Below are 57,671 nucleotides of genomic sequence, written 5' to 3' on the forward strand. Positions count from 1 at the left end.
GAAGGTCACCGGACCATCGTTAATTAGTGAAACCTGCATATTGGCGGCGAAGCGCCCGTTGGCGGTGGTGACGCCAAGCGCCCGGCAGCGATCGCTGAAGTCGTGATAGAGGCGCTCGGCTTCCGCCGGATGCGCGCCGCCAGAGAAAGAGGGACGCATGCCTTTTTGCGTGTCGGCCGCCAGGGTGAATTGCGAAACCACCAGCACGCTACCGCCTGTCTGCTGTACGCTGAGATTCATTTTGTCGTTCTCATCGCCAAAGATGCGGTAGCCCAGCACTTTCTCCGCCAGGCGCTGTGATTTCTGCTCGTCATCGCCCTTTTCCACCCCCAGCAGCACCAGCAGACCGGCGCCAATTTCGCCCACCGTGGCGTTATCCACGCTGACGCTGGCGCGCGTCACACGCTGAATCAAAGCAATCATGTTTCCTCTCGTTCTTTATCGCGTTCCTGCTGTTTTAACTGGCGATAGTCATCCAGCGTGACGGTCACTTCCGCGCCTAACAACACAATACACCAGGTCCAGTAAACCCACAGAAACAGGATGGGGATCACTGCCAGCACGCCGTAAATTAACTGATACGAAGGAAACATCGTAACATAGAGCGCAAAGCCTTTTTTGCCCAGCTCGAACAGCAGACCCGCGACCACCGCACCTATCAACGCATCGCGTCCCGGCACGCGCCGCGTCGGCACAATGCTGTACAGCAGCCAGAAGGCGAGAATGGAGAGAACCAGCGGGAAGATGCGCAGCGCCTGATCGATCAGGCTGGTGACGCCGGTCACGTTCACCCAGCGCAGCGACAGCAGATAGGAGCTGATGGCCAGACTGGCACCGGCCAGCAGCGGTCCCAGCGTCAGGATCATCCAGTAGACCGCAAAGGAGTAAACCATCGGGCGCGGCTTGTCGCTGCGCCAGATGGCGTTGAGCGCGCTGTCGACCGAATGCATCAGCAGCAGCGCAGTGACTATCAGCCCGACCGCTCCCACTGCCGTCATTTTATTGACGTTGGCGACAAACTGATCGAGATAGCGCTGAATCACATCCCCGGCGGCCGGCATGAAGTTAGTGAAGATGAAGTTCTTCAGCTGCACGCTGATGTCGGAGAACACCGGGAAGGCGGCAAACAGCGCGAATACCACGGCAATCAGCGGCACCAGCGCCAGCAGTGACACGTAGGCGAGGTTACCGGCCTGCGTGGTCATGTTGTCTTCATCGATGCGGCGCCACAGCAGTTTGATCCACAGGAAAAACGCATGCGCCGAGTGGCGCAGATGAGTTCGCATGGTCACTCAGCGACGGCTCGCAAACCAGTCAGGCACGGTTTTCGCATCTTCGACCAGCACGCTCTCAATGCCCAGCGCGCGCGCCGCATCAACATTGGCCTGGTTGTCATCAAAGAATACCGCCTGATCGGCGGTGAAGCCTTCATGCTCCAGTACGTAGTGCCAGATGCGCGCTTCTGGTTTGCGCATGCCGATATCCTGCGACATATAGATGTGGTCGGCAGCCTGCTGCACTTCCGGATACTGCGTTGGCCAGAACTCGAAATGCAGCTGGTTGGTGTTAGACAGAATCACCACGCGCTCGCCGCTGGCGCGCAGCTGGTTCATGATCGCCAGTGTTTCCGGACGCACGCCGACAAACACCGCCTGCCAGCCAGCGGTGAACTGCGGATAGCTCAGGGCAATATCGAGCTGGTCACACAGCCGCGCGGCAAACTCCGGGTCGCTGATTTCGCCCCGCTCGTGCTGCTCGAAAGTCTCGTCCATGCGAAAACGGCTCTGCAGCGTGGCAAGCGGCACGCGTCCCAGATCGCTCCAGACGCCGAGTACCCGATTGAAATCGATATCAACAATCACATTGCCTAAATCAAAGATGTACAGCATGACACCTCTCCTCTACGTTCCCTGGATCATTCACTCTAGCGGTAAAAGGCAAGCCTGAACAGGTACGCTTAGGGGAAATCCGCATTCCGCAAGCGGGGTCTGATTTCGTACGGGTCGCGCTGCCTCAGACGGCAGGCAAAAAAAAGCCCCGCGGGTGCGGGGCTCATTATCAGACGATTTCGCTTACTCTTTGCTGCCGCGAGACGCGCGTTTGCGATCGTTCTCGGTCAGGTGGCGTTTACGAATACGTACTGACTGCGGCGTCACTTCTACCAGTTCGTCGTCATCAATGAACTCGATAGCCTGCTCCAGCGTCATTTTCTGCGGTGGTACCAGGGTGGTAGCTTCGTCAGTACCTGACGCACGCATGTTGGTCAGTTTCTTACCGGTCAGGCAGTTTACGGTCAGGTCGTTAGAACGGCTGTGAATACCGATGATCTGGCCTTCATACACTTCCGCACCGTGACCGAGGAACAGCTTACCGCGATCCTGCAGGCCGAACAGGGCGAAGGCAACCGCTTTACCCTGACCGTTGGAGATCAGCACGCCGTTCTGACGCTGGCCCACTTCGCCCGGACGCACGTCGTCGTAGTGGCTGAAGGTGGAGTACAGCAGACCGGTACCGGAAGTCATGGTCATGAATTCGTTACGGAAGCCAATCAGACCACGGCTTGGGATCACGTAGTCGAGACGTACGCGGCCTTTACCATCCGGATCCATGTTTTTCAGGTCGCCTTTACGCTCACCCATCGCCTGCATCACTGAACCCTGGTGGGTTTCTTCGATGTCGAGGGTAACGTTTTCGAATGGCTCCTGCTTGCGGCCTTCGAATTCACGGAAGATAACTTTCGGACGGGATACCGCCAGCTCGTAGCCTTCACGACGCATGTTCTCGATCAGAACTGACAGGTGCAGCTCACCACGACCGGATACGCGGAATGCATCGGCATCTTCGGTTTCTTCTACGCGCAGCGCTACGTTGTGCACCAGCTCTTTGTTCAGACGCTCAAGGATCTGACGCGACGTCACAAACTTACCTTCTTTACCACAGAACGGTGAGGTGTTGACGTTGAAGAACATGGTTACGGTTGGCTCATCCACGCTCAGCGCTGGCAGCGCTTCCACATTCTGCGTGTCGCAGATGGTGTCGGAGATGTTCAGCTCGCCCAGACCGGTGATAGCGATGATGTCGCCTGCTTCAGCCAGGTCGGATTCAATACGCTCCAGACCCAGATGGCCCAGCACTTTACCGACTTTCGCGTTACGGGTTTTCCCTTCGCTGTCGATCACAGTAACCTGCTGGTTTGGCTTCACTTTACCGCGCTTGATGCGGCCGATACCGATTACGCCGAGGTAGTTGTTGTAGTCCAGCTGCGAGATCTGCATCTGCAGTGGGGCTTCAACTTCAACCTGCGGTGGAGAAACGTGGTCGACGATGGCCTGATACAGCGGGGTCATGTCGTCAGCCATGTCGGTGTGATCCAGACCGGCGATACCATTCAGCGCAGACGCATAAATGATCGGGAAATCGAGCTGCTCGTCGGTCGCATCGAGGTTGACGAACAGGTCAAATACCTGGTCAACAACCCAGTCCGGACGCGCGCCAGGACGGTCAACTTTGTTGATGACTACAATCGGCTTCAAACCGTGGGCAAAGGCTTTCTTGGTTACGAAGCGGGTTTGCGGCATAGGGCCATCCATCGCGTCTACAACCAGCAGCACCGAATCCACCATGGACATGACGCGCTCAACTTCACCACCGAAGTCGGCGTGTCCCGGGGTATCAACGATGTTGATACGGTAGTCGTTCCATTTGATGGCGGTGTTTTTCGCGAGGATGGTAATCCCACGCTCTTTCTCCAAATCGTTGGAGTCCATCACGCGCTCAGTCGCTTCGGTACGGGCATCAAAAGTACCGGACTGTTGCAGCAGTTTGTCAACCAGGGTGGTCTTACCATGGTCAACGTGCGCGATGATGGCGATGTTACGCAAATTTTCGATCACAGCTTTGCCTCAGGCATTATAGAAATAACGCGGTATTGTACACGGATTAAGCGAAAGACTGAACATGATCACAGTTTTCGCCGAAAGATTCTCGCAGTGCGCGTTTTTAGCACCAATAACGGTGCATTAAGCTGCACTTTGATGGCGCTTTGCACCATTTAAGTGCTTACCCCTAAACTGACGGCACTATTTTGGTGCATTCCATCCACGCTGGTGCAGCCGTCGTCTCACCGCAGGGCGCATCACAGCGCCATTTTCACCATTGTAATAAAGTTGGCACAGAATTCGCTTTATATCTTTTAAGCGAAAACGACAGTTGCACAACGGTTGAAGAGCTTGCCGAGATCTTGGTCAGGGGTGGTCAGTAGTCGTGACACATTCCCGGCAACAGAAGTTCTCTCACCACGACGACAAAATGACCATTTCCAGGAGAGTTGAGTATGTCCGCTGAACACGTTCTCTCGATGATGAACGAGCACGAAGTTAAGTTTGTTGACCTGCGTTTTACCGATACCAAAGGTAAAGAACAGCACGTTACTATCCCTGCTCACCAGGTTAACGCTGACTTCTTCGAAGAAGGCAAAATGTTCGATGGCTCTTCCATCGGCGGCTGGAAAGGCATTAACGAATCAGACATGGTGCTGATGCCGGATGCAACAACTGCCGTAATGGATCCGTTCTTCGAAGATCCGACGCTCATCATCCGCTGTGACATTCTCGAGCCAGGCACGCTGCAGGGCTACGATCGCGACCCGCGCTCCATTGCCAAGCGCGCAGAAGAGTTCCTGCGTTCTTCCGGCATCGCCGACACCGTACTGTTCGGACCTGAGCCAGAGTTCTTCCTGTTTGACGACATCCGTTACGGCTCTTCAACTTCCGGCTCACACGTGGCTATCGACGACATCGAAGCAGCCTGGAACACCGGTAAAGAGTACGAAGGCGGTAACAAAGGTCACCGTCCAGGTCTGAAAGGCGGCTACTTCCCGGTGCCACCGGTTGACTCATCACAGGACATCCGTTCTGCCATGTGTCTGACCATGGAGCAGATGGGTCTGGTGGTAGAAGCGCATCACCACGAAGTGGCTACTGCTGGTCAGAACGAAGTGGCTACCCGCTTCAACACCATGACCAAGAAAGCTGACGAAATTCAGATCTACAAATATGTCGTGCACAACGTCGCGCACGCCTACGGCAAAACGGCTACCTTTATGCCGAAGCCGATGTTTGGCGACAACGGTTCCGGTATGCACTGCCACATGTCACTGTCTAAAGGCGGCGTAAACCTGTTCTCTGGCGACAAATACGGCGGCCTGTCTGAAACTGCCCTGTTCTACATCGGCGGTATCATCAAGCACGCTAAAGCCATCAACGCCCTGGCAAACCCGACCACCAACTCATATAAGCGTCTGGTCCCAGGCTACGAAGCACCGGTAATGCTGGCTTACTCAGCGCGTAACCGTTCTGCCTCTATCCGTATCCCGGTGGTGGCCAGCCCGAAAGCACGCCGTATCGAAGCGCGCTTCCCGGATCCAGCGGCTAACCCATACCTGGCGTTCACCGCACTGCTGATGGCCGGCCTCGACGGCGTGATCAACAAGATCCACCCTGGCGATGCGATGGACAAAAACCTGTACGACCTGCCGCCGGAAGAAGAAGCTGAGATTCCAAAAGTGGCCGGTTCACTGGAAGAAGCGCTGAACGCACTGAACGAAGACCGCGAGTTCCTGACCCGTGGCGGCGTGTTCACCGATGACGCTATCGATGCTTACATCGAACTGCGTAAAGCTGACAACGACCGCGTACGCATGACCCCGCACCCGGTTGAGTTCGAACTGTACTACAGCGTTTAATCCTTAAAAGATTCGCGCAGATGCACCGTAGCCGCCAACGCCGCGACGGTGCTAATCCTGGCGCTGAAGATTTTTTGTTGCCGTGGAAACTTTAGCCCATCTCCGGATGGGCTTTTTTCACCGCGAATTCATCGTTCGACGGATAGATTTGCGTCCCCAAAGGCTATAATGCACTAATTTAGTGCAGAGGAACGCTGTATGGCAACTGGCACGCTGCCCGACGCGGGGCAGATTCTCAACTCCCTGATCAACAGTATTTTGCTGGTCGATAACGATCTGGTTATCCACTACGCCAACCCGGCGGCCCAGCAATTACTGGCGCAAAGCTCACGAAAATTGTTCGGCACGCCCTTACCGGAACTTACCGGCTATTTTTCGCTGAACATTGAGGTAATGAGCGAGAGTTTAGGGGCAGGCCAGGGCTTTACCGATAGCGAAGTCACGTTAGTGGTGGATGGCCGCGCGCACATTATGTCGCTCACGGCACAGCGTCTACCCGACGGATTTATTCTGCTGGAAATGGCGCCGATGGATAATCAGCGCCGTCTCAGCCAGGAGCAGATTCAGCACGCTCAGCAGGTTGCCGCGCGCGATCTGGTACGCGGCCTGGCGCACGAAATTAAAAACCCGCTCGGCGGATTGCGCGGCGCGGCACAGCTATTATCGCGCGCCCTGCCCGATCCGGCGCTGAATGAATATACCAAAGTGATTATTGAGCAGGCCGACCGGCTGCGTAACCTGGTCGACCGCCTGCTGGGTCCGCAGCAGCCTGGACTGCACGTGACCCAGAGCATCCATCAGGTGGCTGAACGTGTGGTTAACCTGGTGTCGATGGAGCTGCCGGAAAACGTCTCGCTGGTGCGTGATTATGACCCCAGCCTGCCGGAGCTGCCGCACGACCCGGACCAGATTGAGCAGGTGCTGCTCAACGTGGTGCGTAACGCGCTGCAGGCGCTGGGCGAAGCGGGCGGCACCATTGTCATCCGTACCCGTACCGCGTTTCAGCTGACGTTACACGGCACGCGTTACCGGCTGGTGGCGCGTATCGACATTGAAGATGATGGCCCGGGCATTCCGGCCCAGCTGCAGGATACGCTGTTCTATCCGATGGTCAGCGGACGCGAAGGCGGCACCGGTTTAGGTCTCTCTATCGCCCGCAGCCTGATCGATCAGCATTCGGGAAAAATTGAATTTAACAGTTGGCCAGGCCACACCGAATTCTCGGTTTACCTGCCTATTCGCCAGTGAGGTTTCTATGCAACGAGGGATAGTCTGGATCGTCGATGACGATAGCTCCATCCGCTGGGTGCTTGAACGTGCGCTCACTGGAGCCGGTTTAAGCTGCGCCACCTTTGACAGCGGCAACGAGGTGCTGGATGCGCTCTCGACCAAAACCCCGGACGTATTATTGTCGGATATTCGTATGCCAGGCATGGATGGTCTGGCGCTGCTGAAGCAGATCAAACAGCGTCATCCGATGCTGCCGGTCATCATTATGACCGCGCATTCGGACCTCGACGCGGCGGTCAGCGCTTATCAGCAGGGCGCGTTTGATTACCTGCCTAAGCCGTTTGATATTGATGAAGCGGTCGCGCTGGTAGAGCGTGCCATCAGTCACTATCAGGAGCAGCAGCAGCCGCGCAATCAGCCGGTAAGCGGCCCGACCACCGATATCATCGGCGAAGCGCCGGCGATGCAGGATGTCTTCCGCATCATCGGCCGTCTGTCGCGTTCGTCGATCAGCGTGCTGATCAACGGCGAGTCCGGTACCGGTAAAGAGCTGGTCGCGCATGCGCTGCATCGCCACAGCCCGCGCGCCAAATCCCCATTTATCGCGCTGAATATGGCGGCGATCCCGAAGGATTTGATCGAATCGGAGCTGTTTGGCCACGAGAAAGGCGCGTTTACCGGCGCGAACCAGATTCGTCAGGGCCGCTTTGAGCAGGCCGATGGCGGCACGCTGTTTCTCGACGAAATCGGCGATATGCCGCTTGATGTACAGACGCGCCTGCTGCGCGTGCTGGCCGATGGCCAGTTCTATCGTGTTGGCGGCTATGCACCGGTCAAAGTGGATGTGCGCATCATCGCCGCTACCCACCAGAATCTGGAGCTGCGCGTGCAGGAGGGCAAATTCCGTGAGGACCTGTTCCATCGCCTCAACGTGATTCGCGTGCATCTGCCGCCGCTGCGTGAACGTCGCGAGGATATCCCGCGTCTGGCGCGCTACTTCCTGCAGGTCGCAGCGCGTGAGCTGGGCGTAGAAGCGAAAATTCTGCATCCGGAGACTGAAGCCGCGCTGACGCGACTGCACTGGTCGGGTAACGTGCGCCAGCTGGAGAACACCTGCCGCTGGCTGACGGTCATGGCCGCAGGCCAGGAAGTGCTGATTCAGGATCTGCCGCCGGAGCTGTTTGAGTCGAGTACGCCGGAAAATCCGGTGCAGTCGCTGCCGGACAGCTGGGCAACGCTGCTGGCGCAGTGGGCAGACCGCGCGCTGCGTTCCGGTCATCAAAACCTGCTGTCAGAAGCACAGCCGGAGATGGAGCGTACGCTGCTGACCACTGCGCTGCGTCATACGCAGGGCCACAAGCAGGAAGCGGCACGTTTACTGGGCTGGGGCCGCAATACGCTCACGCGTAAACTGAAAGAACTGGGCATGGAATAACGCGGAAAAGTGTAAAAGGGTTATTTATTGCACACTTTCTGCGCGTAATATCTGTACAGACCGGTGCCGTTCAGTATTATACGGGCGGCAATCGGGAGAGGCTAACATGTTGCAATCTGTCATCCAGCTCATCGCGCATAACGTGGCGGCAATCGGTAATGCTGTGACTCACTCACCGCAAACCGCGCTGGCCGCCGTGGTCTGCGCCATCAGCGTCAGTCTGTTCAGTTAACATAAAGGGAGCGCTGGCTCCCTTTATGCTTAAATTACCCGCGAAAATTGCTGCATCCGCGCTTTCTGCCGCAGATAGCGGTCAAAGCACATGCAGATGTTGCGAATCAGCAGACGGCCAATGCCCGTGACCTGCAGCCGGCGCTCACCGATCTCAAGCAAGCCGTCGGCCACCAGCGGCGCCAGCAGCGCTAAATCCTCAGCAAAATAGCGTTCAAACACCACCGGCCACCGGGCTTCGATGTCGGCAAAGTCCAGCGCAAAGTTACAGATCAGCGCTTTAATCACATCCCGCCGCAGACAATCATCCTCGCTCAGGGTTAAACCGCGCCACAGCGCATGGCCCTGCTGCTCAACGCTGGCATACCAGGCTTTTAACTCTTTCTGATTCTGCGCATAGCTGTCGCCCAGCATGCTGATGGCCGAAACGCCCAGTCCGAGCAGTTCGGTTTCGCCCTGCGTGGTGTAACCCTGGAAATTGCGATGCAGTACGCCGGCGCGCTGCGCCACCGCCAGTTCATCATCCGGTTTGGCAAAATGGTCCATGCCAATAAACTGGTAACCCGCACCGGTCAGCGTCGCGATGGTTTGCTGCAGGATTTGCAGCTTCTGCGCCGCCGTCGGCAGCTCCTCATCTTTGATTTTGCGCTGAGCGGCAAACAGCGCAGGCATGTGCGCATAGTTGAAGACGCTGAGGCGATCCGGATTGAGCGCAATCACCCGCTGCAGCGTAAAGGCAAAGCTCTCTGGCGTCTGCAGCGGCAGGCCGTAGATTAAATCCAGACTGACTGAGCGGAATCCCTGCGCGCGGGCACGCTGCACCAGGGCGAAAATGGTCTCTTCATCCTGAACGCGGTTGACCCGCTCCTGCACTGTCTTGTTGAAATCCTGCACGCCCATGCTCAGACGATTGAAGCCCTCCGCGCGCAGATGATCGATCATCTCCAGCTCAATTTCACGCGGATCGACTTCGATCGACATCTCAACATCGTCAGCGATGTCGAAATGGCTGCGCAGCAGCGCCACCAGCCGGCTGACCTGCTGCTGATTAAGGAAGGTGGGCGTGCCGCCGCCCCAGTGCAGCTGCGTAACGCGACGGCCGGCAAACAGCGGAGCGCGCTGACGAATCTCCTGCGCCAGAACCTCCAGATAGCGATCGGCCTTGTGCAGCTGGCGCGTCACGATTTTATTGCAGCCGCAGAAGTAACACAGACGATGGCAGAACGGGATATGCACATACAGCGACAGCGCGCGCTCGGGATAGCGCTCAACCGCGCGCTGAAAATCGCTCGCGCCAAAGCTTTCACTGAATTCCAGCGCGGTGGGATAGGAGGTGTAACGCGGACCGGCGTAATTGTATTTTTCGATGAGCCGCTGATCCCACTCAATCTGCTGCGATGACATGCTCACTCCTTACGGTGACGTCGTCTGAGGGCGGGTCGCGTGGCAGAAGAGGAGACGAAGCGCTGGGCGGAACGCCGCCGTAAGCGCGATTTCAGCCGCGACAGGCGGCGTAGTTTAAACAATAACCACAGCAGATAACATGTCAGCAGCAGCGCTAAAATTGATCCAGGCCAAAACATAGGTGAATACCTGTTTAGCGCGGCATGCGCAAAGCCGCATGCCGATCAAAAATGGCGGTTAGTGGCCCTTAAGCAGGCGCATCATATCCTCTTCTGCCTGCTCATCTTCGGCGTCGTCATCCAGCGCAATGCCCAGCGTTTCCATCAGCTCGTCGATGCGATCCAGCGTCTCATCCAGCCACGCCTGATCTTCTGCGCTCAGGGTTTCGCCGCTCTCAAGGCGATCGAGCAGCGTGTCGAGACGCTCATCGTTCTCCAGCTTGGCCAGCTCTTCCTGCGGCGTCAGGCGCACTTTTTCGGCTTTGGGCTTTGGCTTCGCCACTTTCTTTTCGGGCAGGGTTTTGCCGTCCGCCACCAGCGCGACTGGCTTTTTGCTGCCCACGCGCGGATCGGCGCTCTTTTTGCTGTGCCCTTTACCGGCGCTTTGCGTTTCCGGGTTGGCGCGGCTGCCGGATTTGTGGCCGCTGTGCTTTTTATCGCGCTTGCGATCGCGGGCTTCCTGGTTCAGTTCTTCACGCGATTTGCGTTTCGCTTTAGCAGCAGGTTTGCCACGCTGGGCTGGTGCAGGTTGCTTCATGTATTCGGTCTCGGCGATGCCTGGTGAGTTCAGTATAGAATTGCGGCGAAATCTAGCAGAAAGATGACAAAGAAAAAAGGCGATAGCCTGTGCTATCGCCTTATTTCGCACCTTCATACGAAGGAAACACGCGTCAAATCCTTTACGGCTCACAACGTCCCGGTTGCTCCATCGCCACATCGCTCCTGCGAGTAATCCCTGTCCCTGTCCGATTCCTGCCTGAATCGCTCTCCTGCCATGCTCGCGGTCATCCCCGACGCTCCTGAGCTCATCATCCTGATGGGTGCTGCCGTGCACTGACAACAAATGTAGACCAAACAGTAAATTGAACAAGTGAGACTTGTCTCTAATTTAGAGCGGTCTTTTTCATTTTTAACGTAAGCTGATGAAAATAAACAGTAATGTAGCGAATGAATGTTGCATGAATCCGTCATCACTGGTAGCAGTTAGCGGCGATCTCTTACAAAATAGCGCGTTAAGACGCCTGTCGGGCACTTTTGCGCCATAACAGGTATAATCAGCGCCATTGCCCGATCATTCTGCTGGAGTTTTACATTGTCTGCTTTGAACTATCACGTCACCCATTTCATGCTCAGCGCGCCGGATATTCGTCATCTACCGGCGGATACGGGCATTGAAGTTGCCTTTGCCGGGCGCTCAAATGCAGGCAAATCCAGCGCGCTGAATACCCTGACCAACCAGAAAAGCCTGGCGCGTACCAGTAAAACGCCAGGCCGCACGCAGCTGATTAACCTGTTTGAAGTGGTGGAAGGCAAACGCCTGGTGGATTTACCAGGTTACGGTTATGCGGAAGTCCCGGAAGAGATGAAGCGTAAATGGCAGCGCGCGCTGGGTGAATATTTGCAGAAACGTCAGGCCCTGAAAGGACTGGTGGTACTGATGGATATCCGCCATCCGCTTAAAGATCTCGATCAGCAAATGGTTGAGTGGGCGGTGCAGAGCGGTATTCCGGTTATGATTCTGCTGACCAAAGCCGACAAGCTGGCTTCCGGTGCCCGTAAAGCGCAGCTGAACATGGTGCGTGAGGCATCGCTGGCATTTTTAGGCGATGTCCAGGTCGAGATGTTCTCATCGCTGAAAAAACTGGGCGTCGATAAGCTGCGTCAGAAACTTGATACCTGGTTTAGCGAGCTGACTCCGGCGCAGGAAGGCGACGGTGAAGCGCTGTCAGAGTAGCGCCTGAGCGGACCTTTGCGTCCGCTTTTTTTCAGAAAAAGCCCAATAAAAAACGCCCCAGTCATAAATGACTGGGGCGGCTAATATTCAGCCAAATCCGATTACGTGAAGTAAAAGGTCTGAAAGATAGAACATCTTACCTCTGTACCCTACGCGATGAACTTTACCCGATTTTTTCTGACCAACAAAGGGTTTTTTGTTGTTAAGTTTCAGAATTCGACATCTTTTTTACCAGCTTCGTCACATTTTCGCGCAGGGCATGTAGTTTAATTACCAAAAAAATGCTTAGCCGATAAGCAGTTACTTAACCTGTATTTTACCGGCAGTTTTGATGACCGGCTGAACCGATTAAGTAAACTTTTTTCTTATGACGCTGCCCGCCACCAGCATCTGTGGCGAGCAGCGGGCCCTTAGTGCGCCTGATCCCAGTTATCGCCGGTTCCCACTTCAACCTGCAGCGGTACATCCAGCTTCATGCTGTTCTCCATCAGTTCGCGGATCGTCTGGCTGGCACCTGCGACGGCATCTTTGTGGATCTCAAATACCAGTTCATCGTGTACCTGCATGATCATTTTCACCTCATCACTGTTCTGCTGCAGCAGCCAGCCGTCAACGGCGATCATGGCACGTTTGATGATGTCCGCCGCGGTGCCCTGCATCGGTGCGTTGATCGCCGCACGTTCGGCAGCTTTACGGCGAATGGCATTGCTGGAGTTGATGTCCGGCAGCCACAGACGACGACCATCCAGCGTCTCGACGTATCCCTTATCCGCGGCTTGCGCGCGCGTCGCTTCCATATAACGCAGCACGCCCGGATAGCGCTCAAAGTAGAGATCCATGTACTTCTTCGCTTCGCCGGCACCAATGTTCAGCTGACGCGACAAACCAAATGCGCTCATGCCATAAATCAGTCCGAAGTTAATCGCTTTCGCACTGCGGCGCTGCTCACCGGAAACCTTGCTCAGCGCCACACCAAACACTTCGGACGCCGTGGCGCGGTGGATATCCTCACCCTGCGCGAACGCATCCAGCAGGCCTTTGTCCTGCGACAGGTGCGCCATAATTCGCAGCTCAATCTGCGAATAGTCGGCGGCTACGATGCGCTTATCCGCGCCTGCAATAAACGCCTGACGAATGCGCCGTCCCTCTTCGTTGCGCACCGGAATGTTTTGCAGGTTCGGGTCGGTCGAGGAGAGTCGTCCGGTGGCCGTCACCGCCTGGTGATAAGAGGTATGCACCCGACCGGTGATCGGATTGATCATCTGCGGCAGCTTATCGGTGTAAGTGGATTTCAGCTTCGACAGGCCGCGATGCTCAAGAATCACTTTCGGCAGCGGATAGTCGAGCGCCAGCTCAGCCAGCACTTCTTCACTGGTCGATGGCGCGCCGCCCGGCGTTTTCTTCGTCGGCTTAATCCCCTGCTTCTCAAACAGAATGGTTTGCAGCTGTTTGGTGGAGGAGAGGTTGAAAGGCTCGCCGGCCAGCTCATGCGCCTTCTGCTCCAGCTCGGCCAGACGCGTGGTCAGCTCCTGCGAATGTTTCGCGAGGATATTCTGATCGATCAGCACACCGTTGCGCTCTACGCGGGAAATGACCGTCACCAGCGGCATCTCAATCGCCTCGAATACCTGCTTCGGACCGGCTTCCTGCTCCAGCTTCGGCCACATCTGCAGGTGCAGCTGCAGCGTGACGTCAGCGTCTTCTGCCGCATAGTGCGCCGCCTGCTCAAGCGCGATCTGATTGAAGGTGAGCTGATTTTTACCTTTACCGGCGATTTCTTCGAAAGTGACGGTTTTGTGGTTAAGCCAGCGGGCCGCCAGGCTGTCCATGTCATGTTTGCCGCCGACGCTGTTCAGGCAGTAAGACTCCAGCATGGTGTCGAATTTGATGCCGTTCAGCTCAATATCGTAATTTTTCAGTACGCCACGATCGTACTTCAGGTTCTGCCCGACCTTCGCTGCTTTACTGTCCTCCAGCAGCGGTTTCAGCTGCTTCAGCACCGCGGCGCGATCCAGCTGCGGTGGCGCGTCAAGATAGTCATGCGCCACCGGCAGGTAAGCGGCCTCGCCCGGTGCCACGGCGAAGGCAATGCCGACAATATTGGCGCTCAGGGTATCCAGCGAATCGGTTTCCAGGTCAAAAGCAAACACGTCGGCGCTTTGAAGTTTTTTCAGCCAGTCGGCAAAGGTCGCCTCGTCGAGGATGGTGACATAGCCGTCAGAGGACAGCACGCTGACCGTTTCTGCTGCGGCCACGACGGGTTCATCCGGCAGCGATTTCTGCGCCTGGCTATTACTCTTTTTACCCTGCAGCCATTTTCCTTCCTGCAGATCGGCTAGCCAGCGTTTGAATTCATAGCGGCTAAACAGCGTCTGCAATGCTTCAACGTCAGGCTCGTTAACCGTCAGCTGCTCGCAGGCCAGCTCCAGTTCCACATCGGTTTTGATGGTCGCCAGCTGGTAGGAGAGAAACGCCACATCGCGATTCTGTTCCAGCTTCGCCGCCATGGTTTTTGCTCCACGGAAGGAGAGCCCGGCCACTTTATCAAGGTTGTCGTAGATGGATTGCATGCCGCCCAGCCCCTGCAGCAGCGCCTGTGCGGTTTTCTCGCCCACGCCCGGAACGCCCGGAATGTTGTCCGAGCTGTCGCCCATCATGGCGAGGAAATCGATAATCAGCGAAGGCGGTACTCCATATTTCTGCTCGACTTCTTCCGGCCCGAGCACGGTGTTGGTCATGGTGTTAATCAGGGTAATGCCCGGCGTCACCAGCTGCGCCATGTCTTTATCGCCGGTGCTGATCAGCACCGCACGCCCCTGCTTTTCCGCTTCCAGCGCCAGCGTGCCAATCACGTCATCGGCTTCCACGCCGGACACCGCCAGCAGCGGCAGCCCCATGGCTTTTACCATTTCATGCAGCGGCGCGATTTGCGCGCGTAAATCGTCCGGCATTGGTGGACGATGCGATTTGTAATTTTCAAACAGCTCATCGCGGAACGTTTTGCCTTTGGCATCGAAGACCACAGCCACATGGCTGGGTTGATACTGCATCAGCAGGCTTTTCAGCATGTTGAGCACACCATACATGGCGCCGGTTGGCTCACCCGCACTGTTGGTCAGCGGCGGAAAGGCATGATATGCACGGTAGAGGTAGGAAGAGCCATCTACCAGAATCAGGGGATTTTCTGCAATTTGCGCCATAGGTTTGTATTTTCTTCGTTGCGATAATCAGGGTTATAAGGATGCCACAACCAGCGAACAATGTTGAAGTAACAGCAGAAAGTGAGGATCTTTTTCGCGATTACGCGGCGCGGATCGCAAGGATCATCTTGTGGATAACTTTGTGCGTAAAATTCATAACGTATTGTTATTTACGTTAATTGCAATCATTTTACGATTAAAATATTTTTAAAATCAGTCAGTTATAATCTTGCCGTGATACGAAACACCTTTTTAAAAAGGCGATCGTCTATGTGGATATTAAGCGAAAGGGTAATCAAAAAACGCTGGCGGTAAGGGATGAATGGCTTAGTGAATTAAGGATATGGTGTGGGTTGGTTTCACTGTAGCGGCGGGTGATAACCGCGCCGCTACAGCATAAGCCATCGCGTTTTCAGCGCTTAATTACTTTTTCTCAACCAGGAATTTCACGACGTTGGCATAATCCGCCACGAAGTTATCCATTGAGCTGGTGTCCAGGCCGCCGTTGTTAACCATGTATTTGCCGTTAACGAAAATCGCCGGTACGCCCTGCAAATTAACATCCGAAGCCGCTTTCTGCTGCTGTGCAACCAGCGCCTTCACGGCGAAGCTGTTCCACGCTGCATCGTAATCTTCAGAGGTGATACCCGCTGCTTTAATAAAGGTTTCTTTCAGGCTGGCTGCGTCGGTAATGGTCTGGGTCTTCTGGATGCCGTCGAAAATCGGTGCGGTCACTTTATCTTCCACACCCAGCGCCATTGCCACTGCCCACGCATGCGTGACCACCGGACCGAAGTCGCCGCCGAGGAAATCAACGTGATATTTGGTCACTTTGGTATCCGCTGGCAGATTCTTTCTCACCGCATCGCTGACGTGGTAAATGCGTTCAAACTGGTAGCAGTGCGGGCAGAAGAAGGAGAAAAATTCCATGACCTGCGGCTCACCGGCGACCGGTTTTGGCAGCGTAACGTACTGTTTGCCGTCGTTGAACTGTGCCGCTGAGGCGCTAAATGCCAGCATCAAACCTACCAGCGCAAACCAAATCTTTTTCATCGTGAGAACATCTCCTGAGTACTTCATTAAAATTGCGGGCTAAGCTGTAACGGCGGTTCGTGTAACAGCCTTTCCTGCTCGATAAATAGTGCAATCTGCCGGCGCCAGAAGTCCTCATCGGTCATCCAGGGGAAGGCGCGCGGAAAAGCGGGATCCTGCCAGCGGCGTACCACCCAGGCCAGATAATAAACCATGCGCATGGCGCGTAAAGACTCAATCAGTGTCAATTCGTGTAAATCGAAATCACCAAATTCGTTATACGCTTCCAGCAAAATATCCCACTGGATCAATTGCTCCTGACGGCTGCCGTTCACCAGCATCCACAAATCCTGCACAGCCGGACCGGTGCGCGCGTCATCGAGATCGACAAACATCGGCCCATCCCGCCACAGAATATTGCCGGGATGGCAGTCACCGTGCAGCCGGAGCGGTTGCCACTGGCTATGCCAGCTCTGCTGCAGCGTGACGCTGAGTTTATCTAACGCCTTCAGTAGCGCATCCTTCAGCGAGGCGGGCACCAGCGCGCTCTGTTCCAGCTGCAGACGTGGCTCAACCACATACTCCTGCAGGCCCAAAGTGGGCCGCTGGCGGAACGGGCTGTGACGTCCGGTTTGATGGATACGGCCAAGGAAACGACCTACCCACTCCATCTGCTCTTCATTGTCGGTTTCATACTGCCGACCACCGAGGCTGGGGAACACCGCGAACATAAAGCCAGCGTGCTGATTGAGCGTATTGCCCTGCAGCGCCAGCGGTGCGGCAACCGGCACTTCATCATCCAGCAGATCCTGAGCAAACCGATGCTCTTCAGCGATCTGCGCGGCGCTCCAGCGTTGCGGACGATAGAACTTAGCGACATAGCGTCGCTTATCCTCATCGCTAAACTGATACACGCGGTTTTCGTAGCTGTTCAGGGCGGTTAAGCCGGACTCGACCCGCAGACCGGCACCCCAGAGCGCATCGAGGATGACGTCGGGATTCAGCGTCTGAAAATTAAAAGCGGCTTCGCTCATCATTGTGCCTGTGTGTTACCTGTGCGTTGAACGCGCAAGGATAACATTACTCATCATCCTTGATCACACCGCGCGCACGTAATAGCGCGCTTTTGAAGTCCACTTCATAATCTTTCTTCAGACCCGGGATCACAGCCTGACTACCGGCATCACGCATTTTGAGATGGTAAATCAATACGTCATCGCTTAATTCACTTAATGGGCCACTGAAACCTGATTCCTGCGCCAGTTTTTGTAAAAATGCCAGCAGGTTGAGATCGGGTTCTTGCTGCCAGGCAGGCTGCAGCAGTTCGAGCAGTTCATTGAGTCGGTGATATTTCATCATTGATTCCTTTGCGCAGGTGGTTCGCTACCGCGAGTTAAGTATCGTCCAGAATAAACAGGGAGACGAAGATGACCGCATTTACCGGTGTGATCCTCGCAGGCGGGCAAGGCAGCCGTATGGGAGGTCAGGATAAGGGCTTGCTGCCATTACAGGGCAAACCGCTTTATCAGCACGTTCTGCAGCGTTTACAGCCGCAGGTCAATATTGTGTTGATTAGCGCCAACCGTAACATTGATCGTTATCAGGCAAGTGGTTGTCAGGTGATTCGTGATTCGCTGCCTGATTATCCCGGTCCGCTGGCAGGCATGCTCAGCGGCCTGCGGCACAGCCAGACCGAATGGGTGGCGTTTTGCGCCTGCGATACGCCGTGGCTACCGCAGGATTTTGTTGCACGGCTGTGGCAGCAGCGTGGTGCAGCCGCCGCCGTGTGGGTGACATCGGGTCAGCGTGATCATCCGGCGCTGGCTTTGGTGCATCGTGCGCTGGCTGATGATCTGGAAGCGTGGCTGCTGCGCGGAGAACGCCGTCTGATGCAGTTTATGCGTGAACATGGCGGACACAGCGTACTGTTTGATGATGATGAAGCCGCCTTCCGCAATATCAATACGCCTGACGATTTGGTTAATGAGGAAAGTGCGTGATGAGTGTGCCGTTACTGGCGGTGGTGGGCTGGAGTGGCACCGGCAAAACCACCCTGTTACAACAGGTGATTCCGCTACTGAGAGCGCAGGGCATTCGCCCCGGGCTGATCAAGCATACCCATCATCAGATGGACATCGATACGCCGGGAAAAGACAGTTATCTGCTGCGCAAAGCGGGAGCCGATCAGGTGATCGTCGCCAGCGAGCAACGCTGGGCGTTAATGTGCGAAACGCCGCAGCAGCCGCTTAGTTTAGCGCAGCTGGCAGGCCGTATGGACGCTGCAACGCTGGATCTGGTGCTGGTCGAGGGGTTTAAACAGGAACCCGTACCCAGGATGGTGCTATGGCGGCGCGGCGTTAAGGGAGAAATTGATGAATTGCTGGACGACTGGGTGATTGCCGTTGCGACGGATGAAGCGTTAGCGCTTCAGGTGCCGGTGCTGGATATCAATCAGCCTGATCAGGTTGCAGAGTATATTGTTCAATGGCTAAAAAACCGCTAATCACGCGGTTTTTAGCGGGAAATTTGCCGGAGTACGGACGTAAAAAAGCCCCGGACTCTCGTCCGGGGCTTTTTTACTGGTTTGATGCCTGGCAGTTCCCTACTCTCGCATGGGGAGGCCCCACACTACCATCGGCGCTACGGCGTTTCACTTCTGAGTTCGGCATGGGGTCAGGTGGGACCACCGCGCTGTTGCCGCCAGGCAAATTCTTTGTGCCCTGTCCCGCGTCTTTCGCACTGATGCCGCGTTGGCTGCGCTCGCAAAGTCAGTCACATACTCGTGTATGCTCCTTCCTTTCCTTCGCTTGCCGCCTCGCCTCAGCGCAAAATCCTCCGGACTCGCGTCCGCAGAACAAAGCTGATTCTTTATCCGTCACAAGCTGAAAATTCTCCGGTCTCTCGGACCAAAACGCCTCTGGCGTTGTAAGGTTAAGCCTCACGGGTCATTAGTACCGGTTAGCTCAACGCATCGCTGCGCTTACACACCCGGCCTATCAACGTCGTCGTCTTCAACGTCCCTTCAGGACCCTCAAGGGGTCAGGGAGAACTCATCTCGGGGCAAGTTTCGTGCTTAGATGCTTTCAGCACTTATCTCTTCCGCACTTAGCTACCGGGCAGTGCCATTGGCATGACAACCCGAACACCAGCGGTGCGTTCACTCCGGTCCTCTCGTACTAGGAGCAACCCCCTCAATTCTCCAGCGCCCACGGCAGATAGGGACCGAACTGTCTCACGACGTTCTAAACCCAGCTCGCGTACCACTTTAAACGGCGAACAGCCGTACCCTTGGGACCTACTTCAGCCCCAGGATGTGATGAGCCGACATCGAGGTGCCAAACACCGCCGTCGATATGAACTCTTGGGCGGTATCAGCCTGTTATCCCCGGAGTACCTTTTATCCGTTGAGCGATGGCCCTTCCATTCAGAACCACCGGATCACTATGACCTGCTTTCGCACCTGCTCGAGCCGTCACTCTCGCAGTCAAGCTGGCTTATGCCATTGCACTAACCTCCTGATGTCCGACCAGGATTAGCCAACCTTCGTGCTCCTCCGTTACGCTTTGGGAGGAGACCGCCCCAGTCAAACTACCCACCAGACACTGTCCGCAGCCCGGATTACGGGCCTACGTTAGAACATCAAACATTAAAGGGTGGTATTTCAAGGTTGGCTCCACGCAGACTGGCGTCCACGCTTCAAAGCCTCCCACCTATCCTACACATCAAGGCTCAATGTTCAGTGTCAAGCTATAGTAAAGGTTCACGGGGTCTTTCCGTCTTGCCGCGGGTACACTGCATCTTCACAGCGATTTCAATTTCACTGAGTCTCGGGTGGAGACAGCCTGGCCATCATTACGCCATTCGTGCAGGTCGGAACTTACCCGACAAGGAATTTCGCTACCTTAGGACCGTTATAGTTACGGCCGCCGTTTACCGGGGCTTCGATCAAGAGCTTCTCCTTGCGGATAACCCCATCAATTAACCTTCCGGCACCGGGCAGGCGTCACACCGTATACGTCCACTTTCGTGTTTGCACAGTGCTGTGTTTTTAATAAACAGTTGCAGCCAGCTGGTATCTTCGACTGGCCTCGGCTCCGGGAGCAAGTCCCTTCACCTACGCGCCAGCGTGCCTTCTCCCGAAGTTACGGCACCATTTTGCCTAGTTCCTTCACCCGAGTTCTCTCAAGCGCCTTGGTATTCTCTACCTGACCACCTGTGTCGGTTTGGGGTACGATTTCGTGTTACCTGGAGCTTAGAGGCTTTTCCTGGAAGCAGGGCATCAGTTACTTCACCGCCGTGGCGGCTCGTCATCACGCCTCAGTGTTAAAGAAGACCGGATTTACCTGGTCTTCACACCTGCACGCTTAAACCGGGACAACCGTCGCCCGGATAACCTAGCCTTCTCCGTCCCCCCTTCGCAGTAACACCAAGTACAGGAATATTAACCTGTTTCCCATCGACTACGCTTTTCAGCCTCGCCTTAGGGGTCGACTCACCCTGCCCCGATTAACGTTGGACAGGAACCCTTGGTCTTCCGGCGAGCGGGCTTTTCACCCGCTTTATCGTTACTTATGTCAGCATTCGCACTTCTGATACCTCCAGCATGCCTCACAGCACACCTTCAGCGGCTTACAGAACGCTCCCCTACCCAACAACACATAGTGTCGCTGCCGCAGCTTCGGTGCATGGTTTAGCCCCGTTACATCTTCCGCGCAGGCCGACTCGACCAGTGAGCTATTACGCTTTCTTTAAATGATGGCTGCTTCTAAGCCAACATCCTGGCTGTCTGTGCCTTCCCACATCGTTTCCCACTTAACCATGACTTTGGGACCTTAGCTGGCGGTCTGGGTTGTTTCCCTCTTCACGACGGACGTTAGCACCCGCCGTGTGTCTCCCGTGATAACATTCCTCGGTATTCGCAGTTTGCATCGGGTTGGTAAGCCGGGATGGCCCCCTAGCCGAAACAGTGCTCTACCCCCGAGGATGAGTTCACGAGGCGCTACCTAAATAGCTTTCGGGGAGAACCAGCTATCTCCCGGTTTGATTGGCCTTTCACCCCCAGCCACAAGTCATCCGCTAATTTTTCAACATTAGTCGGTTCGGTCCTCCAGTTAGTGTTACCCAACCTTCAACCTGCCCATGGCTAGATCACCGGGTTTCGGGTCTATACCCTGCAACTTAACGCCCAATTAAGACTCGGTTTCCCTTCGGCTCCCCTATGCGGTTAACCTTGCTACAGAATATAAGTCGCTGACCCATTATACAAAAGGTACGCAGTCACCTAACAAGTAGGCTCCCACTGCTTGTACGTACACGGTTTCAGGTTCTGTTTCACTCCCCTCGCCGGGGTTCTTTTCGCCTTTCCCTCACGGTACTGGTTCACTATCGGTCAGTCAGGAGTATTTAGCCTTGGAGGATGGTCCCCCCATGTTCAGACAGGATACCACGTGTCCCGCCCTACTCGTCGGACTCACAACTCATGCATCTTCGTGTACGGGGCTGTCACCCGGTATCGCGCGACTTTCCAGACGCTTCCACTGATGCACAAGCTGATTCAGGTCCTGGGCTGCTCCCCGTTCGCTCGCCGCTACTGGGGGAATCTCGGTTGATTTCTTTTCCTCGGGGTACTTAGATGTTTCAGTTCCCCCGGTTCGCCTCGTTAACCTATGTATTCAGTTAACGATAATGCACAAGTGCATTGGGTTTCCCCATTCGGACATCGACGGCTGTAGCGGTTCATATCACCTTACCGTCGCTTTTCGCAGATTAGCACGTCCTTCATCGCCTCTGACTGCCAGGGCATCCACCGTGTACGCTTAGTCGCTTAACCTCACAACCCACAGGCGTTTTGCAACGCTGCGGACTGCAAGCATTTGAGAGACCCGAACGCATCGTGATTTCATTCTTATTACGGAGAATGAATACGACGCGTCGTTTCAAATTTTCAGCTTGTTCCGGATTGTTAAAGAGCAATATCTCAAACACGACGTTACCGTCAGTTTTGAGATATTCTGTGGAGACACCTTTCACCTGTCACCAAGCAGTGGCGTCCCCTAGGGGATTCGAACCCCTGTTGCCGCCGTGAAAGGGCGGAGTCCTAACCGCTAGACGAAGGGGACACAAAGTGTCACGACTTCGCAGCCGTCCTGCTCGTTACTTTTCTATCAGACAATCTGTGTGAGCACTTCGCGGGAAGGTATCTTCAGGTAAGGAGGTGATCCAACCGCAGGTTCCCCTACGGTTACCTTGTTACGACTTCACCCCAGTCATGAATCACAAAGTGGTAAGCGCCCTCCCGAAGGTTAAGCTACCTACTTCTTTTGCAACCCACTCCCATGGTGTGACGGGCGGTGTGTACAAGGCCCGGGAACGTATTCACCGTAGCATTCTGATCTACGATTACTAGCGATTCCGACTTCATGGAGTCGAGTTGCAGACTCCAATCCGGACTACGACGCACTTTATGAGGTCCGCTTGCTCTCGCGAGGTCGCTTCTCTTTGTATGCGCCATTGTAGCACGTGTGTAGCCCTGGCCGTAAGGGCCATGATGACTTGACGTCATCCCCACCTTCCTCCGGTTTATCACCGGCAGTCTCCTTTGAGTTCCCGGCCGAGCCGCTGGCAACAAAGGATAAGGGTTGCGCTCGTTGCGGGACTTAACCCAACATTTCACAACACGAGCTGACGACAGCCATGCAGCACCTGTCTCAGAGTTCCCGAAGGCACCAAAGCATCTCTGCTAAGTTCTCTGGATGTCAAGGCCAGGTAAGGTTCTTCGCGTTGCATCGAATTAAACCACATGCTCCACCGCTTGTGCGGGCCCCCGTCAATTCATTTGAGTTTTAACCTTGCGGCCGTACTCCCCAGGCGGTCGACTTAACGCGTTAGCTCCGGAAGCCACGCCTCAAGGGCACAACCTCCAAGTCGACATCGTTTACGGCGTGGACTACCAGGGTATCTAATCCTGTTTGCTCCCCACGCTTTCGCACCTGAGCGTCAGTCTTCGTCCAGGGGGCCGCCTTCGCCACCGGTATTCCTCCAGATCTCTACGCATTTCACCGCTACACCTGGAATTCTACCCCCCTCTACGAGACTCAAGCCTGCCAGTTTCAAATGCAGTTCCCAGGTTAAGCCCGGGGATTTCACATCTGACTTAACAGACCGCCTGCGTGCGCTTTACGCCCAGTAATTCCGATTAACGCTTGCACCCTCCGTATTACCGCGGCTGCTGGCACGGAGTTAGCCGGTGCTTCTTCTGCGGGTAACGTCAATCGGCAAGGTTATTAACCTCACCGCCTTCCTCCCCGCTGAAAGTACTTTACAACCCGAAGGCCTTCTTCATACACGCGGCATGGCTGCATCAGGCTTGCGCCCATTGTGCAATATTCCCCACTGCTGCCTCCCGTAGGAGTCTGGACCGTGTCTCAGTTCCAGTGTGGCTGGTCATCCTCTCAGACCAGCTAGGGATCGTCGCCTAGGTGAGCCATTACCCCACCTACTAGCTAATCCCATCTGGGCACATCCGATGGTGTGAGGCCCGAAGGTCCCCCACTTTGGTCTCGCGACGTTATGCGGTATTAGCTACCGTTTCCAGTAGTTATCCCCCTCCATCGGGCAGTTTCCCAGACATTACTCACCCGTCCGCCACTCGCCACCCAAAGAGCAAGCTCTTCTGTGCTGCCGTTCGACTTGCATGTGTTAGGCCTGCCGCCAGCGTTCAATCTGAGCCATGATCAAACTCTTCAATTTAAAGTTTGATTTGCTGCAACGAGTGCAGCGATGCTCTGTGAATTAAACTTCGTAATGAATTACGTGTTCACTCAGCAAAGACTTGATATTTTTTAAAGCCCGTAGGCTTGTGATATCAATCCTGCGAGTGCCCACACAGATTGTCTGATAAATTGTTAAAGAGCGGTGCGACGCGGCGTTCGGCCTGCTGTCGCGAGGTGGCGTATATTACGCTTTCCTCCTTCAGAGTCAAACACTTTTTTCAGCGTTTTTCTCCGGCGGGGTGAATCGCTTCACGCCCTGCTGAGCCGCCTGCGTTGCCGCTTTGCCGTCTCAGTGGTGGCGCATTATAGGGAGTTAATCTGAAGTGACAAGCATTTCCTGAAAAAAATTGACTGAAAGCTACTTTTTTATACGAACGCGGTAAAAACAGACATTTCCCGTCTAATAATCAGGCAAATCAGCTCTCACAGCGGCACAAATCAGCGCCATCATCGCAGCGACCGATGCTATCCTGTTTAACTTACGCTCTTTGCTGACCGATTTTCTTCAAGAAGGATTTTCAATGATTCGCTCCGCGCGCAGTATGGCCGGCCTGCCCTGGATCGCCGCCATGGCGTTTTTTATGCAGGCTCTCGACGCCACCATCCTGAATACCGCGCTTCCCGCCATTGCCACCAGCCTTGAACGTTCCCCACTTGCCATGCAGTCTGCCGTCATCAGTTATACGCTCACGGTCGCGATGTTGATTCCGGTCAGCGGCTGGCTGGCCGATCGCTTTGGCACGCGTAAGGTGTTTATTGTGGCGGTTTCCCTGTTCACGCTCGGGTCACTGGCCTGTGCGCTGTCCGGATCGCTGAGCATGCTGGTGGTTTCGCGCGTGGTGCAAGGCGTTGGCGGAGCAATGATGATGCCGGTAGCGCGTCTGGCGCTGCTGCGCGCCTATCCGCGCAGCGAACTGCTGCCGGTACTCAACTTCGTCACCATGCCCGGCCTGGTCGGACCGATTCTTGGCCCTATGCTCGGTGGTCTGCTGGTCACCTACGCCAGCTGGCACTGGATCTTCCTGATTAATATTCCTATCGGCATCGCCGGCATCTTCTATGCGCGCAAATATATGCCGGACTTCACCACGCCAAAACGCCGCTTCGATTTCGGCGGCTTTATGCTGTTTGGTTTTGGCCTGGTGCTGATCTCCATCGGCATCGAGCTGTTTGGCGAGCGTATCGTATCGCCGTGGCAGGCGGTGCTGGTGCTGGTCAGCGGCGTGGTATTGCTGCTGCTCTATATTATGCATGCACGCCGCCATCCGGCTCCGCTGATTAGTCTGCCGATGTTTAAGACACGCACGTTCTCCGTCGGGATTATCGGTAATATTGCCGCGCGTCTCGGTACTGGCTGTATTCCGTTCCTGATGCCGCTGATGTTACAGGTAGGATTTGGCTATCCGGCGATCATCGCCGGCTGCATGATGGGCCCCACGGCGATTGGCTCGCTGCTGGCTAAATCCACCGTGACTCAGGTGCTGCGCCGCTTTGGCTATCGTAAAACGCTGGTGGGCATTACGGTTATCATCGGCGTGCTGGTCGCCAGCTTCGCGCTGCAGTCGCCGGACGGAAGCATCATCATGTTGCTGGTGGCGCTGTTTGTACTGGGCATGGCGATGTCCACCCAGTTTACCGCCATGAATACCATCACGCTGGCGGATTTGAATGATGAGAACGCCAGCGGCGGCAATAGCGTGCTGGCGGTTACGCAGCAGGTGTCGATCAGTTTTGGCGTGGCGGTCAGCGCCGCCGTGCTGCGCTTTTATCAGGATTTTGAGAGCACCACGGTGCAGCAGTTCCACGCCACCTTCTTTACCATGGGCGTGATTACCGTGCTGTCGGCGCTGGCGTTTCTGATGTTACGGCCGGGTGATGGCCGTAACCTGATCGCCAACCGCGAGAAAACGCGTAAAAGCAGTTAAACCGAACCGCGCTCCACCAGCTCCGGCGTCAGCACCAGCGTTTGCTGGCTGGCGTCGGGATCGCTCATACGATGAATCAGCGTATCAATGGCCAGCTCGCCCAGCTCATCTTTCGGCTGATGAATGGTACTGAGCGGCGGCGTCAGATAGCGCGCCAGCTCAATGTTGTCATAGCCCATCACCGCCATATCCTGCGGCACGCGCAGTCCCGCCTGATACAGGGCGTGATAGACGCCTACCGCCATCGCATCGTTGCTGGTAAACACCGCCTGCGGTGGCGGATCGAGCGCCAGCAGCTGATTCATGGCGTTAAAACCGCCCTGAAATTCGAAATCGCCGTCCACCACATAGCCCGGCGGCACCGCCAGCCCACTGGCAGCCATCGCCTGATGAAAACCGTCCAGACGCAGGCGCGCCGGGGTTTTATCCAGCGGCCCGGCAATACAGGCGATGCGGGTGTAACCGCGATCAATCAGATACTGCGTAGCCAGTTCGCCGCCCAGCAGCGCGTTATCCTGAATAATATCGCCGCGCCCTTCAAACGGCGCCCAGTCCATCATCACCATCGGCACCGAAGGATAGCGATTAAGGATGTCGGCGGAGGGCAGATGGGTTTCCGTGCACATCATCAGCAGGCCATCCACACGCTTTTGCATCAGCGTTTCAAGGCTGCGATTCATGCGCTCTTCATCGCCTTCGGTATTGCACAGAATCAGGCTGTAGCCGCGTTCATAGCAGCTGTTCTCTACACCGCGCACCACCTCCGAGTAGAACGGGTTGCTGCTGGCGGTCAGTAACATGCCAATGGTGCGCGTTTGCTTGATCTTCAGGCTGCGCGCCAGCGCCGACGGCGCGTAGTTTAATTCGCGAATCGCCTGTTCCACTCTGTCGCGCACCTGCTCGCTAACAAAACGGTTATTGTTGATAACGTGCGAAACGGTGGAGGTGGAGACGCCCGCCAGACGGGCGACATCTTTCATGGTAGCCAAGCGCTTAACCCTGTTGCTGCAGGAATGCGTCAATCTCAGTGCGCCATGGCACTGAGGGCTGTGCGCCCGGGCGCGTCACGGCAATGGCTGCCGCCGCATGGGCAAAACGGACCGCATCCTGCATCGCCACGCCTTCCAGCCGCGCGGTAATGAAGGCACCGTTGAAGGTATCACCGGCAGCGATGGTATCCACCGCCTGCACGCTGAAGCCGGGAATACGTTGTCCCTGGCCCTGCTCGCTGAGCCATACGCCGCGCCGGCCCAGCGTAATCAATACGGTATCGATGCCTTTGGCGTGCAGCGCCTGGGCTGCCCGCGCCGCGTCGTCGTCGTCGTTGACGGCGATGCCGGTGAGGATTTCCGCTTCGGTTTCATTCGGCGTAATAATGTCGATCAGCGCCAGCAGCTCATCAGAGAGCTGGGTCGCCGGCGCCGGATTAAGGATCACCTGGGTGTGGCTGGCGCGCGCGATGCGGGCCGCGGCCAGCACGCTGTCCAGCGGCGACTCCAGCTGCATCAGCAGCGCATCGGCCGAACGAATTACCTGCTGGTGGCGCTCCACACAGGCTGGCGTCAGCGCCGCGTTCGCGCCTGAGTAGATGCCAATGTTATTTTCGCCTTCGCCATTCACGAAGATCATCGCCACGCCGGTGGCTTCCTGCGCCACGGTTTCCACCGGAGCGGTATCAATCTGGTCCTGCTGCAGCTGCTGGCGAATACGTTCGCCGATGTCATCTGCACCCACGCAGGCAATAAAAGCAATGTCAGCGCCGGCACGGCCAGCCGCGACGGCCTGGTTGGCCCCTTTACCGCCAAAGGCAACCTGATACTGTTTCCCGATCACCGTTTCACCCGGACGGGGAAAATGGGCGAGGTTGAGGATGTGGTCGGCGTTGATGCTGCCGAGTACCGCCAGTTTTGCGCTTTTGCTCATAGGGAGTTATCCAGGAAGTTGCGCCACCGCGAGGGTGGCGCGTTGCCATGCTTTTCTTTGGGTTTTATTTAGTAACCAGTTTCAGGTCAACCGGGTTGATCGCCTGCACTTTTTCGCCCTTCAGAACTTTATCTGCGGTATCGACGCCAATCATACCAATCTTGTCTGGCATCTGTGCAACGGTCGCGCTGAGTTTACCGGATTCTACCGCCTTCACGCCGTCCGCGGTGCCGTCAAAGCCCACCACCAGCACGTCGGTTTTGCCTGCGGTCTGCAGCGCACGCAGCGCGCCCAGCGCCATTTCGTCGTTCTGGGCAAAAACTGCCTGCACGTCCGGATGCGCCTGCAGCAGGTTCTGCATCACGTTCAGACCTTTAGTACGGTCGAAGTCGGCCGGCTGGCTGGCCAGCACGTTGAATTTGTGTGCATCAGCGGCCTGCTTAAAGCCTTCGCCACGCTCGCGGGCAGCGGAGGTGCCGGCAATGCCCTGCAGCTCGATGATTTTCGCACCGTCGCCCAGTTTCTTCGCGATGAAATCGCCGGCCATTTTGCCGCCGAAGCGGTTATCAGACGCCACGTGGCTGACAACTTTCCCCTGCGCCGCCATACGGTCCAGCGTAATCACCGGGATGTTCGCCTGGTTAGCCATTTTCACGGCGTTACCGACCGCGTCAGAATCCGTTGGGTTGATCAGCAGCAGTTTGGTGCCGCGCACAGTGAGATCCTGCACGTTTGCCAGCTCTTTTGCCGGGTTGTTCTGTGAGTCGAGCACCACCAGGTTATAGCCCAGCTTATCGGCTTCTTTCTGTGCGCCATCTTTCAGCGACACAAAGAACGGGTTATTCAGCGTTGAGACTACCAGCGCAATCGTATCCTTAGCCATCGCGCCAGCACTGAGGGTGGCGCCAAGGATGACGGCCAATGCAGTTAACTTTTTCATTTCTTTAATCCTGTGTGAAGGTCAGAGTTACTTACTGCTTTTGTTATCCACCAGCACCGCCAGCAGAATGACGACGGCTTTGACAATCATCTGGTAGTAAGACGATACGCCCATCAGGTTGAGGCCGTTATTGAGGAAGCCGAGAATCAGCGCACCGATCAGCGTGCCCATAATGCGCCCTTTACCGCCCGCGAGGCTGGTCCCGCCCAGCACCACCGCGGCAATCGCATCCAGTTCATAACCGGTGCCCGCCGTCGGCTGCGCTGAAGAGAGACGCGCCACTTCGATGGTGCCCGCCAGTGCCGCCAGCAGGCCGCACAGCGAATAGACGATGACTTTAACGCGGTTAACGTTGATGCCGGACAGGCGCGTGGCCGCTTCGTTACCGCCCAGCGCATAGATATAGCGGCCGAGGCGGGTGTGATGCAGCATGTACCACGCCAGCGCGAACACCACCGCCATCAGCCATACCGGCGTAGGAATGCCCAGCGGACGGCCAATACCGAACCAGCCAAACAGATCGGCGTTATCGCTGAAGCCGGTGTTGATCGGACTGCCGTTGGTATAAACCATGGTGACGCCGCGCAGCAGCAGCATCATTACCAGCGTAGCGATAAACGCCTGCACCTTGCCGCGTGCCACAATCACACCGGTAATGGCACCAATAAAGGCACCCAGCGCCAGCGATGCCGCTACGGCCACCAATGCATTAACTTCCAGCCCGACAATCGATGCCGCTACCGCGCCGGTCAGCGCCAGCAGCGAGCCGACCGAAAGGTCGATGCCTGACGTCAGAATCACCAGCGTCATGCCCACCGCCATGATGGCGTTGACCGACGTCTGCTGCAGGATGTTAAACATGTTGGGCAGCGTGAAGAAGTTCGGGCTCTGGCTGGCGACCACGGCGATCAGCACAATCAGCGCGATCAGCGATTTCTGCTCCAGCAGCCAGGCTTTGCTGAACCAGCGACGGCTGGCAGGTAAGGTTTGGGTACTCATACAACTAACTCCTCGCTGTGTTGCTTACCGACCGCCGCTGCCATCAGGGATTCCTGGGTAGCCTGCTCACGGGAAAATTCGCCACTCAGATGGCCTTCATGCATCACCAGAATGCGGTCGCTCATGCCCAGCACTTCCGGCATTTCCGACGACACCAGGATGATGCTCAGCCCTTCGGCTTTAAACTGGTTAATTAACTGATAGATCTCTTTTTTCGCCCCAACATCGACGCCGCGCGTCGGCTCGTCGAGGATCAGCACATCCGGGCGCGTCATCAGGCCACGCGCAATCGCCACTTTTTGCTGATTACCGCCGGACAGCAGACCGATCGGCTGCATCATTGACGGCGTTTTCACATTGAACAGGCGGATAAAATCGCCCACCGCCAGCTGCTCTTCGGCGTGCTTCAGGCCGCCATCGGCGCGGCTGAAGTAGCGCAGCGCGGTCAGCGACATGTTCTCTTTGACCGACATCCCGAGCACCAGCCCGTCACGCTTACGGTCTTCCGAGATATAGACGATGCCGTTGGCCAGGCCGTCCTGCGGCGAGCGGGTGACAATTTCGCGGCCGTTAAGCGTCACTTTGCCGTGCGTACGCGGCAGCGCGCCGTACAGCACCTTCATTAATTCGGTGCGGCCCGCGCCCATCAGACCGGAGATGCCCAGAATCTCGCCCTTACGCAGGGTAAAGCTGACATCTTCTACGCCCGGTCCGCTAACGTGCTCGACCCGCAGCCGCACCTCGCCCGGTGTCTGATCGAGATGCGGATACTGATCCTCAAGCTTGCGGCCAACCATCATTTCGATCAGGCCCTCTTCGCTGAGATCGCCTACCGCGCGCTCGGCGATAAACTGGCCGTCGCGGAACACGGTGACGTCATCGCAAATCTCAAAGATCTCTTTCATGCGGTGGGAGATATAAACAATGCCGCAGCCCTGCGCTTTCAGCTCATTGATGACGCGGAACAGCGACAGGGTTTCGGTATCGGTCAGCGCATCGGTCGGTTCATCCATAATGATGACCTGCGACTCGAAGCTGAGCACTTTGGCGATCTCCACCATTTGCTGGTCGCCAATCGACAGATCGCCCACCAGCTTGTGGCTGCTGAAGCGCAGATTGAGGCGCTTTAACAGCGCATCCGCCGCGGCATACATCTGTTTCCAGTCGATGCGGCCAAAGCGGTTAACGAATTCACGGCCGAGGAAAATATTCTCCGCGACGGTCAGCTGCGGGATCAGGTTCAGCTCCTGATGGATGATGCCGATGCCGGCTTCCTGAGACGCTTTCGGCCCGGAGAACGTCACTTCTTTGCCCAGCCAGTGCAGCGAACCGGCGTCCATACTGTAGATGCCGGTCAGCACCTTCATCATGGTGGATTTGCCCGCGCCGTTCTCTCCCACTAACGCCATCACGCGCCCGGGATAAACCGCCAGCGACGCGCCGTTGAGCGCCTTCACGCCGGGAAATGATTTTTCAATTCCCCTGAGTTGCAATAACGGTTGCATAGCGGCCTCAGAAAGTGACGCCCGCGCTCAGGATGACATTCGCATACGGAGAGCACTCTCCGCTGCGAATGACCGCCTGACTGCGCTGAGTGTGTTGTTTGAACTGTTCATGGCTGGTGTAACGAACGCTAATGACATTCCCCTGGTGCTGTTGCAAGGCTTCGAGCACGGCGATCAGCTGGCTGTGGAGTTGCGGATTGTGTTGTTGGATCTCTTCCGCTATCAGGGCGCTCTCAACCTGCATCTCCTGCGTGATGACTTCCACCACCTGTAAAAAATCGGGCGTACCGGGCGTCAGCGCCAGATCGATGCGCAGTGGACCGGCCGGGATCGGCAAGCCCGCATCGGCAATCGTCAGCGTATCGGTATGCCCGAGGCGGGCAATCACATGGGAGACTTCAGCGTTTAACAGGCGACCTTTTTTCATTTATTCCACTCCACAGCGAAACGTTTCGCTGTCTGGCAGTGTATTAAATGTACATGGCAACTCAATGACGGCATCACGGAAATGTGATCGCCATCGAAACGTTTCGCCTGGGCCGGGGAAAATTTGAGTTTGGCGGGATGGCGGAGCCCGCGACGTGGCTCCGCAGGGGGAAGTTAAGGCAGTTTACGCACCTGTTTAACGTCCAGTTCAATCGAATTGAAATCCTTATCCAGTTCGCCGGTCAGCTCGACCTGATCCTTCGGCGTAATGGTCTGGCCGTTCCAGCGTTTGTGGTCGATCTCCACTTTCATACTGCCGCTGCTGTCGCGGAACAGATAATCCTCGTCGCCGATCTGCTTATCAAGCTGGCCGCGCACGGTGATCCAGCTGTCATCCTTCATCTCTTCGGCCTGTTTTACCGTCACCACACTGCTGTTATCGGCCTTAAAACCGCCGGCTTTAGCCTGAGCGGCTGGCGCGTTAGGGTCGACAAAGCCACCCTGCTGGGCGGCTAACACCGGGGTTGCTGCCAGGGCGATAATGGCGAACAGCGCTGCACTCTTTTTCATTTTTCACCTCATTTCCATGTCTGTGCGGATTACGGGAGCTATTTCACCACAGGGTTCTTAACAGGATCTTAAGGGAAAAAAAGAGGGGAAAAATAAGCCAAAACGGGCGAATGACGCTGTACAAGCGCGCATCTGCTTCGTATAAACCCCAGGTAACCGGGAGAAACGCATGCGCATTTTATTAATTGAAGACGATACGCTGATTGGCGATGGCCTGAAGGTCGGCCTGACCAAACTGGGTTTCAGCGTCGACTGGTTTGTCAGCGGCGAAGCCGGATTTCAGGCGCTCAACGCGGCGCCATGGGATGCCGTGGTGCTGGATCTGTCGCTGCCGCAACGTGACGGGCTGGACATCCTGCGCCAGTGGCGTGAGCAGGGCGCGGATGTCCCGGTGCTGATCCTCACCGCACGCGATGCGCTGGACCAGCGCGTGCAGGGCCTGCAACTCGGTGCCGACGACTATCTGTGCAAGCCGTTTGCGCTGACGGAGGTGGCCGCGCGTCTGCAGGCGCTGATTCGTCGCCGTCACGGTCAGCTGCAGCCAGAGCTGCGTCACGGCAGGCTGGTGATGGCTCCCGGCAGCCACAGCGTGACGTTGGATGGCGAAACGCTCAGCCTGAAAAGCCGTGAGCTGGCGCTGCTGGAGCTGTTCCTGCGCAATCCCGGTCGCGTGCTGACGCGCGCGCAGCTGGAGGAGAAACTATACAGCTGGGACGACGACGTCTCCAGTAACGCAGTCGAAGTGCACATCCATCATCTGCGTAAAAAGCTCGGCAGTCAGTTCATCCGCACCGTGCACGGCATTGGCTACACGCTGGGAGCGGCAGAATGAGTCTGTTCCTGCGGCTGGCCATCGGCTTTCTGCTGTTAATTATTCTGTGTGGTGCCAGTGCCACCTTTAGCGCATGGCAGCAGACGCGCGACACCGTTAATGAGCTGTTTGATACCCAGCAAATGCTGTTCGCCAAACGCCTGCTGGCGCTGGATGCCAGTCGCCTGCAGGCCGCCTCGCTGCCAAAAACCAAAGCGATTTTGCGCCACCATCGCGGCGATCAGGATGACGACGCGCTGGCCTTTGCGCTGTTCAGCGCCGACGGCAAACCGCTGCTGAACGACGGCGAAAACGGCCGCGATTTGCAGTTTACAGCGGATCGTGACGGCTTCCACGATGGTCGCCTGCGTGACGATGACGATCGCTGGCGGCTGCTGTGGCTGACGTCAGCCGATAAGCAGTGGCGCGTGGTGGTCGGACAGGAGTGGGAATATCGTGATGACATGACGCGCGATCTGGCACTGAGCAGTCTGCTGCCGTGGCTGGTAGCCATGCCGCTGATGCTGCTGTTGCTGCTGGCGCTGGTGTGGTTTGAGCTGCGTCCGCTGAAACGCCTGACTGCATCGCTGCAGCAGCGCGCGCCGGATGATGCCACCCCACTGACGCCGCAGCGCCTGCCGCTGGAGGTGAAGCCGCTGGTGGCGGCGCTTAATGGCCTGTTTGCCCGCATGGCACAGCTGGTCCAGCGCGAGCGACGGTTTACCTCCGATGCGGCGCACGAGCTGCGCAGCCCGCTGGCGGCGCTGCGCGTGCAGAGTGAGGTGATTCAGCTGGCCGGCGATGACGAGGCGATGCGTAACCATGCGCTGCAGCAGCTCGACAGCGGCATCCTGCGCGCCACGCGGCTGGTCGATCAGCTGCTGACGCTGTCGCGCGTCGAAGCAGACGATCTGCGCAGCGAATTTCAGCCAGTCCCCCTCGCGCCGTTGCTGCACCAGTTGGTCACCGAACACCAGGCACAGGCGGCAGCGCAGCACACCAGGCTGACGCTGACGGCTGACGCGGAACCGGTGATGAACGGTCATCCACTGCTGCTGGGTTTACTGCTGCGCAATCTACTGGATAACGCGCTGCGCTACACGCCGTCCGGCAGTGAGATTCAGCTGCGGCTTAGCGCGCGCAGGCTGGAGGTGGTGGATAACGGACCGGGCGTCAGCGCCGATCAACTGACGCGGCTGGGCGAACGCTTCTGGCGACCGCCGGGGCAGGCGCAAACCGGCAGCGGGCTTGGCTTGTCGATTGTGAAAAATGTGGCTCAGTTGCACGGCATCCGGCTAACCTTCAGCGCGGTGCAGCCGCAGGGGCTGCGCGTCACCCTCAGCTGGTGACGCGCGATGCGTCAGATTTCGACCTGAGTACCGAGCTCGATTACCCGGTTAGGCGGAATTTCAAACTGATCCGGCGCGCGCAGGGCGTTGCGCTGCAGCGCAAGGAACAGCTTGCCGCGCAGACGCAGATACCACGGGCGTTTGCCGATGATCAGCGACTCGTGTGACATAAAGAACGAGGTTTCCATCATGCGGCAGTTGAGCCCTTCGAGGCCGCAGCGGTGGAAAATCTCCTCGACGTTTGGCGTTTCGCGCCAGCCGTAGCTTGCCACCACGCGCCAGAAGGTGGGCGACAGCTGCTCAATGGTCACGCGACGCACGTTGTGCACATAAGGCGCATCTTCGGTACGCAGCGTCAGCAGCACCACGCGCTCGTGCAGCACCTTGTTGTGCTTCAGGTTATGCAGCATGGCAAAGGGGATGACATTGAGCGCTCGCGACATGTAGACCGCCGTGCCCGGCACGCGCACCGGCGGCGATTTCTCCAGCGAGGCGATCATCGCCTCCAGCGAATTGCCATGCTCATGCATACGACGCAGCAGGCGGAAGCGCTCGCTCTTCCACGTGGTCATCACGATAAACATCATCAGCGCCAGCGTCAGTGGCAGCCAGCCGCCGGAGAATACTTTGACCAGGTTGGCGGAGAACAGCGAAACGTCGATGCACAGCATCGCGATGAGAATCAGCACCACCAGATAGCGATTCCAGTGCCAGTTCTGAATCGCCACCGTTGAACACAGAATCGCGGTCAGCACCATGGTACCGGTCACCGCAATCCCGTAGGCGGCCGCCAGATTGCTGGAGTGCTCAAAGCCGACGATCACAATCACCACAGAGAAATAGAGCAGCCAGTTGATGACCGGAATATAAATCTGGCCGGATTCCTCTTCGGACGTGTGCACGATGCGCATCGGCGGCAGATAGCCAAGACGCACCGCCTGGCGCGTCAGCGAGAATACGCCGGAGATCACCGCCTGCGAGGCGATCACCGTGGCCAGCGTCGCGAGGATCAGCATCGGAATCAGCGCCCAGTCCGGCGCCAGCAGGAAGAACGGGTTTTTGATGGCCTCCGGATGCTCCAGCAGCAGCGCCCCCTGGCCGAAATAGTTGAGCACCAGCGACGGCAGCACCACCACAAACCATGCCAGGCGAATTGGAAACTTACCAAAGTGGCCCATATCGGCATACAGCGCTTCAACGCCGGTGATCGCCAGCACCACCGCGCCCAGCGCGAAGAACGATACCGTTTTGTACTGAATAAAGAAGTGCAGCGCCCAGTACGGGTTCATGGCGTGCAGCACCTCGGGATTATTGATGATACTGCGCGCACCCAGCACCGCCAGAATGATGAACCACAGCAGCATCACCGGCGCAAACAGCTTACCGACAATACCGGTGCCGTGTTTCTGAATCACAAACAGCAGCGTCAGTACCGCAATCGCCAGCGGCACAATGTAGCTATCGAGGCTCGGCGCGGCGATCTCCAGCCCTTCGATGGCCGAAAGCACGGATACCGCCGGCGTGATCACCACTTCCCCGTAGAAGAAGCTGCCGCCAATCAGCCCCATGATCACCAGAATCGCCGTGGCGCGTGCGCCGGTATTGCGGCCCGCCAGTGACATCAGCGTCAGGATCCCGCCTTCACCGGCGTTGTCGGCGCGCATCACATAACTGATGTATTTAAGCGAAACCACCAGAATCAGCAGCCAGAAGATCAGCGACAGAAAGCCAAACACCGCCTCGCGTTCCACGCCAAAGCCGAACTGACCAGAGAGACACTCGCGCAGGGTATAGAGCGGGCTGGTACCGATATCGCCATACACCACGCCGATCGCCGCCAGAGTGACTGCGCCAAGGGACTGTTTCTTATCCGAGCTCATAAGTTGTCTTTTGTTGGAGCCGCGCAGGCCTCAGCCCGGCGCTCAGATCATCAAAAAGCGCACAGTATGCACATATTCCCGAAAAAACCTACTTTTACCGTCTGGCATTACGCCGTCTGTGCAGCGTTTTTTCGCCGAAAATCGGCGCGAAATGCGCTGAAAACCCGCGATTTGCCTCACCTCAACCTTCTGAAACAAAAAAGCTGACGGCTATCAACGCTTTCACGCATGATAAACAGTAGAGTATTGCGCTCGCCAGAATATGACGGCACCAGGATCAGAAGGACAATGATGTGATTATGGCTCAACCCCATCTTTTGGCAGAAAGAATTTCTCGCCTCAGCAATGCCCTGGAGAAAGGGCTGTATGAACGGCATCATGCCATTCGTCTCTGCCTGCTGGCAGCGCTGAGCGGCGAAAGCGTGTTTCTGCTCGGGCCACCGGGCATCGCCAAGAGCCTGATTGCCCGCCGCCTGAAATACGCCTTCCAGCACGCCCGTGCCTTTGAATACCTGATGACCCGATTTTCCACGCCGGAAGAGGTGTTTGGCCCGCTGTCGATCCAGGCACTGAAAGATGAAGGCCGCTATCAGCGTCTGACCAAAGGCTATCTGCCGGATGCCGAAATTGTCTTTCTGGATGAGATCTGGAAAGCCGGTCCGGCGATTCTCAATACGCTGCTCACCGCCATCAACGAACGTCGCTTTCGCAACGGCGACAGCGAAGAGCCGATCCCGATGCGTCTGCTGGTCACCGCCTCCAACGAACTGCCGGAGGCTGACAGCGGTCTGGAAGCGCTGTACGACCGTATGCTGATCCGGCTTTGGCTCGACAATGTGCATGAAAAGCAGAACTTCCGCAGCATGCTGACCCACCAGCAGGATGAAAACGCCAACCCGGTGGCGGAATCGCTGTGCATCAGCGATGAAGAGTATCAGCAGTGGCAGAAAGGCATCAGCCAGGTCAGCCTGCCCGATCATGTGTTTGAGCTGATCTATCAGCTGCGTCAGCAGCTGGAGAATCTGCCAGAAGCGCCCTATATCTCCGATCGTCGCTGGAAAAAAGCCATCCATCTGCTGCAGGCCAGCGCGTTTTACAGCGGCCGCGTGGCGATTGCCCCGCTTGATCTGATCCTGCTGAAAGATTGCCTGTGGCACGACGTGGCGTCGATGCAGCTGCTGGACCGTGAAATTGATGCGCTGATGACGCAGCACGCGTGGCAGCAGCAGGCGATGCTGCACACGCTGCAGCAGATCAAAGCGCGCCGGCTGGCGCTGCAACAGCAGCAGAGCGTGGCGCAGGCGCTGACGCTGGAGAAGCACAGCGGCATGTTCAGCCGCAAACCGCACTATGAATTACCGGCCTCGATCACGGACGAACAGCTGACCCTGATGCTGCAACAGCCGCTGACGCTGCACGACATGCAGGTCACGCACGTGGTGGTGGCACGCGATGCGCTCAATCAGTGGCTGCTGAAAGCGGGCGAGATCCGCGGCAAGCTCAACGGCATCGGCTTTGGCCAGACGCTCGACCTGCTGGTGGATGCGCACCACTGTCTGACGCTGCGCGACGTCAGCCTGCAGTCCACGCGCCTGACGCTGCCGGGTGCCGCCAGCAGCAGCGACGTGCCGCAGGAAATCATTGAAGAGTACGACGCGCTGGAGGCCCAGCTGCGCGCGCAGCGCACGCTGTTTAGCCAGCACCAGCGCTGCCTGTTTATCAGCGACGACTGGCTGGCACGCATCGAAACCAGCCTGCAGGATGTGGCGGAACAGCTGAAACAGGCGAGAAAATGATCTCGCTGGAGACGCTCAGCACGCTGCTGTCGATTGGCGAAACCGAGCTGATCGAAGAGCTGATTGTGGCACTGCTGGCCTCGCCACAGCTGGCGCTGTTCTTTGAAAAATTTCCGCGCCTGAAACAGGCGATGATGGGCGAGCTGCCGCGCTGGCGCGCCGAGATTGCCGCCCAGATGAAAACCACGCCGGTGCCGGACGCGCTGGCGCGCGAATTTCAGCTCTTCCAGCAGATGCAGCTGCTCAGCAGCCACGCCTTCAGTGAGCAACTGCCCGCCATCATGACGCAGCTGAAAGCGCTGCCGTCCCCGTTTATCGAAGAGGCCAGCAAACTGCTGCTGCATACCGACAGCGCCCAGCTGAGCAATGCGCAGCACACGCTGTTCCTGCAGCGCTGGCGCCTGAGCCTGACGCTGCAAACCCTGACGCTGAACGAAACCCTGCTGGAAGAGCAGCGGGAACGCCTGATGGCTGAGCTGCAGCAGCGCATGGCCATCAGCGGCCAGCTGGCGCCGATTTTGACCGATGACGACGAAGCCGCCGCCGGACGCCTGTGGGATCTGAGCAAGGCACCGCTGCAGCATGGCGACTATGAGCTGATTGTGCAGTACGGCGATTTCCTCGCCCAGCAGCCGGAACTGATGAAACTGGCGCAGCAGCTGGGACGCAGCCGCGAAGCGAAATCGGTACCGTCACAGGATGCGCCGCTGGAAGCGTTTCATCAGCTGGTGCGCGAGCCGGACAACGTGCCGGAAGAGGTCAGCGGCATCCATCAGAGTGACGATGTGCTGCGTCTGTTGCCGCCGGAGCTGGCGGCGCTGAGCATCAGCGAACTGGAGCTGGAATTTTATCGCCGGCTGGTGGAGAAACGCCTGCTGACCTACCGGTTACAGGGCGATGCCTGGCACGAGAAAGTAACGCTTCGCCCGGCCAGCCATCAGCAGCACGAAGCGCAGCCGCGCGGCCCGTTCATCGTCTGCGTGGATACCTCCGGTTCGATGGGCGGTTTCAATGAACGCTGCGCCAAAGCGTTTTGTCTGGCGCTGCTGAAGGTGGCGCTGGCCGACAGGCGGCGCTGCTACATCATGCTGTTTGCTCACGAAGTGATTGGCTACGAGCTGACCGCGGATAACGGCATCGAGCAGGCAATCCGTTTTCTCAGCCAGCGTTTTCGCGGCGGCACCGATCTGGCCGCCTGCCTGTCTGCGGTGGTCACGCGTATGGAGGGCAGTCAGTGGCAGGAAGCCGATGCGGTGATCGTTTCCGATTTTATCGCCCAGCGTCTGCCGGACGACATCGTCAGCACTATTAAACAGCGCCAGCGTCACCACCAGCAACGCTTCCACGCCGTGGCGATGTCGGCGCACGGCAAACCCGGCATTCTGCGCATTTTCGATCACATCTGGCGCTTCGATACCGGCCTGAAAAGCCGCCTGCTGCGCCGCTGGAAACGCTAATTCATCAGGCAGAAATGCTAATTTGCTATAGTGAATTACCCGCTGTGTTTAATCAGCTTACGGAGTTCACTGTGACAACCGCTCATCTTCACGATCAATTGCCTGCGCCCACCCGCACCGTCCGGCTTTCCGGCAGCAGCAGCGACGCCAAACGCGCCGAACTGCTGGCCTATTTCACCCAGACCTGGGAGCTGTACGAAAGCCTGTTCGACTGCCTCGCCGATGAGCGCGCGTACTTTAATAAAGCCATCACCCTGCGCCATCCGCTGATCTTCTACTTTGGCCATACCGCTACTTTCTACATTAATAAGCTGATGGCGGGCGGTTATCTGCAGCAGCGCATTGACGATCGCATCGAGGCGATGATGGCGATCGGCGTGGATGAGATGAGCTGGGACGATCTCGACGACAGCCATTACAGCTGGCCGGACGTAGCCGAGGTGCGCGACTACCGTGGCAAAGTGAAAACCGTGGTAAGTGAATTCATCCGCACCATGCCGCTGGATCTGCCGATTGACTGGGACAGCCCGGCGTGGGTGATTCTGATGGGTATTGAGCATGAGCGAATTCACCTCGAAACCTCCAGCGTGCTGATCCGCCAGCTGCCGCTTGAGTGGGTTAAACCGCAGCCGCACTGGCCGGCGTGTCCGCAGGCGCGCCACGATCGTGCCTCGGTACCGGCCAATACGCTGGTGGCGATGCCTGGCGGGCGCGTCACGCAGGGTAAAACCGATGATACCTACGGCTGGGATAACGAATACGGCAGCCTTTCAACTGAGCTGAAACCGTTCAAAGCCAGCAAAATGCTGGTGAGCAACGCCGAGTTCTTTCATTTTATTGCCGCCAACGGCTATAACGAACGCCGCTGGTGGGATGATGAAGGCTGGGGCTGGCGCGAGTATGCCCAGGCGCAGATGCCGACTTTCTGGGTCGGCGACATTGCACAACCTGACGATCTCCGGCTGCGCCTGATGACCGAAGAAGTGGCGATGCCGTGGGACTGGCCCGCCGAAGTGAATCAGCTGGAAGCCGCGGCATTCTGCCGCTGGCTGGCGGAAGAGAGCGGCAAAGCGATCCAGCTGCCGTGCGAAGCCGAGTGGATGCAGCTGCGCGAGCAGGTTGCCGGCGATCAGCCGGACTGGATCGACGCGCCGGGCAACATCAATCTTGCCCGCTGGGCCTCTTCCTGTCCGGTAGACCACTTTGCCCAGGGTGACTTCTTCGACATTGTCGGCAACGTCTGGCAGTGGACCACCACGCCGACCAACGGCTTTGAAGGCTTCAGGGTACATCCGCTTTATGACGATTTCTCCACGCCCACCTTTGACGGCAAACATGCGCTGATCAAAGGCGGCAGCTGGATCTCCACCGGCAACGAAGCGCTGAAATCCTCACGCTACGCCTTCCGGCGCCACTTCTTCCAGCATGCCGGTTTCCGCTACGTGGTTTCCTCGCATCAGGAGAGCATGGCGCTGAATCCGTATGAAACCGACAGCATGGTGTCGCAGTACCTCGACTTCCAGTACGGCCCCGGCTATTACGGTGTGCCGAACTACGCGGCGGCGCTGGTCGATATCGTGCTGCCGCACTGCGCGCAGCGCGGCCACGCGCTGGATATCGGTTGCGCCACCGGTCGTGCCAGCTTTGAACTGGCGCGCCATTTTGCTGCGGTCACCGGCATGGATTACTCGGCGCGCTTTATCGACGTGGCGCTGCAGCTGACCTCGGGTGAGGATTTCCGTTACGTGGTGCCGGAAGAGGGAGAGCTGGTGGAGTATCGCCAGGTGCGGCTAAAAGAGTTTGGTTTCGATGAGACCCTGGCGCAGCGCATTCAGTTTGTGCAGGGCGATGCCTGTAACCTGAAACCGCAGCCCGATGGCTACGATCTGGTACTGGCCTCTAACCTGATCGATCGCCTGCGCCAGCCGAAGCGCTTCCTGCAGGACATCACGCCGATGATCCGCTCCGGCGGTTTGCTGGCCATCTCCTCACCTTACACCTGGCTGGAAGAGTTCACGCCGAAGGAGAACTGGCTGGGCGGTTTCCGTGAAAACGGTGAAGCGCTCACCACCTGGCAGGCGCTGCAACGACTGCTGCGCGATGCCTTTGAGGAGGTTGCGCCGCCGCAGGACGTGCCGTTTGTAATTCGCGAAACCGCGCGTAAGTTCCAGCACACACAGGCCCAGCTGACGCTGTGGCGTAAGCGCTAAAAAGCGTGCAGACAGCGGCAGCTCCGCTGTCTGCGCCTTGCCTGTCCCGCTAATTTGCTGCACATTCTCCCTGTTCAGAGAAGAAGAACCTAATGAGGATGGATGATGGCGGAACACCTGCAACTGGATAATCTCGACCGCGGCATTTTAAATGCGCTGCTGCAAAACGCGCGCACCGCGTACGCCGAACTCGCCAAGCAGTTCAACGTCAGCCCCGGCACGATTCACGTGCGCGTCGAGAAAATGCGTCAGGCGGGGATTATTCTGGGTACGCGCGTGGAGATCGATCCACGGCAGCTCGGATTTGATGTCTGCTGTTTTATCGGCATCATTTTGAAAAGCGCGCGCGACTATCCGGCAGCGCTCAGCAAACTGGAAGCGCTGGATGAAGTGGTGGAAGCCTGGTATACCACCGGCCACTACAGCATTTTTATTAAAGTGATGTGCCGCTCCATTGATGCGTTGCAGCAGGTGCTGATCAACAAGATCCAGACCATTGATGAAATCCAGTCCACCGAGACGCTGATCTCGCTGCAAAACCCGATCATGCGCACTATCAAGCCGTGATCGGCTTCCCCGCTGTGCATAACCTTATCCCGGGCGGATCGCTTTTGTGATGCGCCTTGTCGCCTGATGCTATCGACGATTAACCCTGTTTTCCACAGGTGGATCACCGCTTGATCACAGCGTACAATGCTCGCCTTTAGTGCGGGAGAGCATCATGGCCGATATTACCTTAATCAGTGGCAGTACCCTTGGCAGCGCCGAATATGTCGCTGAACATCTGGAAGAGAAACTGCAGGAAGCGGGCTTTTCAACCGAACTGTTGCACGGACCCGAGCTGGATGAGGTGCCGCAGGAGGGCGTCTGGCTGATTGTCAGCTCAACGCACGGTGCCGGCGAACTGCCGGACAACCTGCTGCCGTTTTATGAAGCGCTGCAGGAGAGCCAGCCGGATCTGTCAGGCGTCCGCTTTGGCGCAGTGGGTATCGGTAATCATGAATACGATCTGTTCTGCGGTGCGATCAAGCTGCTGGAGACGACGTTAACGCAGCTGGGCGCCAAACGTATTGGCGATCGGCTGGAGATCGACGTGCTGGAACATGAGATTCCGGAAGATCCGGCGGAAGTGTGGGTCGCCAGCTGGCACCCGCAGATTTAAGACGATCTTTGCTGGTCGGGGATCGGGTATTTGTGTCGATCCCCAGTTGATTCCGCTGTTTTATCGCCTTTTACCTGCGTCGCTCTGTGGATAAGATTCGTTATTTCATGCGTATAACCAGTAGTTATCCAAAGAACAACCGCTGATGCTTTTTTACGCTGTGCATAAGTAGCAAAGTTGATCTCAGCTTATACGGATCAGGATCACCGATCATTCACAGTAAACGATCCTCGCTAATCCCCTGTTGCCACAACGCTTTTCCGGGTTATCAACAGCCAGGGGCGATCCTAATAAGAGATCTAACAAAGAGATCATATAAAATACTTAAGATCCTTTCTTTTAAACCGCAGGATCCCGCGACTTTCGCCCTGAACAGAATTTCAGTAGAATCCACCGCCCAGGGCAACGATCCCTGTCCGAACACTAACGAGGACCCACTTCATGTTTTATCCAGATCCTTTTGACGTCATCGTAATCGGTGGTGGTCATGCGGGCACAGAAGCCGCGATGGCCGCTGCCCGAATGGGTCAGCAAACCCTGTTACTCACCCATAATATTGATACGCTGGGGCAAATGTCCTGTAACCCGGCGATCGGTGGCATCGGGAAAGGACACCTGGTTAAGGAAGTGGATGCCTTAGGCGGTTTGATGGCCAGCGCGATCGATCAGGCCGGTATCCAGTTTAGGATACTAAACGCCAGCAAAGGCCCGGCGGTGCGCGCCACGCGTGCACAGGCAGACCGGGTACTGTATCGCCAGGCGGTACGCACTGCGCTGGAAAACCAGCCGAACCTGATGATCTTCCAGCAGGCGGTTGACGATCTGATTGTGGAGAACGATCGCGTTGTCGGCGCCGTGACCCAGATGGGCCTGAAGTTCCGGGCGAAAACCGTCGTTCTGACGGTCGGCACCTTCCTGGACGGCAAAATCCACATCGGTCTCGATAACTACAGCGGTGGTCGTGCAGGCGATCCTCCGTCGATTCCGCTGGCTAAACGTCTGCGTGCGCTGCCGCTGCGCGTAAACCGCCTGAAAACCGGTACGCCACCGCGTATCGATGCCCGAACCATCGACTTTTCGGTGCTCACGCCGCAGCACGGAGATGACCCGATGCCGGTGTTCTCGTTTATGGGCCATGCCGGACAGCATCCGCAGCAGGTGCCGTGCTGGATCACCCATACCAACGAGCAGACACATGAAGTGATCCGCAATAACCTCGATCGCAGCCCGATGTATGCTGGGATCATCGAGGGGATCGGGCCACGCTACTGCCCGTCGATCGAAGACAAAGTGATGCGCTTTGCCGATCGTAACGCGCATCAGATTTTCCTTGAGCCGGAAGGGCTGACCAGCAACGAAATCTACCCGAACGGCATCTCCACCAGCCTGCCGTTTGATGTGCAGATGCAGATCGTGCGCTCGATGAAAGGTCTGGAGAACGCGAAGATCGTGCGTCCGGGCTACGCCATCGAGTATGACTTCTTCGATCCGCGCGATCTCAAGCCGACGCTGGAGAGTAAATTTATCCACGGCCTGTTCTTCGCCGGCCAGATCAACGGCACCACCGGTTATGAAGAAGCGGCAGCGCAGGGGCTGCTGGCCGGTCTTAACGCTGCGCGTCAGTCTGCGGACAAAGAGGGCTGGGCACCGCGTCGCGATCAGGCTTATCTTGGCGTGCTGGTCGACGATCTGTGTACGCTGGGCACCAAAGAGCCGTATCGCATGTTTACCTCGCGCGCCGAGTATCGTCTGATGCTGCGTGAAGATAACGCCGATCTGCGCCTGACCGAAACCGGACGTGAACTCGGCCTGGTCGACGACGCGCGCTGGGCTCGCTATAACCAGAAGCTGGAAGCGATTGAGCAGGAGCGTCAGCGTCTGCGTGACCTGTGGGTGCATCCAAAGTCTGAAAACGTCAGCGAAGTGAACACGGTAATCAGCGCGCCGCTGACCAAAGAGGCCAGCGCGGAAGATCTGCTGCGTCGTCCGGAGATGACCTACGAACTGCTGATGTCGCTGCCGAGCTACGGTCCGGCGCTGGCGGATGAGCAGGCCGCAGAGCAGGTAGAGATTCAGGTGAAGTATGAAGGTTACATCGCGCGTCAGCAGGAGGAGATCGATCGCCAGCAGCGCAATGAAAACACCTTACTCCCGGCCGACCTCGACTATCGCCAGGTAAATGGACTGTCGAATGAAGTGATCGCCAAACTCAACGACCACAAACCGACCTCTATCGGCCAGGCATCGCGTATTTCCGGCATCACGCCGGCGGCGATTTCAATTCTGCTGATTTACCTGAAAAAACAGGGCCTGCTGCGTAAAAGCGCCTGATCGACCCCCGGGGCGGGCACGCTCGCCCCTGTTAATGGAATTCTCGTCGTGATTAATAAACTCTCCCGGCTGCTGCAAGCGGCAAACATTTCCCTCTCCGATCAGCAAAAACAGCAGCTGGTGGGTTATGTCGAACTGCTGCACAAGTGGAATAAAGCCTACAACCTGACCTCGGTGCGCGATCCGCAGCAGATGCTGGTGCGCCACATTCTCGACAGCATCGTGGTAGAACCCCACCTGCAGGGTGAGCGCTTTATTGATGTCGGTACCGGACCGGGCCTGCCGGGGATCCCGCTGGCGATTGTCCGCCCGCAGGCGCACTTTACGCTGCTGGACAGCCTCGGGAAACGCGTGCGTTTCCTGCGTCAGGTGCAACATGAGTTAGGGCTTACTAACGTCACGCCGGTGCAGAGCCGGGTGGAAGAGTTCCCGGCTGAGCCGCCGTTTGACGGGGTGATCAGCCGCGCCTTTGCATCGCTGGAAGACATGCTGAACTGGTGCCACCATCTGCCGGGGGCAACAGGCCACTTCTATGCGCTGAAAGGCGTCAGGCCGGATGACGAAATTGCCGCGCTGCCTGCTGGCTTCGCCATCGAAAAAATTGCGCCTCTGCGGGTGCCGGAACTGGAAGGTGAGCGTCATCTGGTGGTGATCAGGCGGCAATAGTCGCGCAAACGGTGTGGATTTATCGTGATTCATGCCGTTTGGCTTAGCGCAGCAGCCGGCTAAAAAAACAGCGGTTGAACGCGTCACGATAAACGCTTTTATTCAACAGGGCAGGGGAAGCGGGTTAACATCCGCCGCGGAAATTATCCGAAAACCTCTGTTACATTTAACGAATAATTCACATTTCATTATCAGTTACATCACTTTAACCGCTGTATTTACTGTGACGAATAGTCACGGCGGAAAATATAACTCTGCAATAAATCGGCGGACGTAATATCAGTTTTACGTTTTTATTGCTGTGGGTGATGTCAATAGAGTGTTTTTATCGAAAATCTGGCGCTAATCCAGGAGCAATAATTCTATCTTACTGATTGAAAAGTAAATTACGGGTTTCATTAATTGCGCGGCAGGGGTTAAAAAGCAAATTATCGCTGCCGGGGGTGCTTATAATGTGATCTGAAGCACGCTTTAAAAGCAAGTCTGCCGGGCAATTTCAAGCCTGTTTCGTCAGGCAGGCCGAAGCGGATGTTTTGAAAAATAGCCCTCCAGAAAGAAATTTAAATAATTGTTCACCTTTTCGCTACTTACCGATTGAAATCGCAGGTGCGGCCCGTATAATTTGCACGGCTTTTGCTGCTTGACTCAAAAGAGTAAAGGCAGTCTTATACGACACGCGACATACCCCGTTCGGGGCAGGAGAGTTAAGCGTCATGTCAGTGTCTCTTTACAGTGTGAAATTAGCCCGAACCGTGCTGGTGATCCAGCTGGTGACCTTTGTCGTAATCGGTGCGCTGTTTGCCCTGAAAGATGTCACCTGGGGCGCCTCTGCCATCGCGGGTGGTGCGGCAGCCTGGCTGCCAAACGTACTGTTTATGTTTTTAGCCTGGCGCCTGCAGGATCAAACTCCGGCAAAAGGGCGTGTCGCCTGGAGCTTCGCCTTTGGTGAAGTGCTCAAGGTGTTTGCCACCGTTGTTTTTCTCGTTGTGGCGTTAGGTGGATTTGGAGCGGTCTTCTGGCCACTCGCAATCACCTGGTTATCGGTGCTGGTGGTACAAATCGTCGCGCCGGCTGTAATTAACAACAAAGGGTAAGAGGCATCATGGCCGCAGGAGAGATCTCAACGCCGCAGGAATACATAGGTCATCATCTGACACATCTTCAGATGGACCTGCGTACTTTCGAGCTGGTGAATGCACACGACGCGCCAGCAACGTTCTGGACGTTAAACCTGGACTCCATGTTTTTCTCTGTTGTACTGGGACTGGTGTTCCTGGTGCTGTTCCGTAAAGTGGCGAAAAGCGCCACCAGCGGTGTGCCAGGGAAAATGCAGGCGGCTATCGAGCTGGTCGTTGGCTTTGTTGATAGCAACGTCCGCGACATGTACCACGGTAAGAGTAAAGTTATCGCCCCGCTGGCTCTGACGATTTTCGTCTGGGTCTTCCTGATGAACTTCATGGATCTGCTGCCTATCGATTTGCTGCCGTTTATCGGCGAGCACTATCTGGGCCTGCCGGCGCTGCGCGTCGTGCCGTCTGCAGACGTGAACATCACGCTGTCTATGGCGCTGGGCGTATTTATTTTGATTCTGTTCTACAGCATCAAAATGAAAGGTGTAGGTGGCTTCGCCAAAGAGCTGACGCTGCAGCCTTTTAATCACCCGATCTTCATCCCCATCAACCTGATTCTTGAAGGTGTTAGCCTGCTGTCTAAACCGGTTTCGCTCGGTCTGCGACTGTTCGGCAACATGTATGCGGGTGAGCTGATCTTTATCCTGATTGCCGGTCTGCTGCCGTGGTGGTCGCAGTGGGTGCTGAATGTGCCATGGGCCATTTTCCACATCCTGATTATTTCGCTGCAGGCTTTCATTTTCATGGTCCTCACGATTGTCTATCTGTCGATGGCATCTGAAGAGCATTGATTTTTATCTCAACAACTTAGCTTTTAACTGAAACAAACTGGAGACTGTCATGGAAAACCTGAATATGGATCTGCTGTACATGGCTGCCGCTGTGATGATGGGTCTGGCGGCAATCGGTGCTGCGATCGGTATCGGCATCCTCGGAGGTAAATTCCTGGAAGGCGCAGCGCGTCAGCCGGATCTGATTCCTCTGCTGCGTACGCAGTTCTTTGTTGTAATGGGTCTGGTGGATGCAATCCCAATGATCGCTGTTGGTCTGGGTCTCTACGTGATGTTTGCTGTCGCCTAAAGCCTGTAGCCGTGGTTCACTCATGGCACGCAGTGTGATGAGGAACGGATTCTGCCGTTTATCGCTGATAGCGGCAGAGCAAGTTAACTTAATAAGAGGCATTGTGCTGTGAACATTAATGCAACAATCCTCGGCCAGGCCATCGCGTTCATCCTGTTTGTCGCGTTCTGCATGAAGTACGTATGGCCGCCGATTATGGCTGCCATCGAAAAGCGCCAGAAAGAAATTGCTGAAGGCCTTGCTTCTGCTGAACGCGCGAAGAAAGATTTGGATCTCGCGCAGGCCAATGCGACCGACCAGCTGAAAAAAGCCAAAGAAGAAGCTCAGGTCATTATCGAGCAGGCGAACAAACGCCGTGCCCAGATTCTGGACGAAGCCAAAACTGAAGCTGAGACTGAACGTAACCGCATCGTGTCTCAGGCGCAGGCAGAAATCGAAGCCGAGCGCTCACGTGCACGTGAAGAGCTGCGTAAGCAAGTCGCGCTGCTGGCCTTAGCTGGCGCCGAGAAGATCATCGAACGTTCCGTGGATGAAGCTGCTAACAGCGACATCGTTGATAAACTGGTCGCTGAACTGTAAGGAGGGAGGGGCTGATGTCTGATCTGATTACTGTAGCTCGCCCCTACGCCAAAGCAGCTTTTGACTTTGCTGTTGAGCATCAAAGTATCGACCGCTGGCAGACCATGCTGGCGTTTGCCGCAGAAGTGGCTCGCAACGAACAGATGGCAGAACTCCTTTCCGGTGCATTGGCACCGGAAGCCTTGTCTGCTTCTTTCAACGCAGTCTGTGGTGATCAACTTGATGAACACGCTCAGAACCTGATTAAGGTTATGGCGGAGAACGGACGTTTGACAGCGCTTCCAGCGGTACTGGAACAGTTCATTCAACTGCGTGACGCTTATGAAGCGACAGCCGAAGTTGATGTGATCTCCGCCAGTGCGCTGAGTGACAGCCAGCTGAGTAAAATCAGCGCCGCGATGGAAAAACGTCTGTCACGCAAAGTTAAGCTGAATTGCAAAATTGATAAGTCTGTAATGGCAGGTGTGGTTATCCGTGCGGGTGACCTGGTGATTGATGGCAGCGTGCGCGGCCGTCTTGACCGTCTGGCAGACGTCTTGCAGTCTTAAGGGGACTGGAGCATATGCAACTGAATTCCACCGAAATCAGCGAACTGATCAAGCAGCGCATTGCTCAGTTCAATGTCGTGAGCGAAGCTCACAACGAAGGTACTATTGTTTCTGTAAGTGACGGTATCATCCGCGTACACGGCCTGGCCGATGTAATGCAGGGTGAGATGATTGCTCTGCCGGGCAACCGTTACGCTATCGCACTGAACCTCGAGCGTGACTCTGTAGGTGCAGTAGTGATGGGTCCGTACGCTGACCTCGCCGAAGGCATGAAGGTGAAGTGTACTGGCCGTATCCTGGAAGTGCCGGTTGGCCGTGGCCTGCTGGGCCGCGTGGTTAACACCCTGGGTGCACCGATCGACGGTAAAGGCGCTATCGACAACGATGGCTTCTCACCGGTTGAAGTGATTGCACCAGGCGTTATCGACCGTCAGTCAGTCGACCAGCCTGTTCAGACCGGTTACAAATCTGTCGATGCGATGATTCCAATCGGCCGTGGCCAGCGTGAGCTGATCATCGGTGACCGTCAGACCGGTAAAACTGCGATGGCCATCGACGCCATCATCAACCAGCGCGATTCTGGCATCAAGTGTGTCTACGTCGCGATCGGTCAGAAAGCCTCTACCATCTCTAACGTGGTACGTAAGCTGGAAGAGCACGGTGCGCTGTCTAACACCATCGTGGTTGTCGCTTCCGCTTCTGAATCCGCTGCGCTGCAGTACCTGGCTCCGTATGCCGGTTGCGCGATGGGTGAATACTTCCGTGACCGCGGTGAAGATGCGCTGATCGTTTATGATGACCTGTCTAAGCAGGCTGTTGCTTACCGTCAGATTTCTCTGCTGCTGCGCCGTCCGCCGGGTCGTGAAGCATTCCCGGGCGACGTGTTCTACCTCCACTCTCGTCTGCTGGAGCGTGCATCACGCGTTAGCGCTGACTACGTTGAGCGTTTCACCAACGGTGAAGTGAAAGGCCAGACCGGTTCTCTGACCGCGCTGCCGATCATCGAAACCCAGGCGGGTGACGTTTCTGCGTTCGTTCCGACCAACGTAATTTCGATTACCGATGGTCAGATCTTCCTGGAATCGAACCTGTTCAACTCCGGTATCCGTCCAGCCGTTAACCCGGGTATTTCGGTATCCCGTGTTGGTGGTGCTGCACAGACCAAGATCATCAAGAAACTGTCCGGTGGTATTCGTACCGCGCTGGCACAGTATCGTGAACTGGCAGCGTTCTCTCAGTTCGCTTCCGATCTGGACGATGCAACGCGCAAACAGCTGAGCCACGGTCAGAAAGTGACCGAGCTGCTGAAGCAGAAACAGTATGCACCGATGTCTGTTGCACAACAGGGTCTGGTACTGTTCGCTGCCGAGCGCGGCTTCCTGAACGACGTTGAACTGGCGAAAATCGGCAGCTTCGAAGCCGCTCTGCTGGCGTTCGCCGATCGCGAACACGCGGAGCTGATGGCTGAAATCAACCAGGCGGGTAACTACAACAACGAAATCGAAGAGAAGCTGAAAGGCCTCCTCGAAACGTTTAAAGCAACCCAGTCCTGGTAATGTCTGGCGGCTTGTCTGAAAAGGCAGGCCGCAAGGCTTTGAGGAGAAGCTAATGGCCGGCGCAAAAGAAATACGTACCAAGATCGGAAGCGTGAAAAACACGCAGAAGATCACCAAAGCGATGGAAATGGTCGCCGCCTCCAAAATGCGTAAAACGCAGGAACGCATGGCGGCCAGCCGTCCGTATGCAGATACCATGCGCAAAGTGATTGGTCACCTTGCTCTGGGTAATCTGGAATACAAGCACCCTTACCTGGATGAGCGCGACGTTAAGCGCGTCGGCTACCTGGTCGTTTCGACTGACCGCGGGCTTTGTGGTGGTTTGAACGTTAACCTGTTCAAAAAATTGCTGGCAGAAATGAAAGGCTGGTCTGATAAAGGCGTGCAGAGCGATCTGGCGATTATCGGTTCCAAAGGCGTTTCTTTCTTCGGCTCTGTAGGTGGCAACGTCGTGGCTCAGGTTACCGGCATGGGCGATAAGCCTGCGCTGTCCGACCTGATCGGCCCGGTAAAAGTGATGTTGCAGGCTTATGATGAAGGCCGCATCGACAAGCTGTATATCGTCAGCAATAAGTTTAATAACACCATGTCTCAGACTCCGACCATTACCCAACTGCTGCCGTTACCGCCAGCGGAAGGTGAAGAAGAGATGAAGGCGAAGACCTGGGATTACCTGTACGAACCCGATCCGAAAGCGCTGCTGGATACCCTGCTGCGTCGTTATGTCGAATCGCAGGTTTATCAGGGTGTGGTGGAAAACCTGGCCAGTGAGCAGGCTGCACGTATGGTGGCCATGAAAGCGGCAACCGATAACGGCGGAAACCTGATCAAAGAGCTGCAGTTGGTGTACAACAAAGCTCGTCAGGCCAGCATCACTCAGGAACTTACCGAGATCGTCTCGGGAGCCTCCGCGGTTTAACCAGGCATATATCCCGTCGCGCGAGCGCGGCCGGATATTCTCGTATTAGGTAGAGGATTCAAGATGGCAGCTGGAAAGATTGTCCAGATTATCGGCGCCGTAGTTGACGTCGAATTCCCTCAGGACGCGGTACCGCAGGTATACAGCGCTCTCGAGGTAAAAAATGGTGATGCTCGTCTGGTGCTGGAAGTTCAGCAGCAGCTGGGCGGTGGCGTGGTGCGTACCATCGCCATGGGTTCTTCTGACGGCCTGAAGCGCGGTCTGGAAGTCACCGACCTGAAAAAACCTATCCAGGTTCCGGTTGGTAAAGCAACACTCGGCCGTATCATGAACGTGCTGGGTGAGCCAATCGACATGAAAGGCGACCTGAAAGAAGAAGACGGCAGCGCTGTAGAGGTTTCCTCTATTCACCGCGCAGCGCCTTCTTATGAAGATCAGTCAAACTCCCAGGAACTGCTGGAAACCGGCATCAAGGTTATCGACCTGATGTGTCCGTTCGCGAAGGGCGGTAAAGTCGGTCTGTTCGGTGGTGCGGGTGTGGGTAAAACCGTAAACATGATGGAGCTGATCCGTAACATCGCGGCTGAGCACTCAGGTTATTCGGTCTTTGCCGGCGTGGGTGAGCGTACTCGTGAGGGTAACGACTTCTACCACGAAATGACGGACTCCAACGTTATCGATAAAGTAGCGCTGGTGTATGGCCAGATGAACGAGCCGCCGGGTAACCGTCTGCGCGTAGCACTGACCGGTCTGACCATGGCGGAAAAATTCCGTGATGAAGGCCGTGACGTTCTGCTGTTCATCGACAACATCTACCGTTACACCCTGGCCGGTACAGAGGTTTCTGCACTGCTGGGTCGTATGCCATCGGCGGTAGGTTATCAGCCAACGCTGGCTGAAGAGATGGGTGTGCTGCAGGAGCGTATTACCTCCACCAAGACCGGTTCAATCACCTCCGTACAGGCCGTTTACGTTCCTGCGGATGACCTGACTGACCCGTCACCAGCAACCACCTTTGCTCACTTAGACTCAACCGTTACGCTGAGCCGTCAGATCGCGTCACTGGGTATCTACCCGGCCGTTGACCCGCTGGACTCTACCAGCCGTCAGCTGGATCCGCTGATCGTCGGTCAGGAGCACTACGACGTCGCGCGTGGCGTTCAGTCGCTGCTGCAGCGTTACCAGGAGCTGAAAGACATCATCGCCATCCTCGGCATGGACGAGCTGTCTGAAGAAGACAAACTGCTGGTGGCACGTGCGCGTAAGATTCAGCGCTTCCTGTCTCAGCCGTTCTTCGTAGCAGAAGTCTTCACCGGTTCTCCGGGTAAATACGTGACGCTGAAAGACACCATCCGTGGCTTCAAAGGCATCATGGAAGGCGAATTCGACCACCTGCCAGAGCAGGCGTTTTACATGGTCGGCGCGATCGAAGAAGCTGTCGAAAAAGCGAAGAAACTGTAATAACGGTTTCCCAGGAGGAGTGGTATGGCTATGACTTATCATCTGGACGTGGTCAGTGCGGAGCAGCAAATGTTCTCCGGTCTGGTGCAGCGTATCCAGGTGTCAGGTAGCGAAGGTGAGCTGGGTATTTACCCGGGCCACGCCCCGCTGCTGACTGCCATCAAGCCTGGTATGATTCGCATCGTTAAACAGCACGGCGAAGAGGAGTATATCTACCTCTCTGGCGGCGTGCTGGAAGTACAGCCGGGCAGCACGACCGTTCTGGCCGACACTGCAATTCGCGGTGAAGACCTCGACGAAGCGCGCGCGCTGGAAGCGAAACGTAAAGCAGAAGAGCACATGAACAGCAGCCACGGCGACGTGGACTATGCTCAGGCCTCTGCGGAGCTGGCGAAAGCTATCGCGAAACTGCGCGTCATCGAGCTGACCAAAAAAGCGATGTAATCAGGCTTTATGCGTCACGAAATGCCAGCCCCCGGGCTGGCATTTTTTTTGCCTGCTGCCGGTGCGCATAAATGCGCACCCTACGAATAGCTATGCTAGTGGGCGCCATTCATGGCGACCAAATGTCGGTGCGCATAAATACGCACGCTGTCCAAAACCGCACAATCACCCCGTAGATACCGTCTTGCCGGTTACCTGGCAAGACATATTTCGGCATCGAACGGACGACCCGATTTCAGCACGCCATAAGCCAGCTGCAGCAGCTTCTTCATCGCCGCGCACACCACGACTTTTCCCGTTTTCTTACCCGCATCCAGCCGTTTCTTCAGCGCACTCACCGCCGGATTCCACTTCATCGCCACTATCGCAGGCATGTACAGGGCCTTGCGCATCGCGCTGTTGCCCATCTTCGATATCCTGCTTTTGCCCTTCCACTCACCGGACTCCTGCCGCATCGGATTCAGACCCACCCACGCCACAAGCGCCTTGCTGCTGCTGAACCTCGACATGTCCCCCAGATACGCCAGCATCGTGCTGCTCAGCACGCCCGCGATGCCCGGGATGGACTCCAGCAGTTCCCTGTTCTTTTTAAGGCCCGGATCATTGTCGATATGGTCGTTTATTGCCCGCTTCGTTTCGTCTATCTGCGCATCCAGCGCCGCAATGACCACGCGGATTGAGGGCTGCACCACCGCATCCGAGACCTCCAGCCGGTTCTCTTCCATCTGCCGCATTTCCTGAAGATTCGTCAGGCGCTTCACCAGCGCCTTCAGCCTGCGTTCATTCAGCGGCGCCGGCTGCCACAGCGACGGGCCGTGCAGTTTACAGTAGCGCGCTATCATGCGCGCATCGTCTTTATCCGTCTTGTTACGGCTCAGCTCCGCCTGTCCGAAGCGCCTGATGCGCGCGGGATTTTCCACGCTGACATCATAGCCTTCGTCGTGCAGGAAGGTGGCCAGCGGCTCACTGTACGCGCCGGTAGCCTCCATGCAGATATGGCAGCAGCCGAACGGCTCCAGCCATTTTTTCAGGGCGATAAAGCCCTTAGGGGTGTTGGGAAAGACTTTGGTTTTGTAAGACGTGTCGCCTTTCCAGACGGCCACATCAAACTTTCCGGAGGCAACATCAATGCCGACAGGCATACGGGTTTGCATAGATTCTCCTTAACAGCACAGGGAAACCGCCATGACCATCCTTATGGATGCGTGCTCGGGGCACAGGATACCGTCCGGTCTTGAAGGCGGGAGTTAAGTTGCCGGGGATGAATCTACGAAGCAGGCTTTATGCCCAGGGGGCGCCCCCATCTCACCAGCAACTTCCCGATGATCAGTCGGGGATCATCATACCCGGAGGAGAATGATCGGGATATAAGGGGCGCCATTCATGGCGACCAAATGTCGGTACGCATAAATGCGCATGCTGTCCAAAACCGCACAATCACCCCGTAGGGGCGCCATTTATGGCGACCGAAAATGGCGCAACGCCCTTACCTTATGCCCTCCGCGGCGACCCGTGCTGGCCACTCGCCACCACTCATCCTCTTCCGCTAATTTCGCACGGAGAAAAATGTAGTAATCTCAGGGGTAAACCTTACACTTTCGAAAGCTAAATTGAGTCAGGATAGTTATGTCGACAAGCGCAATGAGCGTGGTGATCCTCGCCGCTGGCAAAGGCACCCGCATGTATTCCGATCTGCCTAAGGTGCTGCACAGCCTGGCAGGTAAACCAATGGTGCAACACGTTATTGATGCCGCTACCGGCCTCGGCGCACAGCAGGTGCATCTGGTCTACGGCCACGGCGGTGAATTGCTGCAGGAGAAACTGGCGCATAACCCGCTGAACTGGGTGTTGCAGGCGGAACAGCTCGGCACCGGCCATGCCATGCAGCAGGCGGCACCGTTCTTCGCCGATGACGAAGATATCCTGATGCTGTACGGCGATGTCCCGCTGATCGCCCAGGAAACCCTGCAGCGTCTGCGCGACGCCAAACCCGCTGGCGGCATCGGGCTGCTCACCGTGGTGCTGGATAACCCCACCGGCTACGGACGCATCGTGCGCGAAAACGGCACCATCACCGGCATCGTGGAGCAAAAAGATGCGTCAGCCGAACAGCTGAAGATTCAGGAGATCAACACCGGCATCCTGATCGCCAACGGTGCCGACCTGAAGCGCTGGCTGGCGCAGCTCAACAACCACAATGCGCAGGGCGAATTCTACATCACCGATATCATCGCCATGGCGCATCAGGAAGGCCGCGTGATCAACGCAGTGCACCCGGCGCGTATCAGCGAAACCGACGGCGTGAACAATCGTCTGCAGCTATCCACTCTGGAGCGCACTTATCAACGCGAGCAGGCAGAAAAGCTGCTGCTGGCTGGCGTCATGCTGCGCGATCCGGCGCGCTTCGATCTGCGCGGTACGCTGCAGCACGGTCGTGATGTCGATATTGATACCAACGTGATCATTGAAGGCAACGTCACGCTGGGCCATCGGGTGAAAATCGGCGCTGGCTGCATCATCAAAAACAGCGTGATTGCCGATGACTGCGAAATCAGCCCTTATTCGGTGATTGAAGATGCCACGCTGGCCGCCGCCTGCACCGTCGGGCCGTTTGCGCGCCTGCGTCCGGGCAGCGAACTGGCTGAACAGGCGCACGTCGGCAACTTTGTCGAGATGAAGAAAGCGACGCTGGGTAAAGGCTCTAAGGCCGGCCATCTGTCGTATCTCGGGGATGCGGAGATTGGCGCGGGCGTGAATATCGGTGCCGGCACCATCACCTGCAACTACGACGGTGCCAACAAGTTTAAAACCATTATCGGCGACAACGTGTTTGTCGGCTCGGACACCCAGCTGGTGGCTCCGGTCAGCGTGGCGGCGGGCGCCACCATCGCCGCCGGCACGACGGTGATGAAAGACGTTACCGCTGCCGATCTGGTCTATAACCGCAAAGAGCAAAATCAGAAGTCTGGCTGGCAGCGTCCGGTTAAGAAAAAATAAATGTCAGGGCCGGCAAAGATCGGCCCGGTATTAAAAACCCGACATATTCCGGTTTTCAGGCAGCTAACGCACCTGCAACCTGGAATAGGAAGGGATATCCCCCACTCTCTACAAGGCTCGGGGAACAATCAGGTCAGATGACAACGCAATGGCCGAAAGCCATGACGTCAGGAAATTACTATGTGTGGAATTGTTGGTGCAGTAGCGCAGCGTGATATCGCAGAAATTCTGCTGGAAGGGCTGCGTCGTCTTGAGTATCGCGGTTATGACTCTGCCGGTCTGGCGGTTGTCGATCGCCAGGGCCACATGACGCGGTTGCGTCGTCTGGGTAAAGTGGCCAATCTGGCAGAAGCGGCGGAGCAGCAGCCGCTGATTGGCGGAACCGGCATCGCGCACACCCGCTGGGCGACGCACGGTGAGCCGTCGGAAGCCAATGCGCACCCGCACGTCTCAGAGCACATTATTATTGTGCACAACGGCATCATTGAGAACCACGAACCGCTGCGTGAGCAGATGATCGCACGCGGTTACCGCTTTGCCTCCGAAACCGATACCGAAGTGGTGGCGCACCTGGTGCACTGGGAGCAGAAACAGGGCGGTACGCTGCGCGAAGTGGTACTGCGGGTGATCCCGCAACTGCGCGGGGCGTATGGCATGGTGATCATGGACAGCCGCGATCCGTCGGTGCTGGTGGCTGCGCGTTCCGGCAGCCCGCTGGTGATTGGCCGCGGCGTGGGCGAAAACTTTATCGCTTCCGATCAGCTGGCGCTGCTGCCGGTGACCCGCCGCTTTATCTACCTCGAAGAGGGGGATATTGCCGAAATTACCCGTCGCGAAGTGACGATTATCGATCGCCACGGTAACCAGGCACAGCGCGCGGAGATCGAATCCAATGCGCAGTACGATGCCGGCGACAAAGGCGTTTACCGCCATTACATGCAGAAAGAGATCTACGAACAGCCGAACGCCATCAAAAACACGCTGGCCGGCCGCTTTCATGACGGCAT

Annotated in this window: 47 protein-coding genes, 1 tRNA gene and 3 rRNA genes (2 of these 51 only partly in view); 28 read left to right on the forward strand and 23 right to left on the reverse strand. The window is 56.6% G+C overall.

Annotated elements, in window-relative coordinates:
• The 4 genes from dtd to typA all read right to left on the reverse strand — a co-directional run.
• On the reverse strand, positions 1 to 423 hold the 5' portion of the coding sequence (gene dtd / locus C1N60_RS19705; protein WP_021507113.1) for a D-aminoacyl-tRNA deacylase. It extends 15 nt beyond the left edge of the window; 423 of the gene's 438 nt are visible here — the first part of the coding sequence; its start codon is at positions 421 to 423; its stop codon lies off the left edge, out of view.
• Positions 420 to 1,286, reverse strand: a complete 867-nt coding sequence (locus C1N60_RS19710; protein ID WP_021507114.1) for a virulence factor BrkB family protein — start codon at positions 1,284 to 1,286, stop codon at positions 420 to 422. Before C1N60_RS19710 ends, dtd begins: the two co-directional genes overlap by 4 nt.
• Positions 1,287 to 1,292: 6 nt before the next feature.
• Positions 1,293 to 1,889 carry a glucose-1-phosphatase gene (gene yihX, locus C1N60_RS19715; RefSeq protein ID WP_021507115.1) on the reverse strand — a complete coding sequence of 199 codons (597 nt, stop codon included), beginning with the start codon at positions 1,887 to 1,889 and terminating at the stop codon, positions 1,293 to 1,295.
• A gap of 183 nt (positions 1,890 to 2,072) precedes the next feature.
• On the reverse strand, positions 2,073 to 3,893 hold the full coding sequence (gene typA, locus C1N60_RS19720; RefSeq protein ID WP_021507116.1) for a ribosome-dependent GTPase TypA: 1,821 nt from the start codon (positions 3,891 to 3,893) through the stop codon (positions 2,073 to 2,075).
• 440 nt (positions 3,894 to 4,333) lie between these two features.
• Here typA and glnA point away from each other — a divergent pair, with 440 nt between their 5' ends.
• The 4 genes from glnA (at position 4,334) to C1N60_RS19740 (ending at position 8,640) form a co-directional block, all read left to right on the forward strand.
• The gene (glnA, locus tag C1N60_RS19725; protein ID WP_394521229.1) at positions 4,334 to 5,743 is read left to right on the forward strand and encodes a glutamate--ammonia ligase; all 1,410 of its coding nucleotides are present in this window, start codon (positions 4,334 to 4,336) and stop codon (positions 5,741 to 5,743) included.
• A 198-nt stretch (positions 5,744 to 5,941) separates the two neighbouring features.
• Complete coding sequence (glnL, locus tag C1N60_RS19730; protein ID WP_021507118.1) at positions 5,942 to 6,991, forward strand: nitrogen regulation protein NR(II); 1,050 nt, start codon at positions 5,942 to 5,944, stop codon at positions 6,989 to 6,991.
• A 7-nt stretch (positions 6,992 to 6,998) separates the two neighbouring features.
• A complete protein-coding gene (gene glnG, locus C1N60_RS19735; protein WP_031279642.1) occupies positions 6,999 to 8,408 on the forward strand; it encodes a nitrogen regulation protein NR(I) in 1,410 nt (469 codons plus the stop codon).
• Positions 8,409 to 8,514: 106 nt separating this feature from the next.
• On the forward strand, positions 8,515 to 8,640 hold the full coding sequence (locus tag C1N60_RS19740; protein ID WP_021507120.1) for a YshB family small membrane protein: 126 nt from the start codon (positions 8,515 to 8,517) through the stop codon (positions 8,638 to 8,640).
• 29 nt (positions 8,641 to 8,669) lie between these two features.
• Here C1N60_RS19740 and hemN read toward each other — a convergent pair whose 3' ends face one another.
• Both hemN and yihI read right to left on the reverse strand, forming a co-directional pair.
• The gene (hemN, locus tag C1N60_RS19745) at positions 8,670 to 10,043 is read right to left on the reverse strand and encodes an oxygen-independent coproporphyrinogen III oxidase (RefSeq protein WP_394516975.1); all 1,374 of its coding nucleotides are present in this window, start codon (positions 10,041 to 10,043) and stop codon (positions 8,670 to 8,672) included.
• Positions 10,044 to 10,280: 237 nt separating this feature from the next.
• The gene (gene yihI / locus C1N60_RS19750; RefSeq protein WP_058770999.1) at positions 10,281 to 10,799 is read right to left on the reverse strand and encodes a Der GTPase-activating protein YihI; all 519 of its coding nucleotides are present in this window, start codon (positions 10,797 to 10,799) and stop codon (positions 10,281 to 10,283) included.
• Positions 10,800 to 11,354: 555 nt separating this feature from the next.
• On the opposite strand from yihI, the gene yihA reads away from it, so the two are divergent.
• A complete protein-coding gene (gene yihA, locus C1N60_RS19755) occupies positions 11,355 to 11,996 on the forward strand; it encodes a ribosome biogenesis GTP-binding protein YihA/YsxC (protein WP_394521230.1) in 642 nt (213 codons plus the stop codon).
• Positions 11,997 to 12,406: 410 nt separating this feature from the next.
• On the opposite strand, the gene polA is transcribed toward yihA, so the two are convergent.
• The 4 genes from polA to C1N60_RS19775 form a co-directional block, all read right to left on the reverse strand.
• Positions 12,407 to 15,196: a DNA polymerase I gene (gene polA, locus C1N60_RS19760; protein WP_059011683.1), complete on the reverse strand. Its 2,790-nt coding sequence runs from the start codon at positions 15,194 to 15,196 to the stop codon at positions 12,407 to 12,409.
• 423 nt (positions 15,197 to 15,619) lie between these two features.
• Positions 15,620 to 16,249, reverse strand: a complete 630-nt coding sequence (dsbA, locus tag C1N60_RS19765; protein WP_021507125.1) for a thiol:disulfide interchange protein DsbA — start codon at positions 16,247 to 16,249, stop codon at positions 15,620 to 15,622.
• Positions 16,250 to 16,275: 26 nt separating this feature from the next.
• Positions 16,276 to 17,262 carry a serine/threonine protein kinase gene (locus C1N60_RS19770; RefSeq protein WP_394521767.1) on the reverse strand — a complete coding sequence of 329 codons (987 nt, stop codon included), beginning with the start codon at positions 17,260 to 17,262 and terminating at the stop codon, positions 16,276 to 16,278.
• 46 nt (positions 17,263 to 17,308) lie between these two features.
• Complete coding sequence (locus C1N60_RS19775; protein WP_021313943.1) at positions 17,309 to 17,584, reverse strand: YihD family protein; 276 nt, start codon at positions 17,582 to 17,584, stop codon at positions 17,309 to 17,311.
• Positions 17,585 to 17,655: 71 nt separating this feature from the next.
• Between C1N60_RS19775 and mobA the strand changes: the two genes are divergently transcribed.
• The gene (mobA, locus tag C1N60_RS19780; RefSeq protein WP_260641872.1) at positions 17,656 to 18,228 is read left to right on the forward strand and encodes a molybdenum cofactor guanylyltransferase MobA; all 573 of its coding nucleotides are present in this window, start codon (positions 17,656 to 17,658) and stop codon (positions 18,226 to 18,228) included.
• Positions 18,228 to 18,731 (forward strand): molybdopterin-guanine dinucleotide biosynthesis protein MobB, encoded by a 504-nt coding sequence (gene mobB, locus C1N60_RS19785; protein WP_394521231.1) that lies wholly within the window; start codon positions 18,228 to 18,230, stop codon positions 18,729 to 18,731. The genes mobA and mobB overlap by 1 nt, the downstream gene beginning before the upstream one ends.
• A gap of 86 nt (positions 18,732 to 18,817) precedes the next feature.
• Here the strand turns inward: mobB and rrf are convergent.
• The 4 genes from rrf to C1N60_RS19805 all read right to left on the reverse strand — a co-directional run bounded on the left by rrf (position 18,818) and on the right by C1N60_RS19805 (position 23,977).
• Positions 18,818 to 18,933: ribosomal RNA gene (gene rrf, locus C1N60_RS19790) — 5S ribosomal RNA — on the reverse strand.
• A 222-nt stretch (positions 18,934 to 19,155) separates the two neighbouring features.
• Positions 19,156 to 22,058 (reverse strand): 23S ribosomal RNA (locus tag C1N60_RS19795).
• Positions 22,059 to 22,272: 214 nt separating this feature from the next.
• Positions 22,273 to 22,347 (reverse strand) — tRNA-Glu (locus tag C1N60_RS19800).
• 88 nt (positions 22,348 to 22,435) lie between these two features.
• Positions 22,436 to 23,977, reverse strand: a 16S ribosomal RNA gene (locus tag C1N60_RS19805).
• The 16S, 23S and 5S rRNA genes sit together here with 1 tRNA gene alongside, the layout of an rRNA operon.
• A 544-nt stretch (positions 23,978 to 24,521) precedes the next feature.
• Here C1N60_RS19805 and mdtD point away from each other — a divergent pair.
• Positions 24,522 to 25,925 carry a multidrug transporter subunit MdtD gene (mdtD, locus tag C1N60_RS19810; RefSeq protein WP_021508168.1) on the forward strand — a complete coding sequence of 468 codons (1,404 nt, stop codon included), beginning with the start codon at positions 24,522 to 24,524 and terminating at the stop codon, positions 25,923 to 25,925.
• On the opposite strand, the gene rbsR is transcribed toward mdtD, so the two are convergent.
• The 7 genes from rbsR to C1N60_RS19845 form a co-directional block, all read right to left on the reverse strand.
• Positions 25,922 to 26,914 carry a ribose operon transcriptional repressor RbsR gene (gene rbsR / locus C1N60_RS19815; protein ID WP_369597187.1) on the reverse strand — a complete coding sequence of 331 codons (993 nt, stop codon included), beginning with the start codon at positions 26,912 to 26,914 and terminating at the stop codon, positions 25,922 to 25,924. The genes mdtD and rbsR overlap by 4 nt on opposite strands.
• A 4-nt stretch (positions 26,915 to 26,918) precedes the next feature.
• On the reverse strand, positions 26,919 to 27,848 hold the full coding sequence (gene rbsK / locus C1N60_RS19820) for a ribokinase (RefSeq protein ID WP_058770712.1): 930 nt from the start codon (positions 27,846 to 27,848) through the stop codon (positions 26,919 to 26,921).
• 64 nt (positions 27,849 to 27,912) lie between these two features.
• Positions 27,913 to 28,788 carry a ribose ABC transporter substrate-binding protein RbsB gene (rbsB, locus tag C1N60_RS19825; protein ID WP_021508171.1) on the reverse strand — a complete coding sequence of 292 codons (876 nt, stop codon included), beginning with the start codon at positions 28,786 to 28,788 and terminating at the stop codon, positions 27,913 to 27,915.
• Positions 28,789 to 28,815: 27 nt separating this feature from the next.
• Positions 28,816 to 29,787, reverse strand: coding sequence for a ribose ABC transporter permease (gene rbsC, locus C1N60_RS19830; RefSeq protein ID WP_021508172.1), 972 nt, complete (start codon positions 29,785 to 29,787; stop codon positions 28,816 to 28,818).
• Positions 29,784 to 31,292: a ribose ABC transporter ATP-binding protein RbsA gene (gene rbsA / locus C1N60_RS19835; protein WP_058758228.1), complete on the reverse strand. Its 1,509-nt coding sequence runs from the start codon at positions 31,290 to 31,292 to the stop codon at positions 29,784 to 29,786. Before rbsA ends, rbsC begins: the two co-directional genes overlap by 4 nt.
• A gap of 7 nt (positions 31,293 to 31,299) precedes the next feature.
• Positions 31,300 to 31,719 carry a D-ribose pyranase gene (rbsD, locus tag C1N60_RS19840; RefSeq protein ID WP_125311213.1) on the reverse strand — a complete coding sequence of 140 codons (420 nt, stop codon included), beginning with the start codon at positions 31,717 to 31,719 and terminating at the stop codon, positions 31,300 to 31,302.
• A 173-nt stretch (positions 31,720 to 31,892) separates the two neighbouring features.
• Positions 31,893 to 32,288, reverse strand: coding sequence for a YgiW/YdeI family stress tolerance OB fold protein (locus tag C1N60_RS19845; RefSeq protein WP_058758226.1), 396 nt, complete (start codon positions 32,286 to 32,288; stop codon positions 31,893 to 31,895).
• A 169-nt stretch (positions 32,289 to 32,457) separates the two neighbouring features.
• Between C1N60_RS19845 and qseB the strand changes: the two genes are divergently transcribed.
• Together qseB and qseC are read left to right on the forward strand one after the other, a co-directional pair.
• A complete protein-coding gene (gene qseB, locus C1N60_RS19850; protein ID WP_394521232.1) occupies positions 32,458 to 33,120 on the forward strand; it encodes a quorum sensing response regulator transcription factor QseB in 663 nt (220 codons plus the stop codon).
• Positions 33,117 to 34,448: a quorum sensing histidine kinase QseC gene (qseC, locus tag C1N60_RS19855; RefSeq protein ID WP_394521233.1), complete on the forward strand. Its 1,332-nt coding sequence runs from the start codon at positions 33,117 to 33,119 to the stop codon at positions 34,446 to 34,448. Before qseB ends, qseC begins: the two co-directional genes overlap by 4 nt.
• Before the next feature lie 11 nt (positions 34,449 to 34,459).
• Here the strand turns inward: qseC and kup are convergent, their stop codons facing one another.
• Positions 34,460 to 36,328: a low affinity potassium transporter Kup gene (gene kup, locus C1N60_RS19860; RefSeq protein ID WP_021508177.1), complete on the reverse strand. Its 1,869-nt coding sequence runs from the start codon at positions 36,326 to 36,328 to the stop codon at positions 34,460 to 34,462.
• Positions 36,329 to 36,627: 299 nt separating this feature from the next.
• Between kup and ravA the strand changes: the two genes are divergently transcribed.
• From ravA to C1N60_RS19940, 16 genes are all read left to right on the forward strand, one after another.
• Entirely contained in the window at positions 36,628 to 38,124 is a 1,497-nt protein-coding gene (gene ravA / locus C1N60_RS19865; RefSeq protein ID WP_104189839.1) for an ATPase RavA, read from the forward strand.
• A complete protein-coding gene (gene viaA / locus C1N60_RS19870; protein WP_058770715.1) occupies positions 38,121 to 39,581 on the forward strand; it encodes an ATPase RavA stimulator ViaA in 1,461 nt (486 codons plus the stop codon). Before ravA ends, viaA begins: the two co-directional genes overlap by 4 nt.
• Positions 39,582 to 39,652: 71 nt before the next feature.
• Positions 39,653 to 41,791: a 5-histidylcysteine sulfoxide synthase gene (gene ovoA, locus C1N60_RS19875; RefSeq protein ID WP_394521234.1), complete on the forward strand. Its 2,139-nt coding sequence runs from the start codon at positions 39,653 to 39,655 to the stop codon at positions 41,789 to 41,791.
• 105 nt (positions 41,792 to 41,896) lie between these two features.
• Positions 41,897 to 42,358 (forward strand): transcriptional regulator AsnC, encoded by a 462-nt coding sequence (asnC, locus tag C1N60_RS19880; RefSeq protein ID WP_007893613.1) that lies wholly within the window; start codon positions 41,897 to 41,899, stop codon positions 42,356 to 42,358.
• 154 nt (positions 42,359 to 42,512) lie between these two features.
• The gene (mioC, locus tag C1N60_RS19885; RefSeq protein WP_021508182.1) at positions 42,513 to 42,953 is read left to right on the forward strand and encodes an FMN-binding protein MioC; all 441 of its coding nucleotides are present in this window, start codon (positions 42,513 to 42,515) and stop codon (positions 42,951 to 42,953) included.
• 441 nt (positions 42,954 to 43,394) lie between these two features.
• The gene (gene mnmG / locus C1N60_RS19890) at positions 43,395 to 45,284 is read left to right on the forward strand and encodes a tRNA uridine-5-carboxymethylaminomethyl(34) synthesis enzyme MnmG (RefSeq protein WP_021508183.1); all 1,890 of its coding nucleotides are present in this window, start codon (positions 43,395 to 43,397) and stop codon (positions 45,282 to 45,284) included.
• Between the two features lie 48 nt (positions 45,285 to 45,332).
• Positions 45,333 to 45,950: a 16S rRNA (guanine(527)-N(7))-methyltransferase RsmG gene (rsmG, locus tag C1N60_RS19895; RefSeq protein WP_021508184.1), complete on the forward strand. Its 618-nt coding sequence runs from the start codon at positions 45,333 to 45,335 to the stop codon at positions 45,948 to 45,950.
• A 713-nt stretch (positions 45,951 to 46,663) separates the two neighbouring features.
• The gene (atpI, locus tag C1N60_RS19900) at positions 46,664 to 47,044 is read left to right on the forward strand and encodes a F0F1 ATP synthase subunit I (RefSeq protein WP_021508185.1); all 381 of its coding nucleotides are present in this window, start codon (positions 46,664 to 46,666) and stop codon (positions 47,042 to 47,044) included.
• A gap of 8 nt (positions 47,045 to 47,052) precedes the next feature.
• Entirely contained in the window at positions 47,053 to 47,871 is an 819-nt protein-coding gene (gene atpB, locus C1N60_RS19905; protein WP_031279833.1) for a F0F1 ATP synthase subunit A, read from the forward strand.
• Positions 47,872 to 47,920: 49 nt separating this feature from the next.
• Positions 47,921 to 48,160, forward strand: a complete 240-nt coding sequence (gene atpE, locus C1N60_RS19910; protein WP_003849523.1) for a F0F1 ATP synthase subunit C — start codon at positions 47,921 to 47,923, stop codon at positions 48,158 to 48,160.
• Positions 48,161 to 48,268: 108 nt separating this feature from the next.
• Positions 48,269 to 48,739 carry a F0F1 ATP synthase subunit B gene (gene atpF / locus C1N60_RS19915; RefSeq protein WP_021313757.1) on the forward strand — a complete coding sequence of 157 codons (471 nt, stop codon included), beginning with the start codon at positions 48,269 to 48,271 and terminating at the stop codon, positions 48,737 to 48,739.
• Between the two features lie 14 nt (positions 48,740 to 48,753).
• On the forward strand, positions 48,754 to 49,287 hold the full coding sequence (gene atpH / locus C1N60_RS19920) for a F0F1 ATP synthase subunit delta (RefSeq protein WP_021508187.1): 534 nt from the start codon (positions 48,754 to 48,756) through the stop codon (positions 49,285 to 49,287).
• 14 nt (positions 49,288 to 49,301) lie between these two features.
• Complete coding sequence (atpA, locus tag C1N60_RS19925) at positions 49,302 to 50,843, forward strand: F0F1 ATP synthase subunit alpha (protein WP_021508188.1); 1,542 nt, start codon at positions 49,302 to 49,304, stop codon at positions 50,841 to 50,843.
• Between the two features lie 52 nt (positions 50,844 to 50,895).
• Complete coding sequence (atpG, locus tag C1N60_RS19930; RefSeq protein ID WP_021508189.1) at positions 50,896 to 51,762, forward strand: F0F1 ATP synthase subunit gamma; 867 nt, start codon at positions 50,896 to 50,898, stop codon at positions 51,760 to 51,762.
• A gap of 63 nt (positions 51,763 to 51,825) precedes the next feature.
• Entirely contained in the window at positions 51,826 to 53,223 is a 1,398-nt protein-coding gene (atpD, locus tag C1N60_RS19935) for a F0F1 ATP synthase subunit beta (protein WP_021508190.1), read from the forward strand.
• A gap of 24 nt (positions 53,224 to 53,247) precedes the next feature.
• Positions 53,248 to 53,667 (forward strand): F0F1 ATP synthase subunit epsilon, encoded by a 420-nt coding sequence (locus C1N60_RS19940; RefSeq protein ID WP_021508191.1) that lies wholly within the window; start codon positions 53,248 to 53,250, stop codon positions 53,665 to 53,667.
• Positions 53,668 to 53,858: 191 nt separating this feature from the next.
• Here the strand turns inward: C1N60_RS19940 and C1N60_RS19945 are convergent, their stop codons facing one another.
• Complete coding sequence (locus tag C1N60_RS19945) at positions 53,859 to 54,821, reverse strand: IS110 family RNA-guided transposase (protein WP_021312959.1); 963 nt, start codon at positions 54,819 to 54,821, stop codon at positions 53,859 to 53,861.
• A 472-nt stretch (positions 54,822 to 55,293) separates the two neighbouring features.
• Between C1N60_RS19945 and glmU the strand changes: the two genes are divergently transcribed.
• Both glmU and glmS read left to right on the forward strand, forming a co-directional pair.
• Positions 55,294 to 56,664 carry a bifunctional UDP-N-acetylglucosamine diphosphorylase/glucosamine-1-phosphate N-acetyltransferase GlmU gene (glmU, locus tag C1N60_RS19950; RefSeq protein ID WP_031279605.1) on the forward strand — a complete coding sequence of 457 codons (1,371 nt, stop codon included), beginning with the start codon at positions 55,294 to 55,296 and terminating at the stop codon, positions 56,662 to 56,664.
• Positions 56,665 to 56,844: 180 nt separating this feature from the next.
• Positions 56,845 to 57,671 carry the 5' portion of a glutamine--fructose-6-phosphate transaminase (isomerizing) gene (gene glmS, locus C1N60_RS19955; RefSeq protein WP_058775624.1) on the forward strand. Its footprint extends 1,003 nt past the window's final position, so 827 of the gene's 1,830 nt are visible here — the first part of the coding sequence; it begins with the start codon at positions 56,845 to 56,847; the stop codon falls past the right edge of the window.

The sequence above is a fragment of the Pantoea sp. SGAir0184 genome, from assembly GCF_043544755.1.

Coding starts and splice junctions, on each gene's coding strand:
- C1N60_RS19710 (WP_021507114.1), bottom strand. CDS start 1,286: ATGCGAACTCATCTGCGCCACTCGGCGCATGCGTTTTTCCTGTGGATC.
- yihX (WP_021507115.1), bottom strand. CDS start 1,889: ATGCTGTACATCTTTGATTTAGGCAATGTGATTGTTGATATCGATTTC.
- glnA (WP_394521229.1), top strand. CDS start 4,334: ATGTCCGCTGAACACGTTCTCTCGATGATGAACGAGCACGAAGTTAAG.
- glnL (WP_021507118.1), top strand. CDS start 5,942: ATGGCAACTGGCACGCTGCCCGACGCGGGGCAGATTCTCAACTCCCTG.
- glnG (WP_031279642.1), top strand. CDS start 6,999: ATGCAACGAGGGATAGTCTGGATCGTCGATGACGATAGCTCCATCCGC.
- C1N60_RS19740 (WP_021507120.1), top strand. CDS start 8,515: ATGTTGCAATCTGTCATCCAGCTCATCGCGCATAACGTGGCGGCAATC.
- hemN (WP_394516975.1), bottom strand. CDS start 10,043: ATGTCATCGCAGCAGATTGAGTGGGATCAGCGGCTCATCGAAAAATAC.
- yihI (WP_058770999.1), bottom strand. CDS start 10,799: ATGAAGCAACCTGCACCAGCCCAGCGTGGCAAACCTGCTGCTAAAGCG.
- polA (WP_059011683.1), bottom strand. CDS start 15,196: ATGGCGCAAATTGCAGAAAATCCCCTGATTCTGGTAGATGGCTCTTCC.
- dsbA (WP_021507125.1), bottom strand. CDS start 16,249: ATGAAAAAGATTTGGTTTGCGCTGGTAGGTTTGATGCTGGCATTTAGC.
- C1N60_RS19770 (WP_394521767.1), bottom strand. CDS start 17,262: ATGAGCGAAGCCGCTTTTAATTTTCAGACGCTGAATCCCGACGTCATC.
- C1N60_RS19775 (WP_021313943.1), bottom strand. CDS start 17,584: ATGAAATATCACCGACTCAATGAACTGCTCGAACTGCTGCAGCCTGCC.
- mobA (WP_260641872.1), top strand. CDS start 17,656: ATGACCGCATTTACCGGTGTGATCCTCGCAGGCGGGCAAGGCAGCCGT.
- mobB (WP_394521231.1), top strand. CDS start 18,228: ATGAGTGTGCCGTTACTGGCGGTGGTGGGCTGGAGTGGCACCGGCAAA.
- mdtD (WP_021508168.1), top strand. CDS start 24,522: ATGATTCGCTCCGCGCGCAGTATGGCCGGCCTGCCCTGGATCGCCGCC.
- rbsK (WP_058770712.1), bottom strand. CDS start 27,848: ATGAGCAAAAGCGCAAAACTGGCGGTACTCGGCAGCATCAACGCCGAC.
- rbsB (WP_021508171.1), bottom strand. CDS start 28,788: ATGAAAAAGTTAACTGCATTGGCCGTCATCCTTGGCGCCACCCTCAGT.
- rbsC (WP_021508172.1), bottom strand. CDS start 29,787: ATGAGTACCCAAACCTTACCTGCCAGCCGTCGCTGGTTCAGCAAAGCC.
- rbsA (WP_058758228.1), bottom strand. CDS start 31,292: ATGCAACCGTTATTGCAACTCAGGGGAATTGAAAAATCATTTCCCGGC.
- rbsD (WP_125311213.1), bottom strand. CDS start 31,719: ATGAAAAAAGGTCGCCTGTTAAACGCTGAAGTCTCCCATGTGATTGCC.
- C1N60_RS19845 (WP_058758226.1), bottom strand. CDS start 32,288: ATGAAAAAGAGTGCAGCGCTGTTCGCCATTATCGCCCTGGCAGCAACC.
- qseB (WP_394521232.1), top strand. CDS start 32,458: ATGCGCATTTTATTAATTGAAGACGATACGCTGATTGGCGATGGCCTG.
- qseC (WP_394521233.1), top strand. CDS start 33,117: ATGAGTCTGTTCCTGCGGCTGGCCATCGGCTTTCTGCTGTTAATTATT.
- kup (WP_021508177.1), bottom strand. CDS start 36,328: ATGAGCTCGGATAAGAAACAGTCCCTTGGCGCAGTCACTCTGGCGGCG.
- ravA (WP_104189839.1), top strand. CDS start 36,628: ATGGCTCAACCCCATCTTTTGGCAGAAAGAATTTCTCGCCTCAGCAAT.
- viaA (WP_058770715.1), top strand. CDS start 38,121: ATGATCTCGCTGGAGACGCTCAGCACGCTGCTGTCGATTGGCGAAACC.
- asnC (WP_007893613.1), top strand. CDS start 41,897: ATGGCGGAACACCTGCAACTGGATAATCTCGACCGCGGCATTTTAAAT.
- mioC (WP_021508182.1), top strand. CDS start 42,513: ATGGCCGATATTACCTTAATCAGTGGCAGTACCCTTGGCAGCGCCGAA.
- mnmG (WP_021508183.1), top strand. CDS start 43,395: ATGTTTTATCCAGATCCTTTTGACGTCATCGTAATCGGTGGTGGTCAT.
- atpI (WP_021508185.1), top strand. CDS start 46,664: ATGTCAGTGTCTCTTTACAGTGTGAAATTAGCCCGAACCGTGCTGGTG.
- atpB (WP_031279833.1), top strand. CDS start 47,053: ATGGCCGCAGGAGAGATCTCAACGCCGCAGGAATACATAGGTCATCAT.
- atpE (WP_003849523.1), top strand. CDS start 47,921: ATGGAAAACCTGAATATGGATCTGCTGTACATGGCTGCCGCTGTGATG.
- atpH (WP_021508187.1), top strand. CDS start 48,754: ATGTCTGATCTGATTACTGTAGCTCGCCCCTACGCCAAAGCAGCTTTT.
- atpA (WP_021508188.1), top strand. CDS start 49,302: ATGCAACTGAATTCCACCGAAATCAGCGAACTGATCAAGCAGCGCATT.
- atpG (WP_021508189.1), top strand. CDS start 50,896: ATGGCCGGCGCAAAAGAAATACGTACCAAGATCGGAAGCGTGAAAAAC.
- atpD (WP_021508190.1), top strand. CDS start 51,826: ATGGCAGCTGGAAAGATTGTCCAGATTATCGGCGCCGTAGTTGACGTC.
- C1N60_RS19940 (WP_021508191.1), top strand. CDS start 53,248: ATGGCTATGACTTATCATCTGGACGTGGTCAGTGCGGAGCAGCAAATG.
- C1N60_RS19945 (WP_021312959.1), bottom strand. CDS start 54,821: ATGCAAACCCGTATGCCTGTCGGCATTGATGTTGCCTCCGGAAAGTTT.
- glmU (WP_031279605.1), top strand. CDS start 55,294: ATGTCGACAAGCGCAATGAGCGTGGTGATCCTCGCCGCTGGCAAAGGC.